This window comes from Neomesorhizobium albiziae, assembly GCF_900114255.1.
Classification (GTDB): domain Bacteria; phylum Pseudomonadota; class Alphaproteobacteria; order Rhizobiales; family Rhizobiaceae; genus Neomesorhizobium; species Neomesorhizobium albiziae.
Window position 1 is genome coordinate 285,672 of sequence record NZ_FOSL01000003.1, and the last position, 56,236, is coordinate 341,907.

The 56,236-nt window shown below is 61.3% G+C and carries 55 protein-coding genes, 1 tRNA gene and 1 pseudogene (2 of these 57 only partly in view); 36 read left to right on the forward strand and 21 right to left on the reverse strand.

Features of this window, described 5'->3' with window-relative positions; genetic code table 11:
- The 3 genes in view from wecC to F3H98_RS07915 are tightly spaced (at most 37 nt apart) and all read right to left on the reverse strand, a layout consistent with a single transcriptional unit that may run on beyond the window.
- Positions 1-1,221, reverse strand: partial view of a UDP-N-acetyl-D-mannosamine dehydrogenase gene (gene wecC, locus F3H98_RS07905; RefSeq protein ID WP_149759581.1) — the 5' portion only. The gene continues 36 nt to the left of window position 1, outside the view; 1,221 of the gene's 1,257 nt are visible here — the first part of the coding sequence; it begins with the start codon at positions 1,219-1,221; its stop codon lies off the left edge, out of view.
- 22 nt (positions 1,222-1,243) lie between these two features.
- Entirely contained in the window at positions 1,244-2,038 is a 795-nt protein-coding gene (locus F3H98_RS07910) for a WecB/TagA/CpsF family glycosyltransferase (protein WP_149759582.1), read from the reverse strand.
- 37 nt (positions 2,039-2,075) lie between these two features.
- Entirely contained in the window at positions 2,076-3,122 is a 1,047-nt protein-coding gene (locus tag F3H98_RS07915; RefSeq protein WP_244621634.1) for a hypothetical protein, read from the reverse strand.
- On the opposite strand from F3H98_RS07915, the gene F3H98_RS31020 reads away from it, so the two are divergent.
- Together F3H98_RS31020 and F3H98_RS07920 are read left to right on the forward strand one after the other, a co-directional pair.
- Complete coding sequence (locus F3H98_RS31020; RefSeq protein WP_188130368.1) at positions 3,117-3,347, forward strand: hypothetical protein; 231 nt, start codon at positions 3,117-3,119, stop codon at positions 3,345-3,347. The two genes, F3H98_RS07915 and F3H98_RS31020, sit on opposite strands and share 6 nt — an antisense overlap.
- A gap of 242 nt (positions 3,348-3,589) precedes the next feature.
- Positions 3,590-4,552, forward strand: a complete 963-nt coding sequence (locus tag F3H98_RS07920) for a glycosyltransferase (protein ID WP_149759583.1) — start codon at positions 3,590-3,592, stop codon at positions 4,550-4,552.
- Positions 4,553-4,761: 209 nt separating this feature from the next.
- Here the strand turns inward: F3H98_RS07920 and F3H98_RS07925 are convergent, their stop codons facing one another.
- The 4 genes from F3H98_RS07925 to F3H98_RS07940 all read right to left on the reverse strand — a co-directional run bounded on the left by F3H98_RS07925 (position 4,762) and on the right by F3H98_RS07940 (position 10,706).
- On the reverse strand, positions 4,762-5,925 hold the full coding sequence (locus F3H98_RS07925; protein ID WP_149759584.1) for a glycosyltransferase: 1,164 nt from the start codon (positions 5,923-5,925) through the stop codon (positions 4,762-4,764).
- Between the two features lie 64 nt (positions 5,926-5,989).
- Complete coding sequence (locus tag F3H98_RS07930) at positions 5,990-7,237, reverse strand: O-antigen ligase family protein (RefSeq protein ID WP_149759585.1); 1,248 nt, start codon at positions 7,235-7,237, stop codon at positions 5,990-5,992.
- A 434-nt stretch (positions 7,238-7,671) separates the two neighbouring features.
- Positions 7,672-9,177: a hypothetical protein gene (locus F3H98_RS07935; protein ID WP_244621635.1), complete on the reverse strand. Its 1,506-nt coding sequence runs from the start codon at positions 9,175-9,177 to the stop codon at positions 7,672-7,674.
- A gap of 266 nt (positions 9,178-9,443) precedes the next feature.
- On the reverse strand, positions 9,444-10,706 hold the full coding sequence (locus F3H98_RS07940; protein ID WP_188130364.1) for a GNAT family N-acetyltransferase: 1,263 nt from the start codon (positions 10,704-10,706) through the stop codon (positions 9,444-9,446).
- Positions 10,707-11,174: 468 nt separating this feature from the next.
- On the opposite strand from F3H98_RS07940, the gene F3H98_RS07945 reads away from it, so the two are divergent.
- The 9 genes from F3H98_RS07945 (at position 11,175) to F3H98_RS07985 (ending at position 20,440) form a co-directional block, all read left to right on the forward strand.
- Positions 11,175-12,254 (forward strand): glycosyltransferase, encoded by a 1,080-nt coding sequence (locus F3H98_RS07945; RefSeq protein WP_244621636.1) that lies wholly within the window; start codon positions 11,175-11,177, stop codon positions 12,252-12,254.
- Positions 12,251-13,438, forward strand: a complete 1,188-nt coding sequence (locus tag F3H98_RS07950; protein ID WP_149759587.1) for a glycosyltransferase family 4 protein — start codon at positions 12,251-12,253, stop codon at positions 13,436-13,438. Before F3H98_RS07945 ends, F3H98_RS07950 begins: the two co-directional genes overlap by 4 nt.
- Positions 13,435-14,598 (forward strand): glycosyltransferase family 2 protein, encoded by a 1,164-nt coding sequence (locus F3H98_RS07955; RefSeq protein WP_244621637.1) that lies wholly within the window; start codon positions 13,435-13,437, stop codon positions 14,596-14,598. The genes F3H98_RS07950 and F3H98_RS07955 overlap by 4 nt, the downstream gene beginning before the upstream one ends.
- Positions 14,599-14,906: 308 nt before the next feature.
- A complete protein-coding gene (locus F3H98_RS07960) occupies positions 14,907-15,413 on the forward strand; it encodes an acyltransferase (protein WP_149759588.1) in 507 nt (168 codons plus the stop codon).
- Positions 15,410-16,447 (forward strand): Gfo/Idh/MocA family protein, encoded by a 1,038-nt coding sequence (locus F3H98_RS07965; RefSeq protein WP_149759589.1) that lies wholly within the window; start codon positions 15,410-15,412, stop codon positions 16,445-16,447. The genes F3H98_RS07960 and F3H98_RS07965 overlap by 4 nt, the downstream gene beginning before the upstream one ends.
- Entirely contained in the window at positions 16,444-17,550 is a 1,107-nt protein-coding gene (locus F3H98_RS07970) for a DegT/DnrJ/EryC1/StrS family aminotransferase (protein WP_149759590.1), read from the forward strand. The genes F3H98_RS07965 and F3H98_RS07970 overlap by 4 nt, the downstream gene beginning before the upstream one ends.
- Positions 17,540-18,271, forward strand: coding sequence for an acyltransferase (locus F3H98_RS07975; RefSeq protein WP_149759591.1), 732 nt, complete (start codon positions 17,540-17,542; stop codon positions 18,269-18,271). The genes F3H98_RS07970 and F3H98_RS07975 overlap by 11 nt, the downstream gene beginning before the upstream one ends.
- 1 nt (position 18,272) lies before the next feature.
- Positions 18,273-19,250, forward strand: a complete 978-nt coding sequence (locus F3H98_RS07980) for an NAD-dependent epimerase/dehydratase family protein (RefSeq protein ID WP_149759592.1) — start codon at positions 18,273-18,275, stop codon at positions 19,248-19,250.
- Entirely contained in the window at positions 19,247-20,440 is a 1,194-nt protein-coding gene (locus F3H98_RS07985; protein ID WP_149759593.1) for a DegT/DnrJ/EryC1/StrS family aminotransferase, read from the forward strand. Before F3H98_RS07980 ends, F3H98_RS07985 begins: the two co-directional genes overlap by 4 nt.
- 56 nt (positions 20,441-20,496) lie before the next feature.
- On the opposite strand, the gene F3H98_RS07990 is transcribed toward F3H98_RS07985, so the two are convergent.
- The 6 genes from F3H98_RS07990 to F3H98_RS08015 all read right to left on the reverse strand — a co-directional run bounded on the left by F3H98_RS07990 (position 20,497) and on the right by F3H98_RS08015 (position 26,806).
- Positions 20,497-22,017, reverse strand: coding sequence for an O-antigen translocase (locus F3H98_RS07990; RefSeq protein WP_244621638.1), 1,521 nt, complete (start codon positions 22,015-22,017; stop codon positions 20,497-20,499).
- Between the two features lie 7 nt (positions 22,018-22,024).
- Positions 22,025-22,915, reverse strand: coding sequence for a dTDP-4-dehydrorhamnose reductase (gene rfbD, locus F3H98_RS07995; RefSeq protein WP_149759594.1), 891 nt, complete (start codon positions 22,913-22,915; stop codon positions 22,025-22,027).
- On the reverse strand, positions 22,912-23,979 hold the full coding sequence (rfbB, locus tag F3H98_RS08000) for a dTDP-glucose 4,6-dehydratase (RefSeq protein WP_149759595.1): 1,068 nt from the start codon (positions 23,977-23,979) through the stop codon (positions 22,912-22,914). Before rfbB ends, rfbD begins: the two co-directional genes overlap by 4 nt.
- Before the next feature lie 13 nt (positions 23,980-23,992).
- Entirely contained in the window at positions 23,993-24,556 is a 564-nt protein-coding gene (rfbC, locus tag F3H98_RS08005; RefSeq protein ID WP_149759596.1) for a dTDP-4-dehydrorhamnose 3,5-epimerase, read from the reverse strand.
- A complete protein-coding gene (gene rfbA, locus F3H98_RS08010) occupies positions 24,556-25,431 on the reverse strand; it encodes a glucose-1-phosphate thymidylyltransferase RfbA (RefSeq protein ID WP_149759597.1) in 876 nt (291 codons plus the stop codon). The genes rfbC and rfbA overlap by 1 nt, the downstream gene beginning before the upstream one ends.
- 88 nt (positions 25,432-25,519) lie before the next feature.
- The gene (locus tag F3H98_RS08015; RefSeq protein ID WP_149759598.1) at positions 25,520-26,806 is read right to left on the reverse strand and encodes a polysaccharide biosynthesis/export family protein; all 1,287 of its coding nucleotides are present in this window, start codon (positions 26,804-26,806) and stop codon (positions 25,520-25,522) included.
- A gap of 446 nt (positions 26,807-27,252) precedes the next feature.
- On the opposite strand from F3H98_RS08015, the gene F3H98_RS08020 reads away from it, so the two are divergent.
- Positions 27,253-28,044 carry a response regulator transcription factor gene (locus F3H98_RS08020; protein ID WP_244621639.1) on the forward strand — a complete coding sequence of 264 codons (792 nt, stop codon included), beginning with the start codon at positions 27,253-27,255 and terminating at the stop codon, positions 28,042-28,044.
- 112 nt (positions 28,045-28,156) lie between these two features.
- Here F3H98_RS08020 and F3H98_RS08025 read toward each other — a convergent pair whose 3' ends face one another.
- Complete coding sequence (locus F3H98_RS08025) at positions 28,157-28,570, reverse strand: hypothetical protein (RefSeq protein ID WP_149759599.1); 414 nt, start codon at positions 28,568-28,570, stop codon at positions 28,157-28,159.
- 630 nt (positions 28,571-29,200) lie between these two features.
- On the opposite strand from F3H98_RS08025, the gene F3H98_RS08030 reads away from it, so the two are divergent.
- The 3 genes from F3H98_RS08030 to F3H98_RS08040 all read left to right on the forward strand — a co-directional run bounded on the left by F3H98_RS08030 (position 29,201) and on the right by F3H98_RS08040 (position 31,694).
- Positions 29,201-29,944 carry a Crp/Fnr family transcriptional regulator gene (locus tag F3H98_RS08030; protein ID WP_149759600.1) on the forward strand — a complete coding sequence of 248 codons (744 nt, stop codon included), beginning with the start codon at positions 29,201-29,203 and terminating at the stop codon, positions 29,942-29,944.
- Positions 29,945-30,280: 336 nt separating this feature from the next.
- On the forward strand, positions 30,281-31,075 hold the full coding sequence (locus F3H98_RS08035; protein WP_149759601.1) for a response regulator transcription factor: 795 nt from the start codon (positions 30,281-30,283) through the stop codon (positions 31,073-31,075).
- A gap of 316 nt (positions 31,076-31,391) precedes the next feature.
- On the forward strand, positions 31,392-31,694 hold the full coding sequence (locus tag F3H98_RS08040) for a hypothetical protein (protein ID WP_149759602.1): 303 nt from the start codon (positions 31,392-31,394) through the stop codon (positions 31,692-31,694).
- Positions 31,695-31,776: 82 nt separating this feature from the next.
- Here the strand turns inward: F3H98_RS08040 and F3H98_RS08045 are convergent, their stop codons facing one another.
- Complete coding sequence (locus tag F3H98_RS08045; protein ID WP_210249668.1) at positions 31,777-32,028, reverse strand: hypothetical protein; 252 nt, start codon at positions 32,026-32,028, stop codon at positions 31,777-31,779.
- Between F3H98_RS08045 and F3H98_RS08050 the strand changes: the two genes are divergently transcribed.
- The gene (locus F3H98_RS08050; protein ID WP_210249669.1) at positions 32,021-32,275 is read left to right on the forward strand and encodes a hypothetical protein; all 255 of its coding nucleotides are present in this window, start codon (positions 32,021-32,023) and stop codon (positions 32,273-32,275) included. The genes F3H98_RS08045 and F3H98_RS08050 overlap by 8 nt on opposite strands.
- 72 nt (positions 32,276-32,347) lie before the next feature.
- On the opposite strand, the gene F3H98_RS08055 is transcribed toward F3H98_RS08050, so the two are convergent.
- A tRNA-Ser gene (locus tag F3H98_RS08055) sits at positions 32,348-32,437 on the reverse strand.
- A gap of 248 nt (positions 32,438-32,685) precedes the next feature.
- Here F3H98_RS08055 and rplU point away from each other — a divergent pair.
- The 3 genes and pseudogenes from rplU to F3H98_RS08070 form a co-directional block, all read left to right on the forward strand.
- Positions 32,686-33,108, forward strand: a pseudogene (gene rplU / locus F3H98_RS08060) (50S ribosomal protein L21); the annotation flags it as partial.
- Positions 33,109-33,148: 40 nt separating this feature from the next.
- Positions 33,149-33,418: a 50S ribosomal protein L27 gene (rpmA, locus tag F3H98_RS08065; RefSeq protein ID WP_149759606.1), complete on the forward strand. Its 270-nt coding sequence runs from the start codon at positions 33,149-33,151 to the stop codon at positions 33,416-33,418.
- Between the two features lie 115 nt (positions 33,419-33,533).
- A complete protein-coding gene (locus tag F3H98_RS08070) occupies positions 33,534-34,124 on the forward strand; it encodes a GNAT family N-acetyltransferase (protein WP_149759607.1) in 591 nt (196 codons plus the stop codon).
- A 33-nt stretch (positions 34,125-34,157) separates the two neighbouring features.
- On the opposite strand, the gene F3H98_RS08075 is transcribed toward F3H98_RS08070, so the two are convergent.
- A complete protein-coding gene (locus tag F3H98_RS08075) occupies positions 34,158-35,018 on the reverse strand; it encodes an endonuclease/exonuclease/phosphatase family protein (protein WP_149759608.1) in 861 nt (286 codons plus the stop codon).
- A gap of 110 nt (positions 35,019-35,128) precedes the next feature.
- Here F3H98_RS08075 and obgE point away from each other — a divergent pair, with 110 nt between their 5' ends.
- From obgE to F3H98_RS08115, 8 genes are all read left to right on the forward strand, one after another.
- Entirely contained in the window at positions 35,129-36,166 is a 1,038-nt protein-coding gene (obgE, locus tag F3H98_RS08080; protein ID WP_149759609.1) for a GTPase ObgE, read from the forward strand.
- Positions 36,167-36,176: 10 nt separating this feature from the next.
- A complete protein-coding gene (gene proB / locus F3H98_RS08085; RefSeq protein WP_149759610.1) occupies positions 36,177-37,331 on the forward strand; it encodes a glutamate 5-kinase in 1,155 nt (384 codons plus the stop codon).
- Positions 37,332-37,334: 3 nt separating this feature from the next.
- On the forward strand, positions 37,335-38,621 hold the full coding sequence (locus F3H98_RS08090; RefSeq protein ID WP_149759611.1) for a glutamate-5-semialdehyde dehydrogenase: 1,287 nt from the start codon (positions 37,335-37,337) through the stop codon (positions 38,619-38,621).
- Between the two features lie 47 nt (positions 38,622-38,668).
- The gene (locus F3H98_RS08095) at positions 38,669-39,262 is read left to right on the forward strand and encodes a nicotinate-nucleotide adenylyltransferase (protein WP_149759695.1); all 594 of its coding nucleotides are present in this window, start codon (positions 38,669-38,671) and stop codon (positions 39,260-39,262) included.
- 70 nt (positions 39,263-39,332) lie between these two features.
- Positions 39,333-40,472: an alanine racemase gene (alr, locus tag F3H98_RS08100; RefSeq protein WP_149759696.1), complete on the forward strand. Its 1,140-nt coding sequence runs from the start codon at positions 39,333-39,335 to the stop codon at positions 40,470-40,472.
- A 318-nt stretch (positions 40,473-40,790) separates the two neighbouring features.
- Positions 40,791-41,207, forward strand: a complete 417-nt coding sequence (gene rnk / locus F3H98_RS08105) for a nucleoside diphosphate kinase regulator (protein WP_149759612.1) — start codon at positions 40,791-40,793, stop codon at positions 41,205-41,207.
- A gap of 207 nt (positions 41,208-41,414) precedes the next feature.
- On the forward strand, positions 41,415-41,957 hold the full coding sequence (locus tag F3H98_RS08110) for a GreA/GreB family elongation factor (RefSeq protein WP_149759613.1): 543 nt from the start codon (positions 41,415-41,417) through the stop codon (positions 41,955-41,957).
- A gap of 20 nt (positions 41,958-41,977) precedes the next feature.
- The gene (locus tag F3H98_RS08115) at positions 41,978-43,231 is read left to right on the forward strand and encodes a D-amino acid dehydrogenase (RefSeq protein WP_149759614.1); all 1,254 of its coding nucleotides are present in this window, start codon (positions 41,978-41,980) and stop codon (positions 43,229-43,231) included.
- Positions 43,232-43,237: 6 nt separating this feature from the next.
- Here the strand turns inward: F3H98_RS08115 and F3H98_RS08120 are convergent, their stop codons facing one another.
- The 3 genes from F3H98_RS08120 to F3H98_RS08130 all read right to left on the reverse strand — a co-directional run bounded on the left by F3H98_RS08120 (position 43,238) and on the right by F3H98_RS08130 (position 45,229).
- The gene (locus F3H98_RS08120; RefSeq protein WP_149759615.1) at positions 43,238-43,627 is read right to left on the reverse strand and encodes a VOC family protein; all 390 of its coding nucleotides are present in this window, start codon (positions 43,625-43,627) and stop codon (positions 43,238-43,240) included.
- 3 nt (positions 43,628-43,630) lie between these two features.
- Positions 43,631-44,263: an RNA polymerase sigma factor gene (locus F3H98_RS08125; RefSeq protein WP_149759616.1), complete on the reverse strand. Its 633-nt coding sequence runs from the start codon at positions 44,261-44,263 to the stop codon at positions 43,631-43,633.
- A gap of 84 nt (positions 44,264-44,347) precedes the next feature.
- On the reverse strand, positions 44,348-45,229 hold the full coding sequence (locus F3H98_RS08130) for a LysR family transcriptional regulator (RefSeq protein ID WP_149759617.1): 882 nt from the start codon (positions 45,227-45,229) through the stop codon (positions 44,348-44,350).
- A 173-nt stretch (positions 45,230-45,402) separates the two neighbouring features.
- On the opposite strand from F3H98_RS08130, the gene F3H98_RS08135 reads away from it, so the two are divergent.
- Both F3H98_RS08135 and F3H98_RS08140 read left to right on the forward strand, forming a co-directional pair.
- Entirely contained in the window at positions 45,403-46,899 is a 1,497-nt protein-coding gene (locus F3H98_RS08135; protein ID WP_149759618.1) for a CoA-acylating methylmalonate-semialdehyde dehydrogenase, read from the forward strand.
- 318 nt (positions 46,900-47,217) lie between these two features.
- On the forward strand, positions 47,218-47,529 hold the full coding sequence (locus F3H98_RS08140; protein ID WP_149759619.1) for a hypothetical protein: 312 nt from the start codon (positions 47,218-47,220) through the stop codon (positions 47,527-47,529).
- A 55-nt stretch (positions 47,530-47,584) separates the two neighbouring features.
- Here the strand turns inward: F3H98_RS08140 and F3H98_RS08145 are convergent, their stop codons facing one another.
- The gene (locus F3H98_RS08145) at positions 47,585-48,307 is read right to left on the reverse strand and encodes a GntR family transcriptional regulator (RefSeq protein WP_149759620.1); all 723 of its coding nucleotides are present in this window, start codon (positions 48,305-48,307) and stop codon (positions 47,585-47,587) included.
- 40 nt (positions 48,308-48,347) lie between these two features.
- On the opposite strand from F3H98_RS08145, the gene F3H98_RS08150 reads away from it, so the two are divergent.
- From F3H98_RS08150 to F3H98_RS08180, 7 genes are all read left to right on the forward strand, one after another.
- Positions 48,348-49,241, forward strand: coding sequence for a dihydrodipicolinate synthase family protein (locus tag F3H98_RS08150; RefSeq protein ID WP_149759621.1), 894 nt, complete (start codon positions 48,348-48,350; stop codon positions 49,239-49,241).
- Between the two features lie 35 nt (positions 49,242-49,276).
- On the forward strand, positions 49,277-50,533 hold the full coding sequence (locus F3H98_RS08155) for an NAD(P)/FAD-dependent oxidoreductase (RefSeq protein WP_149759622.1): 1,257 nt from the start codon (positions 49,277-49,279) through the stop codon (positions 50,531-50,533).
- 17 nt (positions 50,534-50,550) lie between these two features.
- Positions 50,551-51,552: a 4-hydroxyproline epimerase gene (locus F3H98_RS08160; RefSeq protein ID WP_149759623.1), complete on the forward strand. Its 1,002-nt coding sequence runs from the start codon at positions 50,551-50,553 to the stop codon at positions 51,550-51,552.
- A 333-nt stretch (positions 51,553-51,885) separates the two neighbouring features.
- On the forward strand, positions 51,886-52,788 hold the full coding sequence (locus F3H98_RS08165; protein WP_149759624.1) for a branched-chain amino acid ABC transporter permease: 903 nt from the start codon (positions 51,886-51,888) through the stop codon (positions 52,786-52,788).
- A gap of 4 nt (positions 52,789-52,792) precedes the next feature.
- Positions 52,793-54,190 carry a high-affinity branched-chain amino acid ABC transporter permease LivM gene (gene livM, locus F3H98_RS08170; protein ID WP_149759625.1) on the forward strand — a complete coding sequence of 466 codons (1,398 nt, stop codon included), beginning with the start codon at positions 52,793-52,795 and terminating at the stop codon, positions 54,188-54,190.
- Entirely contained in the window at positions 54,190-55,740 is a 1,551-nt protein-coding gene (locus F3H98_RS08175) for an ATP-binding cassette domain-containing protein (RefSeq protein WP_149759626.1), read from the forward strand. The genes livM and F3H98_RS08175 overlap by 1 nt, the downstream gene beginning before the upstream one ends.
- Positions 55,740-56,236, forward strand: partial view of an ABC transporter ATP-binding protein gene (locus tag F3H98_RS08180; protein ID WP_149759627.1) — the 5' portion only. The gene runs 232 nt beyond the window's last position; 497 of the gene's 729 nt are visible here — the first part of the coding sequence; its start codon is at positions 55,740-55,742; its stop codon lies beyond the right edge, outside the window. Before F3H98_RS08175 ends, F3H98_RS08180 begins: the two co-directional genes overlap by 1 nt.

The following is a 56,236-nucleotide window of genomic DNA, read 5'->3' on the forward strand; positions in this document are numbered from 1 at the left end:
TCCGCCCAGCCTGGTGTGCCGAAGCGACTTGAACGGCTCGTGCTCGACCAGAAGCACCACAATGTCCGCATTCTCGACCGCGTGGTGCGCGCTCTCCAGACGAAGATTGGAATAGCCGGAAAGAAGCGGGGGCAACGTACTGACAAACGGATCCGAGACGAGAATTTCGACCTCCGGAAGCGCCTTTGCAATCAGCCCGACCACCTCGATCGCAGGGCTCTCCCTGATGTCATCGACATTCGCCTTGAAGGTGAGGCCGAGGCACGCGACCGTTGGCGACCGAAACCGTGCGGCCTTGGCGACGACCTGCTCTGCGACATGATGGGGGCGGCGGTCGTTGACCTCGCGCGCCGTCCTCATCAGCGGCGACAGCGCCGGCGCGGCCGACACGATGAACCATGGATCCACGGGAATGCAGTGACCGCCGACGCCGGGCCCAGGATTGAGGATGTTCACCCTCGGATGCCGGTTTGCCAGCCTTATGACTTCCCACACGTCGATGTGAAGCGACTCGCTGACCAGCGACAGTTCATTGGCAAAGGCGATGTTGACGTCGCGGTACGCGTTCTCCACCAGCTTGGCCATTTCGGCGCTCGCAGCGTCCGTCAACAGGATCTCGCCTTGCGCGAAAACGCGGTAGATCGATGCCGCCCGCTCCGCACAGCGCGGCGTCAAGCCGCCCACCACGCGATCGTTGGTCAGCATCTCGATCATGATGCGACCGGGAAGAACCCGTTCGGGACAGTGCGCGATAAAGATGTCGGCGCCGGTCTCACCGTCATGCGGCATTTTCAGGTCCGGCCGCATCTCGCCGATCCAGCGCCCTATGCTCTCGGTGGTGCCGGGCGGCGATGTCGACTCCAGGACGACGATGTTTCCCGGCCTGAGCCGCGGAGCAATCTGCCGGGCCGCGGTCTTCACGTAGGAAAGATCGGCCGTGTGATCGCCGTTGAAGGGGGTTGGAACGGCAATGATATAGGCGTCAGCTTCAGGCGTCTCGCTGGTGGCAGTCAGCCTGCCCATGGCAACGGCGCCACTGACGGCGACCGCCAAGTCGGGCTCGACGAACGGCACCTCGCCGCGCGTGACGGCGGCAACCGTTTCCGGATTGACGTCGACGCCGACCACGTCCACGCCGCGCGTGGCCAGCACGACCGCGGTCGGCAGTCCGATGTAGCCCAGGCCGATTATGGCCAGCCGGCCCTTGAATTTGTCATCCATGTCGATGCCCCCGCATCTGGTTCTAGAGTTGTCGAATGGCCTGGCTAGGTCGAGCGGCGGTGGGCTTGAACGCATGCGCAGGCCGCAAGAGTTCGAGAGCCGTAAGCAGAACAAACTGGGTGTTGGTTCTCAAATAGCGCCACCACAGGCGCTGCGGCTCCTGCAGCACCCGGTAGGCCCATTCCATCCCCGATCTTTGCCACGATGCCGGCGCGCGTTTGGTGTAACCGGCGAGAACGTCGAAGGAACCGCCGACGCCGTGCAGGATGGATACGCCGAGAGACGGACCGAACGAGGCGAGGAAGATCTCCTTCTTGGGCGAGACCATGCCCAAGAAGAGCATGTCGGCGCCGGATTCCCGGATATCGGCAGCGACTTTGGCGCTGTCTCCGGCGTCGAAATAACCGTGATGGCTGCCGGCGATGCGCAGGCCCGGGAAACGTTCGAGCAACCGCGTTTCGAGCGCCGCCAGCACCTCCGGCTTGGCGCCGAGTAAATAGATCGAGCGGTTTTCGCTATGCGCGAGCGTCAGCAGCCGGTCGAACAGATCGATGCCGGCGACCCGCTCGGGCAAGGGGCGCCCGAGAAGCCGGCTCGCCCAGACGATGGATTGTCCGTCGGCGAGCAGGAGATCGCATTCGATGAGGGAGTTGCGAAGCAATTCGTCGCTGCGCAGGTTGACCACCTTGGCCGCGTTGAGAACGCCAAGCAGAACCCGGCTGCGCGTCAGCAGCGCCGTGCGGCAGCGCGCGACCACATCTTCCATTCGCAAAGCATCGAAATAGACACCGAACAAAAGTTGCTGCTTTTGATGCATCCGGGCTCTCCGTGGCGTGGCGGCTGCAAGCTTCGCTTCACGAATTCGCGACGACACCGCCCGAAAGCCATGCATAGAGAAGCCAGCCCAACTCATAGGGGCGGCATTCATGATCCACCTGGTTAGGGGGGAAGGCCCTGTCGAGACCCGGAAGATGCAGCCCTGGTTTCAGGGCGGTCGTTACGGCCGACAGCGCCCTGACTGCTTTCTTGGGCTCGCGCCTCGCGGCCTTGCGCCAGATGACCGCGTCCTGCTCACAGATCATCGGTTCCGAAACCTCCGGGTGCCGGACAAGCCACTGCAGCCCCTTTACAAGGGCGCCCATGTGGTCCACGCCGCCGGCTTCGCGCAGGTCGAGCAGCGCCATCGGTGCCATGGCATGCTGGTGAACACTGTAGACAGGGTACCCTTCGACGACGGTGCCGTTGCGGACGTCGTAGTGCCACCACCACTGCCCGTCCGGGCCCTGCAACTGGCAAATGCGCGCGCCGCACGCATCGGCGGCAACCAAGGCTGCCTGATCCTGGTAGGCGACCGCGAAACGCGCAAGACCCTGCGTCGAATACACCTGGTCGGCGAAGCAACCGATATGGGCACGAAGCTTTCCGTTGGACGAAGCAGGCAGCCTATGCGGAAAGAGGCCGTACGCACCTTGAGCCGCCATCAGGCGTTCCTTGGCCATCACGGCCAGGTCGTAGGTATCGCCGAGTTTTCTTGCCGCGACCGCCGCGATAAGCATCCACGAACAGTCGACGGTAGCAACCGGCTGTCTGGAGGCGAGCAGGTCGGTGAGGCGCTCGAACAACCGTGCCGTAAAGATGTTTTCCGCCTCGGCGGCAGTCCAGGCCGCGAGCGCGACGGCGCCGGGATCGTCGGAAGTCTCGGCCCGTTTCGCGGTCGCCAGGATCACGTCGCGCGCGCTGCTGCCACCCAAAATCTGCCGTTGTTCGGCCTCGCTGATGAAAGAGAGGCCGAGCCCGCAATTGATGGCGTAGCGAAGACTGTCGCCCTCCGGCCGGACCGTGCGCTCGTCACCTTTTGTGATTAGGCGCATCGTATGCGGAAAGAAGCCGTTCTGATGCATCGCCGGCAATCCGCGCTTGGCCAGAACGATCAGCTCGTCGGTAAGCGCGCGCGTTTGCGGGCTGGTTTCACGAAGGGCATCGAGCCGATCGACCGGAAAGATGCCTCTGTGCGGGTCGAGTGGTTTTCTCGCGAATGTGCTGACAGCCAAGTGATGTCCCGATCTTTGTTTGCAACGGTTGCGATGGCCGGGATCGTGTTCTGTCAGGATCCCAACAAAAACTGAGCTAATCTTCTGTGATGCTAGAAAATCCTCGCCGATAATCCATCGCCCTGAAAGGCTTATGGGCCAGCCAAGTCGAGTGTCCGGGGCTAAGCGCCGCCTACGCCGATCGGATAGCCAAGGTCGGCAACCGGATGAATTCGAGGAAGCTGGACCCGCCCAGGCTACACCACACTAACCCGTTGCCCTGAATATCCGGGCGAAGATAGGCTCGCTGGAAATCGACCAGTCCGGGGAGTGTTGGATTGAACCGCGCGCAATCAGAGGCAAAGCAACCGACCACCCCTCGCGAGGCAGATCAGGTTGGAATTGTAATCGTCACATACAACAGTGCCGATGTATTGCCCGGCTTGCTGGATTCGCTTGCCGCCGGCCTGCAAGGTATCGACAGTTACGAGATTGTCGTCGTCGACAACAATTCCCATGATGCGTCAGTCGAGATCGCACGGAACCATTCCATCGCGCCGAAGGTCGTCCAGACCGGCCGGAACGCTGGTTATGCGGCGGGCATCAACGCGGCGACTTCAGTGATAAGCAGACGCGCGCACTTGCTCGTCCTCAACCCGGACATCCGCCTTTTTCCCGGCGCGTGCCGCGTGCTTTGCGACCGGCTTCGCGATCCCTCGGTGGGAGTGGTTGCGCCGCAAATTCTCCACGAAGACGGCACGGTCGCCAAATCGATACGCCGCGAACCCTCGATCCTTACGGCCTGGTCGGACGCGCTTCTTGGCGGACGCCTAGCAGCGCGGGTGGGAGCAAGCGAAATTGTCAACGATGCGCGGCTTTACGAAATCGGTGGCAAGGTGCAGTGGGCTACAGGCGCCGCATTAATGATTTCGGCACGTGCGCGTCAGTGCGCCGGCGCTTGGGACGAGACGTTCTTCTTGTACAGCGAAGAAGTAGAGTATCTGCGACGGGTACGGCAACGCGGGCTATCCGTTGAGTATCTTTCCAGCGCGAAAGCCACCCATATTGGCGGCGACTATATCGACAATCCATTTCTTCATGGGCTTATGACCACAAATAGAATTCGTGACTACGGCCGGCGGCATGGACCACTGGCAACCAATGTATTTCGCTTTGGCATTGTCGTCGGCTCAGCGCTTCGAGCCATCTTGGGACCGGGGCACCGAGCATCGCTCCGCGCTGCATTGGCGGCCTCTCGATCATCGCTTGAGGACACGCCTGCGATGCCAGCTCAGCCATGAGACATCTCGAAGCGAGTTCAGCCGAGCGCCATCAGGCGATCAGGGTCAAAGATCCGCCATTGAACAGTTCATCACGAATTTGGTACTGAAGCTCCCGCAGCAGCCGTTCTTCCAGGGCTGTCGGGTGATGTTGTAGACAACGTTGCTGTAGGAATGTTTGTCGTTGCCGTTGTTATCGCCTGCTTGGCCGGCCTTGGCATAATAGTGATTCACTGCTCTCGACTGCGCAGCAGTCTCACCAGACTGGCACCGCGCGATGCACTGACGCGCTCATAAGTAAATTGTTGTGCATCCTGCGCAATCTGGCGGGCAAAGCTCGCGCGCAACCCAGGCTCATTGGCCATGCGCCTCAATGCCGTGACCAATCCGCTGACATCGCCAGCGCGGACAACAAGACCGTTCACCCCATCTTTGACCAGGCGTCCAGCTCCCATCGGGGTGACGATCGCGGGAAGCCCGCAGCCACCCGCTTCAAGCGTCACCTGCGGGCCGCCTTCTTCAAGCGTCGGGAAGACGAACACATCGGCATCACGGTAAGAGGAGCCGATATCGTCCGTGTAGGGAATATGACGCACTCTGCTCGTTTGCGTAGCACGAGCAAGGCGCGGCTGGAGGACAGGTTCGACATCGCCGACAAGGACAAGCTCGCCATCGATACAACTTTCCTCCCAAGCGTCCAGAAGTTCGGGGACGCCTTTTCGCACACAGATGAAGCCCGCGAAGATCGCTTTGAAGAACTGTCCGCCGCTGGAGAATGACGGGGCCAGGTTGCGAAAACGGTCCGGGACCCAACCGTAGCTGGTCGGGAGAATTCGCCGACGATCGATCCCCACTTCCAGAAGCGAGCGTTCCACTTCTGGATTGGGTGCAAAAACATGATCGTAGAGCTTCAGCTCTTGCCTTTCTCCTTCGATCCCTGCGTCCGTTATCGAATGCGTCCGGGGAAATTCCCAACGGTCATATGCATCATCGAGTATTCGTTTCGCCATACCCTGGAAGGTGTTGATCATTTCTCGAACACTGACAATGCCAGCGCTTCGCGCATACTCAACGAGTGCAGGAGGCGTCCCGGGCCAGAAATACGCTACGGTCCGTTTCGGATCAGACTTGTCGACAAGATTACGGAATCTGCGGTCCATAAAACCATTCGATATGCCTCGAATGTAACGCCATGGTATCCTTGAGATCGGAAACGGAATTGCTTCCACGACGTCGATCGAGGGTGGAGCTGACTTGCGCGCGCGCGGTGTCACGAGCACCGGCTGAAGATCAACGGTGTGGAAATTTGCGACCACATTGACGCAGGTCTCAGGCCAGCCGTGTCCGCTATATGGCATCGGACAATAGATGAGACACCGGGGAGCGTGAGCCATGACACTACGCCGCTCCTGTGCGCGAGTAGTTCGTTGCGGCAGTTCCCATGCTTCGGAACACTCCTCACCCGTTCTCGCGAGAATTTCGTTGGCGAAGATTTTTTGTCGCCGCGCCAGATCGTCTTATCTGGCTAATTGAGGAGGGCGCGGCGTCTGCCTCGATAAGCCAGAAGCCACTACCCAGCAGGAAGGTGAATAGTATGTATGACGACTCCCAGAAATAGACGGCCCAACCGGTCATGAAAAAACCTACCATCGTAATCATGTACGCGGTGCGATACGTGCTGAGCTTCTCGTCAGAGATAGGTGCTCGGCCGACAGCCAAAAGCGCCGAAAAGAATGCCAGGAATACGAGAAACCCCGCCGGAATGCCGTGCCGGACTGCGTCGATGATCCAATGCATGTCAATGCTCGACGTAAGCCATTCGGGCTTGTCCCACGGGCCGAAACCTACCCCCCAGAGCGGATGGTTCATTATCGACTGAGTGCCGTATTGCCAGGTCAACGTTCGAATGTACGCTGAATACTCGTCGAAAGCGAAGTAGCCGATAAGAATAACAGCTAGGGATCGGTTGGCGAACATTTCAATCATTATGAAAACGGCAAGTCCTCCGATTGCCAGCACGCTCCATTTCATCGGAAAGCCGCGCGACATCCTGTCCCAGGACAGCAGAGCGATTTGCCCGACCATTGACGTGAGCGGCCCGGAGGAAAGAGAGAGAAAAGATGTGAGAAATACGAGTGAGGATTTGAACATCCGGACGTAAGGCGATTTCCCATATCCCAGAACGAGAAATGTGAGCGTCAGGGTACTGCCGATGTTCACTCCAAAGTGAATGGGATGGATATAATTTCCCTGGGCCCGGTCGAGACCCCAGCGCTCCGGCATGCCGACGTCGATGTAGGTGGGCATTATCAGGCGGAAGGTGTTCAGTAGCACCTTCCCACCCGTGAGAGCTTCGTGCAAAGCGAAGGGTAGCAGGATCACGCTGATTAAAAAAAGTACCTTCGCCATCATGCGGAAGCTTGCTTCATCGCGAATATAACAGCGTGCAACCAGGAAGCCGCCCATCGTTTCTAGAAAGAGAATTCCCGCCGGTTCGATCGCATCAGACAGTCCGTGGATCGCGACCATGGCGACAGCGCACCACCCGCAGAAAAGGAAAAGCGCCACGTCAGTCAGGCGAACCTTGCCGACTTTGCCACTCATCCACCGAAGGAGGCAGGTCGGAAGCAGGATCAGAAGAACGAGGCGATAGGGGGTAAGGCGCAAGTCTCCAATCGAAAAGATCCAAGGAATCTGGAGTGCCACCAGAAGCGCCAGAGCTGGAAAAGGGAGCGACGTAGGTGATGCCTGAGCGGCCACGGGGCTTGCGCTGGGGCGCTGCAGCCGCCCGCTGCGCATTGACTGATGGCGCGCCGCCGCAGTTCTGCGCAGCGGTGAACCGGCCGGCGAGTACGCTGTCCTGGGTGCGTTTTGTGTCAGTGACTTCCGCATGGCGACCATACAAATGAGCTACTTACATTACGGAAATCACGGATGCGGCCGAACCTCTTCTTAAGAAGGTGCGGCAGACTCTTCTGGTGTAGGTGCTACTCCCTTTCACGCTAAGGCGCGCGATCCATCGAATCACCGCAGCTTGCCGGGCGTCGGCAGCCTTGGACCGCTGAGCATGCGACGGACGTTATGCGTCGTAGCTACGGATTTGTCCTTGACCTAGCAGAACCTTGCGCAGGTATGGCCGTCTAAATGCCCGGGCTTTTTTTTCGGTGACTGAAGACGTTTGTTGTCTTGGCCGATGCTAGCTGGCGCAACTTTCGTAGCGCTCGCCTTGGGTCAGCCGCCGCATCCCGCGCTTTTTGATAGGCATCCCGCCAATCACCGTACCGGTTGACAGGCAGTTCAAGCAGTTCAGGCCAGGCGGTCGTCACCGCCCTGACAACCATGCCGTTGTTTCGGCGCACTGACGGTTGCAGCGAAAGCATGGCCTTATACGTCTTGCGCGAGATGAGCGGATTGATCTCGATGTGGTGTGAGGGGGCGTACGCTTGAGCGAAAGCCCACGAACTCACTCGCAGTTCCATAAAAGCGAGATCGAGGATCAGCAGGCTGTCCAAATCCTTCAGGGGACGGAGCCATGCATCGACAGCCAGTCGCAGGCGCGGCTCCAGCGGCAATTTCAGCCTTTCGATAAGGCCATTGGCATCGAGTTTCGTCTGGTCATTAGAGTTCAACCAGAGAAACCCGCGGCCGACTTCTCCTCCTACACCTCCAACAAAGATGGTGTCCTTCAGCGGCGCCATGCTGGGATGCATTCTCAGGTTCGAGCCGGTGATACAGTGGCTCACCTTTCTCTGCCAGGTCTCCATTTGTTCCGGACTGGCTTCGACATATGGCAATAACTGATGCCTTAGACCAAAGCGTTCTGACAGTTCCCGCGCCCTCTTGATATCCAACTCGCCTCCGGGAACGTTCACCGTAATGAAGCCGAGTTGGTCAAGCAGATTTCTCGAGCACGCCAGGAGGAGCCTCGTGTCATATCCGGCAGTCAGGGCCAGATTGGTTGGGGCGACTTTGGACAGCGTCTCTATCACGCGGCTCGTCTGTTCCACGATTGTCTTGATCGACCCTGCCGGATCCGCTTCCCGCACGACGGGTTCAAGCGGCCAGTGCCTGACGCAGGTCCAGGTTTCGAGGTCTAGATAGTGGTTGGAAATCAGGCGCTTGACGCCTGCATGAGCTGTGAGACCCGCCGGAAACCAGCCATCCTTGTCCACGTTGAGAGCAGCGTAAAGTGAACGGTCCAGACCTTCATAGTATTCCTTCACCGTTGGGAGCACCAATAAGGTGGTCGAAGCGGCGACCTGATCAGCAACGTTGTAAACGACGGATTTGGTGCCATTGGCGTCAAGATAAAGACGCCGAGCGTGCGGCATATCCAAGAGAAACACAAAGCTGCCGGCGAAACGGTATATTTCCGTTTCTACAGCAATGTTGAGGGCGGATTCCTTACCGAACTCGATCTCGATCACGTGATGGTCGACGAGTATCTTTCCTTGCTCCACATCAATAGGCGTACCGAGAAGACATCCGATGAGTTCGCCACTTCGATCGAACACCTTGGTGACGGGTTGCCGAGCAAAAATGTCCACACACAACGAATTTAGTTTTATACGCCTAGAACCTGGGCGTTCCGGAGCGTGCCCGTTGGAAACAATGAACTGACCGTCGAATTCGGTTCCCGCAATCATCTTTGCTCCAATCTGTGAGCTGCTACAGCCCGGCTACCCGAATGCGATCTTTTCGATGGCTTGTGCAAGCCCAACTATTGTTGCTCGCAATATTCTTTAGATGAGATAGCTACGCCAGAAGTATTGATCACACATAGTAAAGCACGCCAGAAGCGCCGTAACTTTCATGTTCAGCGTCAAATCAAAGCGACGATACAGGGAAACTTCTATGCACTGAAGGAGGCGCAAATCCTCATCGGGCGCTGGCGACCGCACAGCTCACTCGGTTATATTCCGCCAGGCCTCTCCGCGTTTCCTCCGGCAGCAGCCCTGCCGCGCCACATTCTTTTCAGTCGTCGACCCCATTCGGTCTCTTTTATCAAGCGGCGTCCTTGGCTGTTCACAATCGAAAACAGGGAGGCAGCAAGATTGACCGCTATGGGAAACGGGCGACGAGAGGTGATTAGAACAGTGCTCTCATAACGCTGGCATTCGCCGAAGGCAGTCTTGTAGTCAGCCTCGCCATACCCGAAGTCGAGCATGGACACCGTAGGATCCGCGCATAGATCTTCGACCATGCGAAACATGGTGAACCGGCCGACCGAGTCCTTTGTGTAGTCCGGATCGAAGCCGGGTGTTCCGATAGCGAAGTTGGAAGCGTAGTTCGTGCCTGTCCAGAATGCCACGGGAACGTCATCCAGATAGAGCATCCAGGTTCGGTGCCAGCCCTGTCGCATAGTTTCTTCCAGGAGAGCGCGATCGAATGACGAATTCAGGAATCCTGCTCCAAGGCCGCGCTGGTAGGTGCGCGAGGCGACCCTCTCCATGTCCCGGCAAAGTTCGGCCATCTCTTCGATATTTTCAAAGCGGTGAAGTCTGAGCCGCCCAGCATAGTCCCGAAGCAGTTTTCTATCCTGCCCCTTGAGTCTCTGCCGGGTCTTGGAGGACCGGCCTTCGAGAAACCGGTCGAGTGTGTCGGGCAAGCGCGCCATCCACCGACCCGAAATCTCCCGACCATGCGAACGACGCAAACAACTCCCGCGGGCAGAAGCTGCTTTGTAGAGCGTTCCGTTCACATCGATGTTGCGCAGGAGCAGTAAATCGGCATCGCCGGTGTCGAGCGGGCCTTGCAGATAATCAAGCAGCAGTTCTTCGTCGGCCCTCTCGCGAGTGCCTACGATGCCCCCGAATGTGACAACGACGGCGCGGAACTCGGGCGAAACGAGTTTCCGGTAGCCAAATTTAAGCGGTAACGAAACCCGCTCGATGCGGGAGATGCCCAAAAGATCCCGGCCGCCTTCGCGACGGATATATACCACATATGGGCGCACAGTCGTGCCCCCGCACCGAACGATGGTGAGGAAGTAGTCGATATCGGAATCGATATCCTTGACGTCGATCGCGCGCCAGCGGTCGCGAAGCGCTTCCACCTCGTCCACTGTGGTTGCGATCGTAACCGCGCCGACGCTCACCGGGGTGGACCCGGATTGCGAACCGATCGACCCTGTCTCCCCTGACATATGGTCCTTAAAACAGTAGGTGTCTGCCACGAGCGTCCTCTGATCTGTGCGGGCTTGATCCCTGGCGATAGTTATCGCCAGGACCACAGGTGGGGCGATAGTGGCAAAAAATTGCGACCTCAACGACTGGGTCATTGGCGTTAAACCGCTTGACCCATTACGCCTTTCTGTGGACGATCTATTGTCCTTTGGCTTGTGTCCGCCGTCTGCGGCTGGTCCTTCACGTCCAGCACCCCGCGGCTCTGCTCTCAATGGCCGGGTCGCCACCCTGGGCATGATCCGGTCCTCTGTGCCGTGTTTCCCGGTTTGGAGAATTGCGGCTTCCCGTTTCCTCTTGAACCCCCACCTTGGTTCGTCCGCTTCGTCATTTTGGCGGATATCCGTACCACTTGCCGACTTTGCGCTCGCGTGGGACGACATTGAAACGGCCCGTCTCGGTCTCGCAAACCCTTTCGCGAGCTAAGACGAGGCCAGCTTGGGCGACTGAAGAGGTTGTCGGTGTCGGCAGCGAACCTGGCGCGATCACTGTACCGGAAGGTTGCGGATGCCGCTGAGCGGCATCACCGCCAGCAATTGACGTTTGCCGTCGATCCCCAGCGCGCGGCAAACCCCACCATATTTTTCCTGACGCCAGACCATCCTTCACCCTCCGGCGGCATCCGCGTCATCTACCGCCAGGTCGATATCCTGAACGCTGCCGGCTTCGATGCCTACGTGCTGCATCACCGGCCAGGATTCCGCTGCACCTGGTTCAAGAACGAAACGAGGGTGACCGATGTCGCGGCGATCGAGTTGAGGTCGGACGACATCGTGGTGGTGCCGGAAGTGGACGTCGATCTGATCCCGAACCTGCCGGAAGCGGTTCGCTATGTGATTTTCAATCAGAACAGCCATCTGACATGGAACCGTGCAAGCGACCTGGCCCGGTTCTATCTGGCCGATCCTCGGCTTGCCGCTGTGGTCACCGTCTCCATCCACAACACGGACATGCTGCAGCGAGCTTTTCCTGCATGTCCGGTTCGGCGCATCCATCTCGGCATCGACCCTTCTATGTTCCACGCCGGTCAGGCGCAGCGGCCGCGCCGCATCGCCTACATGCCGCGACGCGGCCGCACCGACGCCCGTCAGGTCATCGAGATCCTGCGCGGCAACGGCGTACTGGACGGTTGGGAGGTCGTCGCCCTCGACGGCATTTCCCACGACGAGGTTGCCGCGCAATTGCGAACCACGCGGATATTTCTCGCCTTCACTCACCAGGAAGGCTTTGGCCTTCCGGCGGCCGAGGCGATGGCATGCGGCTGCTATGTCATCGGCAATGACGGCTTTTCGGGGCGTGAGTTTTTCCACTCGAATTTCTGCGCGCGGGTAGAAGTCGGCGACGTGCTTGGCTTCGTCGATGCGGTTGAAGAGGCCATATCGAGCGAAAAGAACGATCCGGACTGGTGTCTCGATCGCGGCAGGCGTGCATCGGAATTCATACTGGACACCTACTCTCCCGCCCGGGAGCGCGCCGAGGTGGCCGCTCTCTACGACGATATCCTGCAGGCGCAGTGCTGCGAACCGGTGGCCGCAGGATGAACATTCTCGTTTATCCGCATCAACTGATTGTCGGCGGCAGCCAGATCAACGCCATCGAACTGGCCGCTGCTGTTCGCGACCGCGGCCATGGCGTCATCGTCACCGCACCCGAAGGCCCGCTCGTTTCGATGATCAAGGAATTCGATCTCGAATATATGCCCACTCCCGTTATTTCCACCTATCCGTCGCCACGCACCGCGCTTCGCATGATACAGCTAGTGCTCAAACGTCGGATCGACGTCGTGCATGCCTATGAATGGAGACCGAGCATCGAGGCAACTTTCGGGCCGCATCTCCTTTGCAACACCCCGGTCCTGATGACTGTGCTTTCCATGCGCGTTCCCGACTTCTTGCCGAGACATGTTCCGCTGCTGGTTGGCACGCGCGAGCTGGTAAGCGGTCTGGAGCGGGACGCCGCCTTGATGGAGCCGCCCATCGACACGGAAAAAAACCGCAGCGTGGACAGAGCCTCCGCACGGGCGCGCTGGTGCTTCAGCGAAGAGGAGATCGTGATTTCGGTGGTGTGCCGGATGACCTCCGAACTCCAGAAACTGGAAGGGGTGCTGGAGGCGATGGATGCCGTTCTGTCGCTTGCCGATCGATGGCCGGTCCGTTTTCTGGTCGTCGGCGGCGGCGAAGGATTGGCAGAGGTCAGGGAGAAAGCCTGCTGGATCAACGGCCGTGCCGGCCGAGAGCTTGTGCTGGTTACGGACACCATGCTCGATCCGCGCGACGCCTATGAAGCGGCGGACATCGTGCTTGGCATGGGCAGCTCCGCGCTCAAGGGGATGTCGTTTTCCCGGCCGTTGATCGTACAGGGAACCGATGGCTTCTGGCGCTTGCTCGACGAATCCTCGACGGATGTCTTCCTGCATCAGGGCTGGTTCGGCCACGGTGGCGGCGGGGCCGCCGACCTGCAGGAGATTCTGGAAGGTTTGGCCGGCAATCCCGGCCGCAGGACGGAACTCGGTAGACATGGGCGCGCGCTGGTGGAGAAGCATTTCAGCCTCGATAGCGCCGCCGAACGGCTGAGCGATATCTACCATGACCTTGTTGCCAGCCGCCGGTCGCTTACTGACCGGCTGCCGTCGTTGTCGCGCTCAGCTGTCGAAGTGGCAAAATTCCGGACCCTCATGGGCTTTCGTTCGTCGAAGCAGACGGTATCGGCCTGGATGGCGCGATGAACAGGATGAGCTTCACTTCAGTAATTTTCGGCAGGGTGGAAAGCCTCTCGACCCAGATCCCGTCGACAGATGAAACGTTGGCTGGCCTGAAAAAGACCGTTGTCGCGCCACGTCCGGCGCCCGGTACGACTGCCACGGTGTCGGTGGTCATTCCCTGCTACAACTATGCGCGCTATCTGCCGCAGGCCGTCGCAAGCACGCTCTCGCAAGAGGGGGTCGACGTCGAGATCGTCATCGTCGACGATTGCTCGACCGACGACAGCGTTGCGGTCGCTCGCGACCTGGCATCAAACCATCCGAACATCGTCGTCATCGCCCGGGCCAGAAACTCGGGGCCGGTCGACACGTTCAATGAAGGGCTCGCCAGGGCGAGCGGCGAGTTCCTCGTGCGTCTCGACGCAGACGACCTGCTGACGCCCGGCGCGCTCCAACGCGCCGTTGCGCTGATGCGTGCCTATCCGTCGGTCGGCCTCGTCTATGGCCATCCCCTTCATTTTGCCGGCAACCGATTGCCTGCTGCCCGCCGCACGGCAACGCGCTGGACGATATGGCCGGGCAAGCGATGGCTGGTCGACCGGTGTACCGCCGGGGTGAACGTGATCACCTCTCCCGAAGCGGTGATGCGAAAATCGATCGTCGATCGCGTCGGCGGGCAGAAGCCGTTGGCTCACACGCATGACATGGAGATGTGGCTGCGCTTGTCGGCGTTCTCGGATGTCGCCTACATCCACGGAGCGGACCAGGCGTGGCATCGCGACCATCAGCAGAGCCTGTCCGCGAGAAAGGTCGACAGCCTTCGCGACCTGCTTGAGCGCAGGGACGCGTTCGAAACGCTGTTCTCGGGAATTGCCGCCGCAATCCCCAACGCACGTGCTTTTCACGCCAGCGCGATGCAGGCAATCGCCATCGATGCGGTCGAGCTCGCGACCCGTCAATACGATCATCCGAAGCCTGACATCGCGCTGATCCAGCAGCTGCGGGAAATCGCGCGCGAGATCGAGCCCGAGGTTGCAAGGATCCCGGGCTGGGCAGGCCTGGAATGGCGCAGTGCGGTCGGTGCCCCGCACACCTGCCGCCATCCGGTTTTCTTCGCAGAGCGCGCGGTTCGCGGATTGCGCGGCATCTGGAGACGGCGGCTCTGGCACCGTAGCGGGATTTAGGGCTGTTTCCCGAGCCTGCGGGCGAGCATCCGCAAGAGGCAGGCGCTCGCCCAATTTCAAGCCTGAGCGTGTTCGGGCATTACTCCCTGACCAACACTTTGCATCCGGCAAGGTAGTATCTCACCCAGCAATAAATGCGTTTTTGCTTGCTCCGGCTTGCCCGCTTTTACGCCTTTCGGAGAGCGCACTACGGCGTTTTCGCTGGTTTACTCCGATACCAAAAAGAAATCTCGTGAGTGTCTGAAAATGACTTCGCGGCCATGGCGTCTCGCCGCTCGTTCAACACAAAAAATGGGAATCGTGCAGGAATGATAGCCTCGAGTGTGGTTCTGGACGAGGACGTGGTTATCCATCATCCAGACCTGGTGAACCTGTACGGCTGCCGCATCGGCGCCAGGTCCCGCATCGGCACGTTTGTCGAAATTCAGCGCAATGCCGTCGTCGGCGAAGACTGCAAGATTTCAAGCCACACCTTCATCTGCGAGGGGGTCATCCTCGAGGACGGCGTCTTCGTCGGCCACGGGGTCATGTTCACCAATGACCTTCACCCAAGGGCCGTAACGCCCACTGGCGAGTTGCAGACCGATGCCGATTGGACATTGGTCCCGACGACCGTCAGGCGGCACGCCTCGATCGGCAGCAATGCCACCATCATGGCGGGCATCACCATCGGTGTCGGCGCGATGGTCGGCGCCGGCGCGGTCGTCACCCGCGATGTCCCCGACTACGCCATCGTCGCCGGGGTACCCGCAAAGGTGATCGGCACCGCAAAAGACGCTCCCGCAGCCCTGCTCAAAACGAGGATTGCACGATGATTGGAGTAGCAGTTGTCGGCTACGGCTATTGGGGTCCCAACCTCGTCCGAAACCTTTCCGACCTGCAGGGCGCGCGCCTGGTGACGGTATGCGACCTCAAGGCCAGCCGGCTGGAGTCGGTGCGGAACCGCTATCCCAGCGTGACCCTTACGGAAAATTACGACGACGTGCTGAGCGACCCGCGCGTTCAGGCCGTTGCCATAGCCACCCCGGTTTCCACCCATTTCAGGCTCGCGATGAGTGCGCTGATGGCCGGGAAACATGTCTTCGTCGAAAAGCCGATCGCATCCTCCGCGGAGGAAGCGGAGCGCCTCGTCGACGAGGCCGCCCGCCGCGGCCTCGTACTGGCCGTGGACCACACTTTTGTCCACACCGGCGCCGTGCGAAAGATGCGCGAGCTGGTCGAAGCCGGGCTCGGTCAGATCTATTACTACGATTCGGTTCGGGTGAACCTCGGGCTGTTCCAGCACGATGTCAGCGTCCTGTGGGATCTCGCCGTCCACGACCTCTCGATCATGGACTACGTGCTGCCCTCCAAACCTGTCGCGGTGTCGGCGAGCGGCGTCAGTCACGTCGCCGGCGAACCGGAGAACATCGCCTACCTGAACCTCTTGTTCGAGAACAACCTGATCGCCCATATCCATGTGAACTGGCTGGCGCCGGTCAAGGTGCGACGAACGCTGGTCGGCGGAAGCCGTCGCATGATCGTCTATGACGACCTTGAACCGAGCGAAAAGATCAAGGTCTACGACAAGGGCATTACGCTCAACGGCAACCCTCACCTGAGCGGCGAGAACGCGTATCAGGCGATGGTGGGATACCGTACCGGCGATATGTGGGCTCCCCACCTGGAGGTCACCGAAGCGCTCGGCACCGAGCTTCGCGAATTCGTCGACTGCATCGAGAACAATAAAACGCCGATCGCCGACGGGCATGCGGGCCTCAGGGTCGTGCGCATCCTGGAAGCCGCGTCCCAGTCGCTCGCTCAGCGGGGACGCGTGATCGACCTTCAGCCTGTGAGGCGCGTCGCATGATCCCCTTCCTGGATCTTCAAGCCCAGTACGCATCGATCAAGGAGGAGGCAGACGCCGCGGTTTTGCGTGTCCTCGCCTCCGGCCAGTATGTGCTCGGCGACGAGGTCGCTATGTTCGAGCGTGAATTCGCCGCCTATTGCGGAACCAAACACGCCATTGCCCTCAACTCCGGCACCAGCGCCCTTCACCTGGCCTTGCTGGCGGCTGGCATCGGCCCTGGCGACGAAGTAATCACAGTGCCGTTCACATTCGTGGCGACGGTGTCGGCGATCTGCTACATCGGTGCCCGGCCCATCTTCGTGGATGTCGAGCCCGTTACGCTGACAATGGATCCCGGCAAGCTCGAAGCCGCCATCACCCCGAACACCAAGGCGATCGTCCCGGTCCATCTCTATGGCCAGATGGCGGACATGGATCCGATCATGGAGATCGCGGACCGGTACAGCATTCCCGTCATCGAGGACGCGTGCCAGGCGCACGGCGCCGAATATGACGGCATGAGAGCCGGCAGCATGGGCATCTCCGGATGCTTCAGCTTCTATCCCGGCAAGAATCTCGGCGCCTGTGGCGAAGGCGGCATCGTCGTCACCAATGACGATGCCCATATGCAGGCGATCAGGATGCTGCGGGACTGGGGCCAGGATCGCCGCTACCACCATGCCATCAAGGGCTTCAACTATCGCATGGACGGCATCCAGGGCGCCATCCTGCGGATCAAGCTACGGCATCTCGACGCCTGGACGACGGCACGGCGCAATCATGCGCAACACTATGGGCAGCTGCTGGCCAACTCTTCCGTCGTGCAAATACCCAAGCAAGTAGCCAACAGGCGGCATGTCTACCACATCTATGCGGTGCGCACGCCCGATCGCGACAGCCTGCAGCAGGTCCTGCAGCACGAAGGCATCCATACGGGCCTGCACTATCCAATCCCCGTGCATCTCCAGAAGGCGCATGCCGATCTCGGCCACAAGGTTGGCGGTTTTCCACGTTCCGAAGCGGCGGCCAAGACTGTTCTGTCGCTTCCCCTCTATCCCGAATTGAAACCGTGGCAGGTCGAACGGGTCGTCGAAGTCGTGGAGCAAATGGCCTATGTCGGATGATCGCAAACGTGCCGCCGCCAGGGTAGTCGAGGCGGTACACGGTCGCCTTCAAATGCCCGTCGACCCCGAATTCGAGCAGGGTCTCGCCGAGGCCCTGCTTGATGCATACGGAAAGGCAAACCTCGCCGATCTTTACGGACGCTTCGCAACGGGCCCCGGCTATCTCGATTCCCTGATGCGCAAGACGATCTGGCGGGCGCTTGCACGCAGTTGCCAGTCTGGCCTTCAGGTCGGCACCGGCGCGGGTTTCAAGCATCCGGAAACCTTCGAGATTGGCAGCAACGTCTTCATCGGCGCCCAGGCCTTCATCCAGGGCCGATATGACGGCAGCTGCGTCATAGGCGACAATGTCTGGATCGGTCCGCAAGCATATCTCGATGCGCGCGACCTGCTCATCGAGGAATGCGTCGGCTGGGGGCCTGGAGCCAAGATTCTCGGGTCGACCCACAGCGGCGAACCGGTGGGCGTGCCGATTATCCGGACAGCTCTCGAGATCAGGCCCGTACGGATCGAAGCGTGGGCCGATGTCGGCACCAATGCCACCGTTCTTCCGGGCGTCACCATAGGCAAAGGTGCGATCGTGGGCGCAGGCGCGGTCGTTGCCAGCGATGTACCGCCTTTCGCGGTGGTCGCGGGCGTCCCCGCAAAATTCCTTCGATGGCGGACGGACCCGGAACTGCAAGCCGCATCCGAAATCGAAACGCAGCGCGAGAGGGTATGACATGAAGGACAAACGCGTCCTGATAACAGGTGGTGCAGGACTGATCGGCTCCCACATTGCCGACCTCGTCGCGCAGGAAAATCCGGCCGAGATCATCATTCTCGACAACTTCGTGCGCGGCCGCCGCGAAAACCTTCGCCAGGCGAGCGCACTGTTTCCACTGACCATCGTGGAAGGCGACATCCGCGACCGCGTCACGCTCGGAAAACTCTTCGAAGGCGTCGACATCGTCTTTCATCAGGCCGCCATCCGCATCACGCAATGCGCCGAGGAACCCCGCCTTGCTTTTGATGTGCTGGCCGGCGGCACCTTCAACGTCATCGAAGCGGCGGTGCGGGCAGGCGTGAGTAAGGTCGTCGCTGCGTCCTCCGCTTCGGTTCTGGGCCTGGCCGAAAGCTTCCCCACGACAGAGGATCATCATCCCTACAACAACCGCACCATCTACGGCGCGGCAAAAACCTTCAACGAAGGATTGCTGCGCTCGTTCGCGGAAATGCAGGGCCTGCGCTATGTCGCGCTGCGCTATTTCAACGTCTACGGGCCGCGCATGGACGTCTACGGCGCGTATACGGAAGTGCTCATCCGCTGGATGGAACGCCTGGCCGCAGGTGAGGCTCCCATCATCCACGGCGACGGGTCGCAGACCATGGATTTCGTGCATGTGCACGACATCGCGCGCGCCAACGTGCTGGCTGCGAAAGCCGATGTCACCGACGAGGTGTTCAACGTCGCCAGCGGGACGGAGACAAGTCTTCTCCAGCTTGCGCAGATGCTAAGCAGCGTCATGGGCTCTTCAACGGCTCCACAGCACGTGCCGGCGCGCGCGGTCAACGGCGTAACGCGCCGGCTGGCGGATACGAGCAGAGCCACACAGCGCCTCGGTTTCACCGCGAAAATAAGCCTCGAAGACGGGCTTCGCGATCTTGTCGACTGGTGGCAGCAGGAGCGGGCCGCGACACGCCCGGTGGCGGCAGAATGAGTATCCCCTTGCGACAGGTGCCGGTCGCCAAGCCGGTTCTCGACGAACGCGAAGTCGAAGCGGTGCGCCGCGTCATTCTTTCCGGCTGGGTCACGCAAGGTCCGGAGGTCGCGGCGTTCGAAAAAGAGTTCGCAAGCATGGTCGGCGCTCCCCATGCCTGCGCTGTTTCCAACTGCACGACGGCGCTGCATCTCGCGCTGATGGCTGTCGGGGTCGGCCCCGGCGATGAAGTCATCACCGCCAGCCATTCCTTCATCGCGACCGCGAACGCAATCCGCTATTGCGGCGCCGTTCCGGTGTTCGTCGATGTTGAAGCCGGCGGCTTCAACATCGATCCCGCATTGATCGAGCCTGCGATTTCCCCACGCACCAAGGCGATCCTGTGCGTGCATCAACTAGGCATGCCGTGCGACCTGTCGAAGATCGTCGAAATCGGCAAGCGTCACGGCATCCCCGTCATCGAGGATGCGGCCTGTGCGATCGGCAGCGAAATCCTCTGGAACGGCACCTGGGAGAAGATCGGCAAGCCGCATGGCGACATCGCCTGCTTCTCATTCCATCCGCGCAAGGTCGTCACCACCGGTGACGGCGGCATGCTGACCACCCGCAATCCGGAATACGACGCCAAGTTCAGGCTTTGGCGCCAGCATTCGATGAGCGTCACCGATGCGGTGCGGCACGGTTCGCGCGACGTCATATTCGAGACATATCCCGAGGTCGGCTTCAATTACAGGATGACGGACCTCCAGGCCGCGGTCGGCCGCGAGCAACTGAAACGTCTCCCGGAAATCGTCGCGCGGCGCAGGCAACTCGCCGAGGCCTATAGCCGCCATCTCTCGGGGACAGCCGGCCTGATCGCCCCCCTTGAGCCGCATTGGGGACGCAGCAACTGGCAGAGCTATTGCGTCGGGCTGCCGCATTGGAGCGACCAGCGCGCGACCATGCAGGCGCTGCTCGATGCCGGCGTCTCGACCCGGCGCGGCGTCATGAACATTCATCTCGAAGGCGCCTATGCGCAAAGCGGCAGCTTCCGTGCGGGCTCCAGCCTCCAGCGTAGTATAGATGCGCAGTTCGGATCGCTGATCCTGCCGCTGTTCACACAAATGACGGATGATGACCTGTCGCGTGTAGCCGACAGCCTCATCGCCGTGGTCGTTGACGAACAACCCCGTCAGGCGCAGGTCGGCTGAAGAAACCTGCCCTGGAGGACAGCTAGAAATCACGTCGGCCATCCGGCGTGATTTTTTTATGCCGGTTTGGGCAGCCAGGACTTTATCGAAGACGGCACCCAGTCCATCGGCAGCAGTTGGGCGAGGGTCCGCAGCGAATAGAGGCCGCATACCAGTGTCACCGCCAATCCGATCGCGGTGGCCGGCCCGCCAGGCAGCATCATGAAGCCGCCGAACACCAGGCCAGTCGCCGGAAGGAAGAACAGTCCAAGCCGAATGTTGCTGGCCGACCAGCGGAATCCACTGACTTTCCGCACCAGCACGTAGATGAGCAGGCTGTGCCAGACGTAGAGGCCGAAAAACGCCATGCCCGAACCGACGGGGCCGACATAAGGCACCAACAGCCAGGCGAGGCCCACATGCACCAGTGTGGCCGCCACCTCGGTCCAGAAGAATATCTTCTGCGCGCCCTTGGCCAGCACGATGAAGCCCATTGGCCAGGCGACGATCCGCAGCATCATGCCAAGGCAGATCCAGCGCAGTAGGTCGGCGGCCGCATGGAATTCCGACGAATAGAACAACGTCATCAAAAAGGGAGCGATAGAGAGCGTAGCGATCAAGCCGGGCCCGGCCAGAAGGATGCTGATCTGGGCCTGCTCGTTAACCAGGCGGTTGCATTCTTCGTTGTTGGTGGCGACCGCCGTCAGGCGCGGATAGAAATCGGTTCCCATCGCCTGCAGGATGAAGCTGGCATACAGACCACCCAGCGCCCACGCCGCCTGGTATAGGCCGGCCGCCACAACGCCGCCTTCGCGCAGCACGATGATGCGGACTGCATAGGCAGCCCCGACGGTCAGAAATCCGCTCGCCATGAAGACAACGCCAAGACCGAGCAGCGCCCTGGCTTCCCCGGCGACTTCCCGCATCGACATGGAGGGTGGGGCGATGTGGATTTTGCGGCTGTACCACCACGAGGTGGCGATCGATGCCGCCGCCATCGCCACCAGCGCCGGAACGATCCCCTTTTCGCCGAAGAAATAGACCATCGGTACCGCGATCAGCGTGCTGAACATGGCCGAGAGCATGTTGATGCGGGCAAGGTCACCGATACGCCGCATGCCCTGGACAAGCGCGATCTGCCCGAAGGAGATGAGCCGGAAAAACACCACTGCCGAAAGCAGCGCCACGGCCGCCGCGTGCGTGTAGTTGCCGAACGTGAAATTCGATACGGGAAGGCACAATGCCAGCAAGAGCAGTGCGCCGCCCAGGCCAAGTATGAACGAGACGCGCCGCAGCACCGTTGTCGTGCGGGCGATCCGTTCCTGGTCTTCGGTGCCAACCGCCTCGGCAATCTGGCGCACGCCGCTTGCCTGGATGCCCAGCCCGGCGAGTGTCTGCGTAAGGTCGGATATCGACGTGTAGAGACCGACAAGACCGACGCCACCCGGCCCCAGCAGGATCGCCATCGCCTTGTTGCGGATGATGGAAAAGCCGATGTTCACGATCGAGGAACCGCCGATGACGGCCGTTGCCTTCAGAATCTGCGCATAGGTTCCGCTCGCCGCGCGCGTTTCGGTGGACATGGTTTTGGTGTCCATCCTGACCTCAACCGCCGTTGTGGAAATCCTGGGCAAGCAACCGGCGCACGACCGTTTCCGTACTGGTTTGCCAATGGCGGGGCTGCACGCCGAAAACCACCGATGCCTTTTCGCTGCAGAGCCGCGAGAATGCCGGGCGCCGAGCCTTGGCCGGATATTCCGACGTGGCGACATCGGTGACATCGGCAAACGGTCCACCATGCGTGCGGCTAACCGCAAAGACATGGCGCGCGAAATCGGCCCAGTTGGTGTCGCCGGCACCAGCCAGGTGGTAGATGCCGAATTGTCCTGCACCCAGGTTGCTTGCAATCTGAAGAATGCCGTCAGCGAGATCGAGAGCCGACGTCGGGTTGCCCCACTGGTCGGACACGACGGGAATCGCATTGCGATCCCTGGCGAGGGTGAGCATCGTGCGTACGAAATTCTTTCCGAACGGGCTGTATACCCAACTGGTGCGCAGGATCACATGCCGGGGATTGGACTGGGCAACGGCCCGTTCGCCCTCACACTTCGTCATCCCGTAGACCGTCTTCGGACCCGTTTCAGCCTGCTCCCGATAGGGTTTGGGATCGTCGCCGGCGAACACATAGTCGGTCGACAGGTGGATGACGGGCGCACCGATGAGCTCGGCCGCTTCGGCGACTGCGGACGCGCCTGCCACATTGACCGCAAAGGCCCGTTCGGGTTCATCTTCCGCCCGGTCGACGGCGGTGTAGGCAGCGGCTGAAACAACCACGTCGGGTTTTGCCGAGACAATGGATGCGATGACGGATTTCCGGTCGGACAGATCAAGCTGCGGCCGCCCGATCGCGCTCAGTTGCACGCCGGGCAGGTCGACTGCCCTCTCTGCGAGACTTCGCACGACCTGACCGGCCGTGCCGGTGACCAGGATTTTCATTGCGCCGCCACGAGCCTGCCAAGGCGTTCCCCGGCATAGTGCCCCTCGCGAATGGGCCCCCACCACCATTCATTGTCGAGATACCAGTCAACGGTGCGGGCAAGTCCTGTTTCGAAGCTTTCCCTGGCTTTCCAGCCGAGCTCGCGCTCCAGCTTCGAGCCGTCGATCGCATAGCGCCGGTCATGGCCCGGCCGGTCCGCCACAAACGTGATCAGGCTGCGGTAGGAGCCGCCGTTGCGTCGCGGTTTCCTGGCATCGAGGATATCGCAGATCGTTTCGACAACGCGGATGTTGCTGCGTTCGGCGTTGCCCCCGACATTATAGCTTTCGCCGACTACGCCGTTGCGCGCGATGAGCGCCAGCGCCCGCACATGATCCTCGACATGAAGCCAGTCGCGAATGTTCTTTCCGGCGCCATAGACCCGCAAAGGTTGCTCGTCGAGCGCGTTGAGGATGGTCAGCGGGATAAGCTTTTCGGGGAAGTGGAACGGGCCGTAGTTGTTGGAGCAGTTGGAAAGAACGACCGGCAGACCGAAGGTGCGGTGCCATGCCCGCACCAGATGATCGGAGGCCGCCTTGGAGGCGGAATAGGGTGACGAAGGCACGTACGGCGTATCTTCCGTAAATCGCGCTTCCTCCTCATCGAGATCGCCGAAAACCTCATCCGTGGAGACATGGTGAAAGCGAAACCGCTCCGCCATCTCTGGCGGGAGATCGCGCCAGTATGCAAGGGACGCGCACAGCAGCCGGAACGTTCCCACGATGTTGGTTTCGATGAAATCGGCGGGGCCGTCGATGGAACGGTCGACATGCGTTTCGGCGGCAAGATGCATGACGGTGTCAATTTTCTCGGCACGCAGGATTTCGCTCACCCGCCGATCGTCGCGAATATCGGCGCGAACGAATGTATAGTTAGGAAGGTTTTCGATCTGCCGCAGCGACGCGAGATTGCCGGCATAAGTCAGCTTGTCGATGTTGACGACGCGGTCGGCCGGATTGCCTGTCAGGTATCGGCACAGCGCCGATCCGATGAACCCTGCACCGCCTGTGACAAGTATGTTCATGGACGGCCCCCTCTCATTGGAAATCGAAGACCCCGGCCTGTTTCAGCAGCGGCGCCTGGCGGTCTTTCTCAGAAAGCACAAGGTCTTCTGAAGGGATCGGCCAGGCGATGCCGATATCGGGATCGTCGAAGCGGATCGACCGGTCATGGGCAGGGGAGTAATAATCCGTCACCTTGTAGACGACTTCGGTATTCGGCTCGAGCGTCGCAAAGCCGTGCGCGAACCCTTTGGGGACGAAAAGCTGGTTCCATGCCTCGGCGGACAGAACGACCCCGACCCATTTGGCGAATGTTGGCGATCCCCTTCGAATATCGACGGCAACATCGAAGATTGAACCGCGCACCACCCTGACGAGTTTGTCCTGCGCGTGGGGCGGTAGCTGGTAGTGCAGGCCGCGCAACACGCCACGGTCGACCGAGAGCGAATGATTGTCCTGGACGAAAGCGTCCGTTACGCCACCTTCGGAAAAACGCTGTGCGTTCCACGTTTCCGAAAAGAATCCGCGATCATCGATGAAACGGTTCGGCTGGATCTCGAGGACCCCGCCGAGGCCAAGCTCTGTCACCTTGAGGCCCATCAATTGGCCTCCTGGACCAGCCGGCGCAGATATTCGCCGTAGGTGGTCTTTTCCATCAGGGAAGCGCGTTGCAGAACCTGGCCACAGGTGAGCCAGCCAAGCCCGAGCGCAATTTCTTCGGGACAGGCGATCTGCGCGCCCTGACGCCGCTCGACAGTCTGCACGAAGGCGGAAGCGTCCTGCAGGCTGTCATAGGTGCCGGTGTCCAGCCAGGCATAACCGCGGCCGAGGCGGCTGACATGCAGATCGCCGCGATCGAGATAGGCATTGTTGACCGCTGTGATCTCAAGTTCGCCGCGAGCCGACGGCCGGATCGAGGAAGCGATGTCGACCACGTCATTGTCGTAGAAATAGAGGCCGGTGACCGCCCAGTTCGATTGCGGCCGGGAAGGCTTTTCCTCGATGCACGTCGCCTTGCCACTGCCATTGTCGAAGCTGACGACGCCATACCGCTCCGGGTCGTTGACGTGATAGGCAAAGACGGTCGCCCCCGTTTTCCTTGCCGCCGCTTCGCGGCAGACATCGGGAAGCCCGTGTCCGAAGAAGATGTTGTCGCCGAGAATCATGGCGACCGGGCCATCGCCGATGAAGTCGCGGCCGATCAGGAACGCTTCTGCAAGACCGTTGGGCTGGGCCTGTTCGGCGTAGGAAAGGCTGATGCCGAAATCGGACCCGTCACCCAGCAATTCCTTGAACAGGGGAAGGTCGCGCGGCGTCGAAATCACCAGGATTTCGCGGATGCCCGATAGCATGAGGACGCTCAGAGGGTAAAAGATCATCGGCTTGTCGTAGACAGGCAGAAGCTGCTTCGACACGGCGATGGTGATCGGATAGAGGCGCGTGCCACTGCCACCGGCGAGGATGATGCCCTTCATGCCAGCCCCATCCGGTATCCGTCCGCGCAGGGAACATGAACGCACGCGACTGCCTGCCGGCATTGCCGGCTTCGAACGTTATTGCCACTCACTGACTGACCTCGCTGGCTGCCGCAACCGGTCGTCGCGTCCCCGCAGGTTCGACGTCTGGACGATTTGCGAGGGTTATCTTGACCACATCGCCCGGTATCAGCGATGTCAGTTCCGTTGCCGGTACTTCGATAGCGCGACCGCTCTCCCGTCTTGTTATCGAAAAAGCGATCGCATCCTTGTCCTGACCGCTCTTGCTCGAGGCAAGAAGCTCAAGCAGAAGCCTCTGCGACGTATCGCGCTTCAGCCTGCTCTCATCGAGGCTGGCCTGCTCGGTCTGTAGCTCGGACGCCACATCGGTCTTCATCTTGTCGCGCAGGCCGTCGAGGTTGCGCGTTGCCTCGGTGATGCCCTGGCGCGCTCTCATGACGGCGGTGACCTGGTCGAGGCGCTCAGCCCGGTAGTTCGAAAGAACACGCTCCAGATCGGACTTGCGCGAAGCGACCGCGATTCCCTTCTCCACGAGCACGGATACACCCGAGAGTTCCTTCTCGGCGGATGCAATGCCGTCGTCGGCAGCCTTGATCTTTTCCTCGAGAACCTTGATTTCGGCGCTGAACAGATCGCGCAAATCGGAAAGCGACTTGGTTTGTCGCTCGAGTTCGTTGGCGCGCGCCTGGAAGATGATCTTCTCCTGAGCGAATACCTCGTCGGCGAGCGTTCGGTTCGAACCCGCAAGCGCCGGGGGGAAGCTGATTTCCTTCGCATCCGACATTTCGGCGCCGAGACGTGCAACGCGGGCGCTGCTGCGCAGGATGTCGTTGTCGAAGCCTTGCAATTCGCCGACCAGCCTGATCTCGGTTTCGGAATGCGCGCCGGATCTCAGCTCGCCGCCACTCAGCGCCAACGCCTGCAGGACAGTCAATCCGTCGCGGAATTTGTACTGGCCCGGCGTGTTGACATCGCCGACGACATAAATGGGTGGGTATTCCACGACCTCGACAGTGGTATCGGGTGCTGCGACCATTCCCGTCTTCGCCTGCAGCCGCTTCGAGATTTCGGCGGCAAGGCCGGCATTGTCGAGGGTGCCAACAGGAACCGATCCGATAACCGGCAGGGAAAGCGTACCCGCGTCGGACACTATGAATTCGCCGCCCAGGGCCTCCCAGCGTTCGTACTGGCCTTTCATGGGCATCCACTGCACGACGGTGAGGCGAACTTTGGTTTGCGGCGAGAGCCTCACATCTGCGGCCGCAGCGCTACCGGGCAGACAGAAGCTGGCAACGGCGACGCAACCTGCCATCAGCAGCGCGCACAGGGCCGAGGTTCCACGAGAGGCTTTCATATGCCGTCCTGTCCTTTCCGTTCTGGCCGGGATCGATTTCGACCCAGGTGGCCAGACGCAACGTATCGAGGCGCCGAAAGGGAACCCGCCCCCGGCAATCCGACTCTGCGGAATTATCGAAATCCTGAAAGGTGAAAGGGGGTGGTTTGGCCTTCATCCATATTGATGGGGTGGGGTGGCGCGGCTTTCGTCAAAAGGTAACCCGGGAGAGGTGAGAGCAAACCGGGTTACCGATCGTCGGGGTGTCCCCTGCCTGGCATGATCCCTTTGGTGGACAAGACGAATGGCCAGCCAATGTGCAAGATTCGCCGATCGGAGACCCGGCTCTGCGGCCTATTGTTCGCGCGCAAGTAGACGCTGAAGGGAAATGCCCTTCGACTACCGGGAGGAGACGGACCAGCGATGAGTTGTCCATTTCAGGATTTCGGCAGCATGGAGACCACCACGTGACAGAAGCCACGCCGAATTCCGGTCTCGGCCAGGATAGTGGCGGCACGGCGGCGGCAGCCGTCGAGCCGAAACGGGTAATCATCTTCGTCGCGGCAGCCGGGACAATTCCCATTAGCCTGATTTACGCCCTGGAAAGGGAATTTCCGTGGGTGGTTGTCGAGCAGGTGGAAAACGTCAAGGCGGCGTGTGCGGACTTTGCACATCCGGTTTCCCTGGTTCTGGTCGACACCATGCACCTCAGGGAGGCCGAGAACACGGCGGAGGAAATATTCCGCCAGCATCCGTTGGCTTTCGGTGCGCTGATCCAGCACGACACCAAAACTCCGCCTTACACCTATTCGGAGGTTCTGAGCTCTCAATTCGTTCGCAGCGTGCTCCCGATGAACCTCAGGCTCGACATCTGGCTTTCCGTCGTTCGGCTGATGCTGCGGGGAGGCGAATACATACCCCCTGACACGATGCATGCTCATTCACAGAGGACGAGCGGCCAGCATCCCCCGGCGCCGAACCACAGCGCTCCGGCCAATGGGCGTTCGGCGGTCAACGGCAATGTCAGTGATCTGACCAGCCGCGAAATCCAGATCCTCGAAATGGTCTCTCAGGGTCTTCAGAATAAGTCCATCGCAGTAAAATTCGGCCTGTCCGAGCACACCGTAAAGATCCACCTTCACAACATCATCAGCAAGCTAGGCGCCCATAATCGAACGGAAGCGGCGGCGCGTTTTCGCGATCACCTGGCTGAAAACCAGCCAGGTTTGATCGCGAACAGGCAGCTTCAACGCGGCTGACACCCGCGCGCGGCCCTTGGTCACCGCCCTTGTGTAAATTATCTCACAGATATCGTTGATTTTTTGGCTTAGTTGAGCTCAACGGCTTGCGCACGCCCCGAGTCATTCAAACCTAAATCAGCCCCGCTGCACCGTTTATTCCGAGGAGCAGCGGCAGGGCCAAAACAGTGCCCTTTGTCAAAAAGCGGGCGGCGATCCAGTCCCTGGCTTCGTCGAGAGATTGGAACATCTTGTTGTAGCCGTTCAGGCGGCCAAAGCCGGATTCGAGGAACCATTTGCCTGAGGCGCAATAAAGCTCCTCGTCGACTTGGGTGAGAACCGCCACCAACTGATCGGATTTGAGAACCAGAACGCCGGCCTCTCCAACATCCGTGGTCGCTAGACGGACATGGTGAAAGGCGAGGTCCGTATCGGCGCCTGCATATCGCGATGGCTGGTCCCCTGCAGAGGGCATCCCGCCCCCAGACAAACCCGCATAATCCATGGCGATGAAGACCCCCGATCCGACTATCAGTTCAGCAGACAACCGCCCCGACTGCAACGAGCAAGTTTCTCAACCCCTGCGAGAAACTATTCGCAACCGCAACGCGCAATTTTAGTAGCCGAATACTTTGAAAAACACAATAAGCTTGCGAGCCTCAACGCGACTTTTACCGAGGAAAATTATTGTCGAGGAGCGGCTTGCCATACCCATCGCGGGCCGACTGGCATTCTGTAGGCCGTTGCTTACCTAAGACCATCGAAAACAGTCAGCGAAGAGCCGGCGGGCGCTTTATCAACCTTGAGGCTTATCCAGATCCAGCTCAAAAAAAAGTCGTCCTAAAGCAACCTCGAGAAAATGACCGATCGATTGTCAAGCAGCAGACTTTCGTCGCATCCAATCGCCAGATTTGGCTTCCATCAAATCCTCGATTCCGAGGCTGCAACTGTCGCCTCGAACTTTGCGTACCTTGATGGCACAGCAATCAACGCGTCCCGCGTTGCTGATTTGCGCCAAACCAAGGGGATAAGCGGCCAGTTGGTGGTTGAATAAAAGCCGGACGCAGTCACTCGCTGCGAATTCGTGCCCCATAGATATACCGAAAGTAGTAATGGCGAACCGCAGACACTTATTCAATTATAGTTTATGATTCTGCGAATCTTACAGAAATGGATCATGACTTCTACCCAGAATCAGACCCTCCTTCAGTTCTTTCAGTCTCCGCCGATCGGAGCGATCTTCACAAGCGAGGAAATGGAAGCGCTGCGACCTCTGAACGTAGCGGCGAAACACTATCCTCCTCACACCGTCATCAGCCACCAGGGCGATGTTGAACAACGCTTGTTCATCATCAATTCGGGATGGGCCTGTAGTTATCGCGACCTCAATAACGGGGACCGGCAGATCATCGACTTTCCGCTGAAGGGAGACGTGGTGGGCGTTGTTGCATCGCCCGGACCGAGCACCGATTCATTGGCGTCAACAACCGAGATTTCCATTTTCGAAATGTCGCGAACCGCGGTGGGAAAGGCCTTCGGCCGCTCGCCATGGCTAGCGCAGTTCATTTTGAGCGCGGTAGCCCGCCAGTCCTCCATCGTTATCGAGCATTTGACGAACGCCGGCAGGCGCAACGCGCTGGTGCGCACTGCCCATCTTTTGCTCGAGATGGATGCGCGACTGTCAACGTTCGGTGAGAGCACGCAACAAGGCTTCGACTGCCCGCTGACGCAACAGGAACTGGCCGATGCACTTGGGTTGACCGCCATTCACGTCAACCGGACGCTGCGCGATCTGAGGGAGCACAATCTCGTCTCATTCCGATCCGGCTTCGTGGAATTCCTCGACAAGCCCCGGCTGATCAACATGATCGGCTTCGATAAGGAGTTCCTCGGTTTCAGGGTTTTTTCTTCGTCCCCCTAGCTTGCAGCGAACACTTTTCGCCAAGCGGTGTTGTGCAACCATCGCCATTTTCGAGCTACGCGAAACCTTTGGAAGCGTGGCAAGAATATTTTTCAAAGCTGACGATTTCTTCACATATCGTTTTTTTTGACAACGTTAACTTAGGTTAGGAAAAGCTCTCCAATTTTACTTATTGTTGGTCATACGGCTTTCCCAAGAGTCGTATGCGGGGAAACAAAAACGGGCGAGAATACACCAAACAGCGGCTTGGGGAGCAGCTACCAACTCAGTCTGAAATGCAAGGGGCGCAAGAACCGCTCATGAGAGCGGTCGGTGTAAGAAGGCGGGTATAAGAGTATGGATACCACAGCGGAAGTACATCACAGCAACTCTGTGCCAATTTCGTATGCAAGAGATGATATTGCAGCGGAGAGAGCTTTATCCGGCAGTACACGGCAAAGCCGAGAGAACCGCCTGCTGATTATCGACGGAAGGGCACTTGATCGGGAATGCCTCGCGCAAAGCCTGATCTTCCACAACCTCGGCATGGAGGTTTCGGCAGTCGGATCGATCGAAGAATGGCGTCAGCAAGAGGGCGTCTACGGCAGTCCGAAGGCTATTCTGTTCAACCTCGGCGCACGGAAAGTAACGGACTCCAATGTGGCCAGCGATCTCGCGCGGCTGACGTCGGAATTCCCCTCGATCCCGGTGGTGATCCTGGCCGACACGGACGATCTTGCGCAGATACTCAAGGCGCTGGAGTGCGGCGTCCGCGGGTTCATCCCCACATCGATCGGCATCGACGTGTGCGTCGAAGCCCTTGGCCTTGCCATTGCTGGCGGCATTTTCGTGCCGGCAAGCAGCGTTCTGGCCATGCGGCATCTGGTCGAGAGCGAGGTTCCCGAGGCGCGGCCGCTCACGGGGATGTTCACGTCGCGCCAGGCCGAGGTCGTACAGGCGTTACGGCGCGGCAAGGCAAACAAGATCATCGCTTACGAATTGAACCTGCGCGAGAGTACCGTAAAGGTCCACATCCGCAACATCATGAAAAAACTGAAGGCCACCAACCGCACTGAAGTGGCCTACAAGATAAACGACCTGTTTCCAGGGGAAGCCAGTTTCCCTGCACCAGGCATGACGGCCCGCTCGTGAGCGGTTGAAATCTGCTGCCGCGAGCCACGCATCAAGCGGTCGCCGCAAATAGGCGATCGACGCCATAGTGTGCTGCGTTTGTGCGCCGCGCGTTACCTGGCCCTTCCGCCCTGCCTTCCCCCAGGCAGACGCTGGAGGGCCGGTTTGCGGCATTTACAAACATTGTGGCATCACCATCATACCCAGCCAGTGCAATACGGCCGATGGCGGTTCACGGCAGGACAGCCGCGAAAGTCCACACCATCCGATACCGGAAGCCCGACGACCGGGTGCTGCGCGGCGATTATCAATCAACATGTTTACGCCGAAATGCGGGGTGGCGGTTTGGCGCGGCAGCGGTACTGTCGGCTATTCCGAGGGCACCGTCTTGAAGCCATTTCCAGATATCCCGGTTCCGGGTTCGCACTACAGCAGCAGCAACGCTGATTGTCAGCTCGCACTCGCGTCGGCCTTCGACGCACTTGCCAGGCAGGCCGAGCGTGCCGGGTGGCCGATCGGAGATGTTTCAGTTTCGCTGCTGATGCTCGCCTACCGCCATCTGAACAAGAATTCGGCCGGCGTGGACACCGTCAAGATAGCGATGGAACGGGCAATGAAACGGCGCCTTACTCATCACTGAGGTTCGGATCGTATCCTTGGGTAGAGGGATCTGTCTCGGACACACCCATCTCCCTATCGGCAGCATGGCTATAGTCCGCCGATCAGCAGCCTCCCTCTCTACCTCCTTTGTGCCGCCCATGCATCCGAATTGCCGGATAACCAGCATCGCGCCCCGATGATTTAATTTTCTTGCGGTTCATCGACGCGCGGGCGATCCGCGTCGTGACGAGTGCCTTGATACGCTTTGTGGCGGTTCCACCCATGGCCAGCAAACTTTCAACACGCATGCACGCCGCCGAATCGAGGCTCGCGAAACGTTGCCATCGCTGTGACGGCGACGGATTCTTGCTCATCGAACCCTCGGACATGCGATCCGACATGAACATCGCCAACGCGAAAGTGAGGCTCAGCGACGGGCGTTCGTCGCCCGCACTTGGATGGATGAACCCGTATCTCTACCCCCACGTCGTCGCGGCGGGGGTCGAGCTCCCCCAGATCGAAGCCTACGAATACGAATGCCAGCGTTGCCTCGGGTCAGGCGAAATCCGGTGGGGCCGCGGCAAGAGCCTGCCTCCGGTCGGTTTGATGCGCGCCTGGTAGGGGGCCTGAATGTCGGGCAAGAAGCGGACAGCAGCGAAGAGCGGCGATAACTAAGTGCTTATCCAAGCCGCATGGCGGAGAGGGAGGGATTCGAACCCCCGATGGGCTTGCACCCATGCCGCATTTCGAGTGCGGTGCATTCGACCACTCTGCCACCTCTCCGGATGCATGGTCGGCCGTTGCCGGCGCGGCGCACTCAATAACGGCTGTGGTGCCCGCCCGCAAGGGCCAATATCGATCAAATCGCCGCATCGCGTTGACTCCTCGACGCCCTTGGGATAAGCACGGCACGCTTCCGGCGCGGACTCTCTCTGCGCCGGTCGTGTTTTAAACCCATCCGACTGACAAAAAGACGGCCGGACTGCTCCTGGAGCAGCCAAAAGGCCGGACCGAACAGCGAAAGGCAAAAAATGTTCGCAGTCATCAAAACCGGCGGCAAGCAGTACCGCGTTGCAGCCGAAGATGTATTGAAAATCGAAAAAGTCACCGGCAACGTCGGCGATATCGTTGAAATCGGCCACGTGCTCGCCTTCGGCGAGGGCGAGAATGTGACGATCGGCGCTCCCTTCGTGGAAGGCGCTGTCGTGACGGCCGAGGTGGTCGAGCAGGGCAAGGCGCGCACCGTCATCGCCTTCAAGAAGCGCCGCCGTCAGAATTCGCGCCGCACCCGCGGCCATCGCCAGCTTTTGACCACGGTCCGGATTGCTGAAATCCTGACCGGTGGCGCAAAGCCAGCGAAAAAGGCTGCGGCCAAGAAGGAAGCGGCGGCTGCCGCTCCGGAAGCCGCAGAGAAGCCCGCCAAGAAGGCTGCGCCGAAAAAGGCTGCAGCCCCGGCGGAATCAGAGTAAGAACAAGGCCTGAAGGAGAACACCGATGGCACATAAGAAAGCTGGCGGTTCGTCGCGCAACGGTCGCGATTCGGAGTCCAAGCGCCTTGGCGTGAAGAAGTTCGGCGGCGAGAAGGTCCTCGCCGGCAACATCCTCGTGCGTCAACGCGGCACCAAGTGGCATCCCGGTACCAATGTGGGCATCGGCAAGGACCACACGCTTTTCGCGCTCGATCAAGGCGCAGTCGCGTTCCGCAAAAAAGCCAATGGCCGCACCTACGTATCGGTGAACCCGATTACGGAAGCAGCGGAGTAGCCGGTATCCGCGAGATAACACCGGCGCCCATCTCGGGAACCGGTGTCTGGACAGTCCAGAAAAGGATCAGGGGAGATGGGCCGCCATCTCCCCTTTTTCATGCCTGGAGGAAGTCATGGTTGCCGAGAAGGAAATTCTGGAAGACGAGAGTCCGGTCATCGATTGCCCGGTTCTGGTCACCGAGCGGCTGGTGATGAGACCGCCGCATAACGACGACATTCCCGAACTGGCCCAACTCGCCAACAACCGGCGCGTCGCCGAAATGCTGGCCCGCATGCCGTTTCCTTACGGCGAGACAGAGGCCCGCGCGTTCCTCTCAATGACCAAGGAGAGGCGGACCGCAGGCTGTTCCTATGCCCTCACGCTGGCGGAGAGCGGCGCTTTCATAGGATGCGCCGGCTTGAACGGCACCGATCGCGGCCTGGAACTCGGCTACTGGATTGGCGAGCCCTACTGGAAGCGCGGCTACGCCACCGAGGCGGCACATGCGCTGGTCGACCTCGCCTTCCGGGCGACCGCCATCGACCTACTGCATGTCTCCTGCCGGGTGATCAACCCGGCATCGCGCCGTGTCATCCACAAGTGCGGCTTCCAGTATGCCGGACAGGGCATGCTGAATTCGATCGTTGCCGGACAGGTTCCGGTCGAGCGTTATCATCTCGACCGCAAGACCTGGGTCAGCTTGAGGACATGGGCACGAGCATGATCCTGATCCGGCGGGATGATTGTCCCTGCCGGATCAATTCATTTCAAGCCAGACGGGAAGATGGTCGGAACCATGCGCGTCGCTGTCGATCCAAGTCTTGCCCACACGCCCCGCCAGGCTGGCGTGCAGGAAGGCGTAGTCGATCAGGCGATTGCGTTCCGGCCTCCCGTCGTCGACCCAGGAGACCGAGCCGGCGGGCAGTGGCTCGCCAAGGGTGAAGGCGTCGACCGGATGATGCGCGACGATCTGGCGGCCTTCCACATCGTCGACGCTGCCGGTCATCGCGACATATTCGGGCGAGCCCTGAACCATGTTGAAGTCGCCCATCAGCACGAAGCCTTCCGGGCACGGCGGCTCGGGGAAACCGAATTCCACGCCGCCGGAAAAAGCGCCACCCTCGAGGGGATAGCCGAATGCCCGCTGCTTCAGATAGCCGATCTGCTGCAGGCGCTCCTCGACATTCACATGGTCGAGATGGACCGAATAGACACGCAGCGCCTCGTCCGGCGTGACGATCAGCGCTTCAAGGGCCGAACGTTGCAGGTTGCCCCGGTTGAAGCGGCGGCTGCGCGGCAAAAGAAGATTGCGCGATCCGACGATCGGCCAGCGCGACAGCACCATGTTGCCGAAGTTCAGCCGCTTATTGGCGGGCCTGCCGTCGCCGTCGCGCCCACCGAAGTCGACATCCATCGCCGGCCCGAAAACATGGAAGTAATCTGGCAACAAAGCGGTGATGCCGGCAACCACGTCGGCGCCCTCGTTGCGGCTGAAATTCCGGGTGACTTCCTGCAGGGCGATGATGTCGGCGCCGGCGAGGCTGGCTGCGATGCGCTCAAGGTCAAACCTGCCGTCGCGGCCGATGCCGTATTGTATGTTGTAAGAGACAAGTTTCATGGCAATTTGCGGCTCCCGGCGTTTCCAGCAAACCCGCACTCGCACTCTCAGCCTGTTTGCGCTAGAGCAGGTCGCCGTTTCCATTAGCAGTGTAAAGCGTTGTCCGCCCGATGAAATTTCTCGACCAAGCCAAAGTCTTCATTCGCTCCGGTGACGGGGGCGCCGGCAGCGTGTCGTTCCGGCGCGAGAAGTTCATCGAGTTCGGCGGACCGGACGGTGGCGACGGCGGTCGCGGCGGCGATGTCTGGGTGGAGGCCGTCGACGGGCTGAACACGCTGATCGATTACCGATACCAGCAGCATTTCCGCGCCAAGACCGGCGTGCACGGCATGGGCCGCAATCGCACCGGCGCCAAAGGCGCCGACGTGATCATGAAAGTGCCGGCCGGCACCCAGATTTTCGAAGAAGACAATGAAACGCTGATCCATGACCTGACCGAGGTGGGCCAGCGCTATCGGCTGGCCGCCGGCGGCAATGGCGGCTTCGGCAACCAGCATTTCAAGACCTCCACCAATCAGGCGCCGCGCCGCGCCAACCCTGGCCTGCCGGGCATGGAAATGACCATATGGCTGCGGCTGAAGCTGATCGCCGATGCCGGGCTCGTCGGCTTGCCCAATGCCGGCAAGTCGACCTTCCTCGCGGCCGTGACCGCGGCGAAGCCGAAGATCGCCGACTATCCCTTCACCACCTTGCATCCCAATCTGGGCGTCGCCCGCGTCGATGCGCGCGAATTCGTCATCGCCGACATTCCGGGCCTCATCGAAGGCGCCCATGAAGGCGTCGGCATCGGCGACCGCTTCCTCGGCCATGTCGAGCGTACGCGTGTGCTTCTGCATCTCGTTTCCGCGCTGGAAGAAAATCCGGGGAAAGCCTACAAGACGGTGCGCGGTGAACTCGAAGCCTATGGCCAGGGCCTGTCGGACAAGCCGGAGATCGTGGCGCTCAGCCAGGCCGACACACTCGACCCCGACGCCCGCAAGAAAAAGCTCGCTTCGCTGAAGCGCGCCGCCGGGCAGCAGCCCATGGTGCTTTCAGCGGTTTCAGGCGAAGGCGTCGAAGCGGTGCTGCGTTCCCTTATTGCCATCGTCGAACAATCGCGCGCCGAACGCCCGGTCTCGGTCAAGTCCGAGTCGCGCTGGCAGAAGTGAGCGGATCGCGATGGCCCTAAAGTCGCTGAAGAATTACCGCCGCATCACGGTCAAGATCGGCTCCGCATTGCTCGTCGATCGCTCGACGGGACTGAAGCGCGAATGGCTGGCGTCGCTTGCAGACGATATTGTCGGCCTCGCCGCGAACGGCGCCGACGTACTGGTGGTCTCATCGGGCGCGATCGCGCTCGGCCGCACCATCCTTGGCCTCGGCAAGCGCGTGCTCAAGCTGGAAGAAAGCCAGGCAGCCGCCGCTGTCGGCCAGATCGCGCTCGCCGGCGCATGGTCGGAAGAGCTGGCCCGCCGCGGCCTGAAATCCGGGCAGATCCTGGTAACGCTCGGCGACACTGAGGAGCGTCGCCGCTACCTCAACGCCCGCGCTACCATCTCGACGCTCATCAAGATGAAGGCGATACCGGTCATCAATGAGAACGATACGGTCGCCACGTCGGAGATCCGCTACGGCGACAACGACCGGCTGGCCGCGCGCGTCGCGACCATGATGGGCGCCGACCTGCTTGTGCTGCTCTCCGACATCGATGGTCTCTATACCGCGCCGCCGGCACTTGACCCCACAGCGAAATTCATCCCGGTGGTCGAGCGTATCACCCCGGAAATCGAAGCCATGGCCGGAGCCGCGGCTTCCGAACTCTCGCGTGGCGGAATGCGCACCAAGCTCGACGCCGGCAAGATCGCCACCGCTGCCGGTGCCGCGATGATCATCACCGCCGGCAGGAGGTTGAACCCGCTCTCGGCCATCGAGCGTGGTGAGCGAGCGACGTTTTTCAAGCCAAGCGCCCAGCCCGTGAAGGGCTACAAGACCTGGATCGCGGGACAGTTGGAACCCGCTGGCCGGCTGACCGTCGACGCGGGCGCGGTCGGCGCCCTGCTGTCGGGCAAGTCCTTGCTGCCGGCCGGCGTCAAACTGGTCAGCGGCAATTTTTCGCGTGGCGATACGGTGGCTATCCTCGCGCCGGACGGCCGCGAGATCGCGCGCGGCCTTGTTGCCTACGATGCCGCCGATGCCGTAAGGATCGCTGGACTGAAAAGCACCGAGATCGCCACGGTTCTTGGCTATGAAGCGCGGTCGGCCATGGTGCATCGGGACGATATGGTCATGAGCCATGCCGCGGAGGCCGTGGCGCTTGTCCGCGCGGAAGGTTAGGCGATGCTGAAGCTGAAAGAAAACTCCCGCGACGATACCGCCTCGCTGATGGCCGATCTCGGCCGCAAGGCGCGCGCGGCCGCAAGGCCGTTGGCCATCGCCAATGCCGAGCGCAAGCATGCCGCGCTGATCGGCATGGCCGAAGCGTTGATCCGCCGGCAGGACGAGATTCTCGATGCCAATGCGGTCGACATGAAGAACGGCCAGGACGCCAAGCTGTCCCCGGCCCTCATGGATCGCTTGAAGCTGACGCCCGGCCGTATCCGCGACATGGCCGACGGCATCCGCGCCATCGCTGAGCTGCGCGACCCTGTCGGCGAAGTCATCGCCGAATGGGACCGTCCGAACGGCCTGCACATCGAACGTGTCCGCACGCCGCTCGGCGTCGTCGGTGTGATCTACGAAAGCCGGCCGAACGTGACCGCCGATGCCGGGGCACTCTGCCTGAAGGCCGGCAATGCCGTCATCCTGCGTGGCGGCTCGGACTCGCTCAATTCGTCCGCAGCCATCCATGCCTGCCTTGTCGAAGGATTGAAGGCGGCAAAACTGCCTAAAGATGCGATCCAGCTTGTGCCGACGAGCGACCGCGCAGCGGTCGGCGAAATGCTGAAAGGTCTTGACGGCAATCTCGACGTCATCATTCCACGCGGCGGCCGCAGCCTTGTCGAGCGCGTGCAGACGGAAGCCCGCGTTCCGGTGTTCGCGCATCTCGAAGGCATCTGTCACCTCTACATCGACCGCTCGGCAAGCCTCGACATGGCGATCGGGATCGCGGTCAATGCCAAGATGCGCCGCACCGGTATCTGCGGCGCCGCCGAGACGCTGCTTGTCGACCGTGTGGTGGCAGGCACCCACCTGACGCCGATTCTCGAGGCGCTTGCGAAGGCCGGCTGCGAAATCCGCGGCGATGCGGACGTCGTCAAGGCGTTTCCTTTCGCCAAGCGTGCGACCGAGACCGACTGGACCACCGAATATCTCGACGCGATCATTTCGGTGAAGCTGGTCGACGGGATCGCCGACGCCATCGAGCATGTCGAAACCCACTCCTCGCATCACACCGAAGCGATCGTCGCGGAGGATGCGAAAACGGTCGAGAAATTCTTCAACGAGATCGATTCTGCGATCCTTCTCCACAATGCCTCGACCCAATTCGCCGATGGCGGCGAATTCGGCATGGGGGCGGAGATCGGCATCGCCACGGGCAAGATGCATGCGCGCGGCCCGGTCGGGGTCGAGCAGCTTACATCGTTCAAGTACCGCGTGCGCGGTTCCGGCCAGATCCGGCCTTGAGCGATATCTCGACGCTCTATCCGGAGGTCGGGCATCGCTATTTGCGCATGCCGCATGTCGAAAAGGGCATGCAGGTGGGCCTCTTCGGTGGCTCGTTCAATCCGCCTCATGCCGGCCATGCGCTGGTGGCCGAAATCGCCCTGCGGCGGCTCGCCCTGGACCAGCTCTGGTGGATGGTCACCCCAGGCAACCCCCTGAAGAGCACCAGGGAACTTGCGCCGCTTGCCGAGCGTATCCAGCTCTCCGAAAAGGTCATGCACGACCCGCGCGTCAAGGTGACCGCCTTCGAACTGCGCCACCACATCCGTTACACCGCCGACACGCTGGCGCTGGTGAAGGCGCGCAATCCCGGCGTCGACTTCGTCTGGATCATGGGCGCCGATAATCTCAGGGATTTTCACCGCTGGCAGCGCTGGCGCCAGATCGCCATGACCTTTCCGATCGCTGTCATCGACCGGCCCGGCTCGACGCTTTCGTTCCTGTCGTCGGTGGTGGCCAAGACCTTCGATTATGCGCGCGTCGACGAAGGTGACGCGCCTCGTCTGGCGCGCATGAAGGCGCCGGCCTGGACCTTCATACATGGACCTCGCTCGTCGCTCTCGTCCACCGCGCTCCGCAAGACGATGAACCCTGCCGGGTAGCGCCTGCCTTGCCGCCGACAGGTTGAGGGATTACTGATTGGACGACCGGAACACAACTGACCGAACCGACGTGAACGTTTCCCTCGACACCCGCAAAAACATCGACGCTCGCAACGTTTCCGAAGCGTCGGCCGGTGCGATCCTGACGATCGACCTGAACGCAATCCGCGAAAACTATCGCCGCCTCAAGACGAAACTCGGCAAAGCAAGATGCGCCGGCGTGGTGAAGGCCGATGCTTATGGACTGGATGCCGCCCAGGTTGCGCCTGCCCTCGCCAAGGAGGGCTGCGACGCGTTTTTCGTGGCGCATGTCGACGAGGGGATGGCACTGCGCGGTGCACTGGGTCCGGTCCCGAAAATCTACGTGCTCAACGGTTCTCCGCCCGGCGCCGAAGCCGAATGCACCGCACATCGCCTGGTCCCTGTCATCAACAGCCTGGAGCAGCTCGAGGCGTGGCGGCAGACAGCCAAAACCCGCGACAAGAAATTGCCCGCCGTGATCCAGGTCGACAGCGGCATGTCGCGGCTCGGCATGGCGCCCGTCGAAGTCGAGCGCCTCGCCGCCGATCTCGATGCACTGGAAGGTATCTCCATCGATCTCGTGATGAGCCATCTGGCTTGCGCCGACGAGCCTGACAACCCGGCCAACCCCTTGCAGCGCCGAAATTTTGAAACCTTGCGGGCGAAACTCCCATCAGCTCCCGCGTCCTTTGCCAACTCGTCGGGGATATTCCTGGGATCGGACTATCACTACGATCTCGCCCGTCCAGGTGTCGCGCTCTACGGCGTCAACCCCACCCCCGGACACCCGAACCCGATGCTTCCCGTGGTTAGCTTGTCGGCAAAAGTTATCCAGACGCGTGAACTTACGGGCGACACCGGCGTGGGATATGGCCACAGCTTCCGGACCAGGGAGCCGTTGGTGGCGGCGACCATTTCCCTTGGTTACGCGGATGGCTGGCAACGCCGGACTGCCGGAGCGGCCTTCTTCAAGGGTATTCGCCTGCCTTTCGCCGGCCGGGTGTCGATGGACAGCATCATCCTCGATGTTTCCGCCCTGCCGCCGGGCACGCTGAAAGCCGGTGACCTTGTTGACCTGATCGGCAAGGAGCAGACCGTGGACGAAGTGGCCGCGATCGCCGGCACCATCGGCTACGAGGTGCTTACCGGGTTCGGAAAGCGTTTTCACCGACGATATATAGGTGCCTGACCGACACCTGCTGCGCCGACGCTTCGCAGCTTCGAGCTTGACAAGCGCAGCCCGGTCGGAAAGGTTCAGGCCATGCGCAACGCGGCCAAACTTCCCAGCCGATTTTTCTTCCGGGTCTGCCCGATCGCGGGATCGTAGCCCCGGCTCGGTCGCCATGCGCCGTCCGAGCCTCGGGGCACCTGTTCACAACGCATAATCCAGAACGTCTGCGAGACCGGTAACGGTCCGCGTGGCGTTTCGCGACAATTGCATACGCCGAAAGGCGTCCGGCAGAACCGCCAGTACGAGGCAGGTCGCCGCAGGATCACGGAAGATTTCATGCGCCAGGACACCAAAAACCGCCAGCCACCCAATATCATCGTCAGCGAGACCGACCACCAGCGCTTGACCACCCTCGCCACCGCCGCACTCAGCCGTATTCCTGACGTCGCCGGAGATCTGCTGTCCGAGATGGACCGCGCCAGGATTGTGCGCCCCGGCAAGATTTCACCGACGGTTATCCAGATGGGTTCCGTCATCGAGTTTCAGTCGGAAATCGATGACCAGAAGCGCATCACCCTGGTGTATCCGGGCGAGGCGGACATCGCCGAGGGCAAGATCTCGATCCTGACGCCTCTGGGTACCGCCCTGATCGGTCTGTCGCAGGGCCAGTCGGTGATGTGGACGGCCCGGAACGGACGCCAGCTGACCCTGAACATTCTGGCGGTCGAACAGCCAACGGTGCCGGCAATCTGACGGTGGGTGAAAAAATGACCCGCTTCGAACGCTGGCGGCGTTCGGCCCGCCGCCGCCTCCAGAACCGCGCGGGATGTCTCGTCGCAGGATCGTAGCCCCTGCGCCCGGCGCATGGCGTCGCCATGCCGGGCCAGGGGATCAACCTTCCACAGTCATCCCGAGTTCATAATCCAGGCGGAGCCGTGCGCCCGCCGATGGAGGTTCAGAATGTTGGCCAGTGCGGCATGTCAATTGACGACCAAGGACTATACGATTCTCGAAGCGATTCTTACGCGGCAGGACAGCCGGGACGATCCGGTCCTGCCGATCCTCAAGCGCAAACTGTCTTCCGCAAGGGTGGTTTTTCGCGAAACCGTCCACCCCGACGTGGTGACCCTCAACAGCCGCGTCGCATTCCGCGTTGACGATAGTCCATCGATCACGCGTATTGTCGTGCAGGGCGAGCCTCGCGGAATGGTCGGCATGACGCTGCCGATCACGGTGCCGCGAGGGCTGACCTTGCTCGGCATGGCGAAGGGCGATACTGCGTTGGTGATGCGACCAGACGGTTCCCACGAAACGATCCTAGTGGAAGACGTGCTCTTCCAGCCGGAGGCTGCGAAATGGCCCCACGCGCGAAGCGCGCGGGCCGCCCACACTGGCGCGCCATTTCTCAGGCTGGTCCATTCGACGGATACGCCTGTGCCATCCGCAACCATTGCCACCGGCATTCCGGCGGGCGATGACGACCCCGGCCCGACCGCGGCCTGAACGACCGGAGAATTGGCTCTATGAAGATACTTATCCTCGGCGGTGGCGTGATCGGCACCACGACGGCGCATTATCTCGCCGAGGCGGGTCATGAGGTGGAGGTGGTCGACCGGCAACCGGGCGTCGCGCTGGAGACGAGCTTCGCCAACGCCGGAGAAGTATCGCCCGGCTATTCGTCGCCGTGGGCCGGGCCCGGCGTTCCGATCAAGGCGGTCAAATGGTTGCTGATGAAGCATGGTCCTCTGGTCATCAGGCCGCTCCTCGACCCCGCGATGTGGTCCTGGGTGTCGAGGATGCTCGTCAACTGCACCTCGGCCCGCTACGCCGTGAACAAGGCGCGCATGGTGCCGATCGCGGAATACAGCCGCGATATGCTGAAGGCGCTGCGCGCCTCCACCGGCATCGCCTACGACGAACGCAGCCAGGGCACGCTGCAGCTTTTTCGTACCCAGAAGCAGGTGGACGGCACCGCCGGCGACATCGAGGTGCTGAAACAGTTCAACGTGCCTTATGAGGTGCTCGACCCTGCTGGCTGCATCGCGGCGGAACCGGCGCTGGCCGCGGTGCGCGAAAAGTTCAAGGGTGGCCTGCGGCTGCCCGGCGACGAAACCGGCGACTGCCAGATGTTCACTACCAAGCTGGCCGAGCATTGCACGGCGCGCGGCGTAAAATTCCGCTTCGGCACATCGATCGAAAAGATCGTCGCCAGCGGCGGCGCCGTCACCGGCGTCGTCACTAGCGCGGGCCTGTTGACGGCGGACGCCTACGTCGTCGCGCTCGGTTCCTATTCGCCGGTGCTGCTGAAGCCGCTCGGCCTTGGCGTTCCGGTCTATCCGATCAAGGGTTACTCGATCACCGTGCCCATCACCGACGCGGGCGGAGCACCGGAATCGACGGTCATGGACGAGACCTACAAAGTGGCGATCACCCGGCTCGGCAACCGCATCCGCGTCGGCGGCACCGCTGAAATCTCTGGCTATGATATGAAGCTGCGCGAGGCGCGTCGCGACACGCTGATGCATTCGGTAGGCGATCTTTTCCCCGGCGGCGGCGACCTCTCGAAGGCGAGCTTCTGGTGCGGACTCAGGCCGATGACGCCGGACGGCCCGCCCATCGTCGGACAGGCGGGGCCGAAAAACCTCTACCTGAACACCGGCCATGGCACACTGGGCTGGACCATGGCCTGCGGTTCGGGCCGTGTGCTGGCCGACGTCATCTCCGCCAGAAAACCCGAGATCGATGTCAGCCAGCTAGGCCTGCAACGCTACGCGTGAGGACGGTTATTTCAACGAACGGGGATGGTCCTCCGATTGGTACATCGAGATCGTATGGCCGTCCGGATCGGCAATATCGGCCGACCATCCCCCGGGGGCATGGCTGACCGGGGTGACGATCGTTGTGCCTTTGCTCGCCAGCGCCGTCACCACATTGTCGATGCCTCCGTCCGGGAGATCGAAGACGATGACCGGCGAATTGCCGGGCCGCGAATCCTGCTGGAAGAAGATCAGTTCAACGCCGTTGGCCGTGCGGGCCATCAGCCAGGTATGGCCGTCGCCGTCATCCTCCATGCGCTCGACATCGAGGCCAAGGACGTCGCGATAGAACATCTCGGTCCTTGCTATGTCAGAGACGTAGTAGCAGACGGTGCCGAGCTTTGATTTGCCGAACATTTTTCACTCCTGATGGTTGGACATACGCTTCCCTGTTGCCGGCGTGACGCATTTTGTGAGGCTGCCGATCACAAAAAGATGTCCGTCAGGATCGTGACTGGCCAGCAGGATCCCTTCACTGCGCGCCAAGCCGAGCAATGACCGCCGGATGCAGCCGAAATTCAGTTTGCCCGAGAGGCCGGTCATGTCCTCGATGCGGCCATTGCCTGCGTCGCGCCAGCGCCTTCTGATCTCGGCAAAGCGTTGCCGCAACGCCGGATCCGACAGGCGCTGCAGCCAGGCGATTTCCTGCCGCGTATGGCCGGTCAGCACCAGCAGCGCCGTGGTACGCAGCGCCGGCGGCAATGCGGCCAAAAAGCTCCTGGGAAGTTCGTCGCGGTCGCCCGGCACCGGCTGGATCACCCCGGCCCAACGGTCGTCCCGTTTCTTGCGCCGGATCGCCGTCCGGGCATCGAAGGCGGCGCGCCGCCTCAGCGCACCGCGCAGCCAACGGCGGTTTTCGGGAGAGGAAAGATCGCTTCGCCCCGCTTCCACCGCTGACAGGAGAATGGTCTGCAGGAGATCTTCAGCCTCGTCCGCGCGACGCGTGACGCGCCGGGCCTGACGCAGCAATTCGACATAGGGACGCGAGAGCAAGCGAGATCCTCGGCTGGGCGATTGACGGACGATAAACGAGGCACACCGGTTGCAAAAGCGCGGCACAACCGTCTGGTGCATGCTTCAGGCAAACAGCGCACGCTCCTTTTCCACGGCCTTGGCGATGAAGCCGGCCACCGTCTGGATGCGGCGAAGCGGACGGACGGATTCGTGATAGACGAGCCAGTAGGCGCGGCGGATCGGGCGCGCCGCCGGCACGGCCACAAGTTCGGGGATGGCGCGCGCGATGAAAGCGTGAAGGATGCCGATGCCGGCGCCCGAACGCACCGCCTCGACCTGTCCCAACGCCGACGAAATGGAAAACCCGGCATGCCAGTCCGGGCTGAAATCGGCGGCATAGTCGAGGGACGGGCTGATCACCAGATCGGGCACATAACCGACAAGCCGATGGCTTGAGAGTTCTTCCGGCGTTTGCGGCATTCCGTTCGCCTCGGCATAGCCGCGCGAGGCGTAGAGACCAAGCGCATAGTCGACCAGTTTCTGGGCGACCAGCCTCCCTTCCGAGGGGCGCTCGGTGGTGATCGCAATATCCGCCTCGCGCCGTGACAGCGAAAACGAACGCGGCACCGGCACGAGCTGGATCGACAGATCGGAATAGAGTGCGGTAAGCGCGCCGAGCCGCGGCGCCAGGTAGGCAACGCCGAACCCGTCGGGCGCGCCAATACGGACCGTTCCGGAAACGTCGTCGCCATCGCCCGACACTTCGGCGCGCGCCGCGATCATGTCGGATTCCATGCGCTCCGCGATGCCAAGGAAACGCTCTCCCGCCGGCGTCAGTTCGCTGCCCGTGGTAAGCCGGCGAAACAGCTTTGTGTTAAGCGCCCCCTCCAGCGTCGCGACGCGGCGCGAGACGGTGGCATGGTTGAGATCGAGCCGTTTGGCCGCGCCGAGTATCTGCCCGGCTCGCGCCACCGCCAGAAAAATACGGACATCGTCCCAGTTCATCGGCGAAACCCGTCGATATAGCAGAAAACGCCATTGTTCCCCACTATGCATAAAATGAAACTCGCTGATAGCCCGCACATTAATTTCCGCACAACGGATGCTGTTCCCCTCGCGTTGCCATTTCCCTGCGGAAGCAGGACAATGCAGCATCAAACAAATTCAGGGAGAGAACGATGGTCGAGTACGGTCATTTCATCGGCGGCAAAAGGGTCGCCGGCACCAGCGGGCGCAAGCAGGACGTGATGCAGCCAATGGACGGCTCGGTGCGCGGCACCGTCGCCCTGGCCTCCGCGAACGAACTCGCCGCCGCGGTGGAGAATGCAAAGGCTGCGCAGGTGGCCTGGGCGGCGACCAATCCGCAGCGCCGCGTTCGCGTGCTGATGAAGTTCCTCGAACTGGCCAACCGCGAATACGATTCGCTCGCCGATATCCTGGCCCGTGAGCATGGCAAGACCATTGCCGACGCCAAGGGCGACATCCAGCGCGGCCTTGAAGTGGTGGAAGTCTGCATCGGTGCTCCGCACATGATGAAGGGCGAATTCACCGACGGCGCCGGCCCGGGCATCGACGTCTACTCCATGCGCCAGCCGCTTGGCGTCGTCGCCGGCATCACCCCGTTCAATTTCCCGGCCATGATTCCGCTGTGGAAGATCGCCCCCGCCATCGCCTGCGGCAACGCCTTCATCCTGAAGCCCTCCGAGCGTGATCCGGGCGTGCCGTTGCGTATTGCCGAACTGTTCCTCGAGGCAGGCCTGCCCGCTGGAGTGCTCAACGTCGTCAACGGCGACAAGGAAGTGGTCGACGCGATCCTCGATCATCCCGATATCAAGGCCGTCGGCTTCGTTGGATCGACGCCGATCGCGCACTACATCTATTCGCGCGGCTGCGCGGCGGGCAAGCGCGTGCAGTGCTTCGGCGGCGCTAAGAACCATATGATCATCATGCCTGACGCGGATATGGACCAGACCGTCGACGCGCTTATCGGCGCCGGTTACGGCTCGGCCGGCGAGCGCTGCATGGCGATCTCGGTGGCCGTTCCGGTTGGCAACGACACCGCCAATCGCCTGATGGAAAAGCTGATCCCGCGCGTAGAAAGCCTGAAGGTCGGCCCCTCCACCGATTCCTCGGCCGACTTCGGCCCCGTGGTGACCGCCCAGGCGCTGGAGCGCATCAAGGGTTATGTCGATATCGGCGTCAAGGAAGGCGCCAAGCTCGTCGTCGACGGCCGCGGCTTCACGATGCAGGGCTATGAAAACGGCTACTACATGGGGGGCTGCCTGTTCGACGAGGTGACGCCAGACATGCGCATCTACAAGGAAGAGATTTTCGGACCCGTGCTCTCTGTCGTGCGGGCGCCGAACTATGAAAACGCCATCAAGCTCGCCAACGACCACGAAATGGGCAACGGCGTCGCCATCTTCACCCGCGACGGCGATGCTGCGCGCGATTTCGCCAGCCGCGTACAGGTCGGCATGGTCGGCGTCAACGTGCCGATCCCGGTGCCGATCGCCTACTACACCTTCGGCGGCTGGAAAGCGTCGGGCTTCGGCGACCTCAACCAGCACGGCGCGGATGCCTTCCGCTTCTATACCAAGACGAAGACGGTCACCTCCCGTTGGCCGAGCGGCGTAAAGGACGGCGCGGAATTCGTCATCCCGACGATGAACTGACCTCGAAAGAGCTTCTGAACAATCGAAAACCCGGGCAATGCCCGGGTTTTGTTTTGTGAACCGGACAACGATCGGTTTTCCGCCGGTGCCCATGCTGCCGACAAGTTCAGAGTCACAGCCATCTTCCCGGCTTGTTTTTTTGCCGGGCAGCACCACATCAAACTATAGCGGGAGCGTCATGAATTGCTCCCGAAGACAGACCGGAACAGGGAAGGAGCGACGCGATGAAGACGTCGAAACCGGGCTGGATCGTTTCGGCGGATTGAGGTCCCCGTATACGCCTCTTTTGCCGGGACGCGATGGCAAAGGAGGTGCCCTATGGCACGCAGGTTCTTATCCCACTGGATAAAATACGCGCTTGCGGCGGTACTGATGGCGACAAGCACTGCTGTCGCACAGGCCCAGCAAAATTGCGGCCCGCATGCCGATCTGATCGCTCATCTCCACGAGAAATATCAGGAGCTGCAGGTGGGTTATGGCACGGTCGGCACTATAGCGATGATGGAAGTCTATGCCTCCGCCGCGGGAACGTGGACGATCATCGTCACTGACGTCGCCGGCAAGAGCTGCATCGTAGCAGCCGGCGAGGGATGGGAGACCACGACCGCTGCGACCTGGCCGGACGCGTAACCTTCCTTGCTTCGGCGCGGAACCGCCGTCCAATTCCACGGCCTGTAATTTCACGCTACCGCCGAACCGCGGCTTCGGCGTTGGCGCGCAACATGCCGATCAGGCGACCGGCCGCCTCCCCCGCACCGTCTTCGTCGCCGTCTACGATGGCTTTGACCAGCGTGACATGATGCTCCGTCGACGCCGCCAGGCCGGAGTCGGCCTGGTAACGGAACCAGAACCGGCGGCTGTGCGTCTGCAAGGGGGCCGCCAGTCTAGCTGCGAACGGATTGTCCGAAGCAAATGCCAGCGCCTCATCGAGCGCCTTGTCGGCCTCGAGGAAGGCCACCACGTTGCCGGTGATGGCTGCCTTCTGCATCGCCATGCCGGCGTCATGGAACTGCTCGGCAGCGCCGCGCGTGACGAAGCGGGCGGCGGATCGGGCAAGGATGACCTCGACCCCCAGTCGCGCATCGAGCACGCGCAGCCAGTCGCCGGCATGCAGTGGCGCTACCGCGACGCCGGCGCGCGGACGCACCTCGAGCAGCCCCTCCCACGCCAGCCTCTGGATCGCCTCGCGCACCGGCGTTCGGCCGAGTTCCAGCCGGTCGATCAGCGCACCCTCGGTGGTCACGCTTCCCGGCGCCAGCTCCAGTGTCACGATCAGGCGCTCCAGTGCCCTGTATGCCTTCACCGCCACCGGCTCGAAGGTTGCTGTCGCGATCTCTTCAGGCAAGTTCGCCTCCTGGTTGATATATTTTTGATATATCACAACGCCATTTCGGTTGACAGCCAGCATTGCCCGTAATATATCATTGATATATCAGATGGAGAGAGCCATGTGGAGCGGAGTTTTTCCGGCCGTCACGACAAAATTCACCGAGGATGACCGCCTCGACCACGCCGAAATGGAGCGCTGCTTCGGCTTGCAGATAGATGCCGGCTGCGATGGCATCATCGTTGCCGGTTCGCTCGGTGAAGGGCCGATGCTGTCGCATGACGAGAAGATCGATGTGCTGAAGACGGCGCAGAAAGTAGCCGGCAAGAAGCCCGTGCTTCTGACCGTCAACGAACCCGGCACCCGCGAAGCCGCAGCGATCGCCAAACGCGCTGCAAAGGAAGGCGCCAGCGGCCTGATGGTGGTGCCAAGCCCGATCTACCACACCAATCCGCAGGAGACCGTGGCTGCCCTTACCGCCGTTGCGCAAGCAGGCGACCTGCCGGTGATGATCTACTCCAATCGCCTCGCTTATCGCGTCGACGTTACCTGCGACGACATGGAAAAGCTCGCCGCCGACACGCGCTTCGTCGCCATCAAGGAATCCTCGGACGACATCCGCCGCTCGACCGAGATCATCAATCGGTTCGGCGACCGCTTCGACCTGTTCACTGGCGTCGACAACCTCGCCTTCGAGGCGCTGTCGGTTGGCGCCATCGGTTGGGTCGCGGGCCTCGTCGTCGCCTTCCCGCGCGAGACGGTGGCGATCTACCAGCTGATGAAGCAGGGCCGCCGCGAGGAGGCGCTGGCGATCTATCGCTGGTTCCGGCCGCTTCTCGACCTCGATGTATCGACCTACCTGGTTCAGAACATCAAGCTGGCGGAAGTGCACGCCATCGGCACCAACGATCGGGTGCGCATGCCGCGCCAGCCACTGTCGGGCGAGCGCCGGGCGACGGTGGAAAAAATCGTCAAGGACGCGCTTGCGGTGCGCCCGACCCTGCCGTCATTCTGACCCGCAAGATAAACATCAGCGAAAAGCCAGCGCCCATGGCCGAGGCCGCCCCGTCAGAGATCGATATTGCCGTCATCGGTGGCGGCATCGTCGGCATCTGTGTTGCGGCTCATCTGGCCGAGGCCGCGCGCAGCGTCACGATGATCGACCGCACCGGCATCTGCGAGGAGACCAGTTCCGGCAACGCGGCAGCACTCGCCTTTTCCGACATCCTGCCCCTCGCTCATAAGGGCATGCTAGCGAGTGTGCCGAAATGGCTGGCCGACCCGCTCGGCCCGCTGTCGATTCCGCCCGGCTATCTGCCGAAGCTCGCGCCCTGGCTCTACCGCTTCTGGCGCGCAGGCAGCCCAAAGAAGTTCGAAGCGAGCCTAGCCGCGCAGGCTTCGCTCATGAAGCTTGCCGAGAGCGCCTGGATGGGACTGATGGAGCGCTCCGGTACCAGGCCGATGCTGCATGAGGACGGCTCGCTGGAGCTTTACCAAGGCGAGGCCGAATTCAGGGCTTCGCTGGCCGGCTGGGCGGCTCGGGACCGCTTCGGCATCGACTACCGGCATCTGGCATGGGACGAAATCGCCGCCTATCAGCCCGGCCTGTCCGACAGCTTCAGCGCTGCAACGTTTGTGCCGGGCTGGAAGACCGTCAGTGATCCGAAGGAGTTCGGGAAGGCTATCTGGAGTTATGCCGAGAGCAAGGGCGCGACCTTCGTCCGGGGCGACGTTGGGCTGGTTCTCCCGCGCGGCGAAAACACCACCGTCCAGCTTCGCCAGGGCCGCACTCTGATGGCTCGACATGTCGTGATCGCCGCTGGCGCCTGGTCGCATCTTTTGGCGCGGCAACTCGGCGAGAAAATCCCGCTGGAGACCGAGCGTGGCTATAACACCACGCTGCCGTCGGGCGCTTTCGACATTAAGCGACAACTGATCTTTTCCGGGCACGGCTTTGTCATCACGCCGCTTGCCACCGGCATCCGGGTCGGCGGCGCTGTCGAACTCGGCGGTATCACCCGGCCACCAAACTTCCAGCGCTCGAAGGCGATGCTCGCGAAGGCCAAGCGCTTTCTGCCGGGCCTCAAAACCGAAGGCGGCCGCGAGTGGATGGGATTTCGCCCGTCCCTGCCGGATTCGCTTCCGGTGATCGGCCGGTCCCGCGGCCATGCGAACATCTTTTATGCTTTCGGTCACGGCCACCTTGGATTGACCCAGTCGGCGGCGACCGGAAGCATGATCCGCGATCTCGTGCTCGCGCGTGACCCATCGATCGACCTTTCACCCTTTTCCGCACAGCGGTTCTAATTCGGAGCACCGGCGCCATGGCGCGGCATTCTTTCCACTGTATCGACGGACATACCTGCGGCAACCCGGTCCGGCTGCTCGCCGGCGGCGGGCCGCTGCTCGACGGCGCCACCATGATGGAAAAGCGCGCGCATTTCCTCGCCGAATACGACTGGATCCGCACCGGACTGATGTTCGAGCCGCGCGGCCACGACATGATGTCGGGATCGATCCTTTATCCTCCGACGCGCGAAGACTGCGACATTGGCATCCTGTTCATCGAGACGTCGGGCTGCCTGCCGATGTGCGGCCACGGCACCATCGGCACCGTGACCATGGCCATCGAGCATGGGCTGGTGAAGCCGAAGACCCCCGGCATACTGCGCCTCGACACCCCGGCCGGGCTGGTCATCGCCGAATACCGGCAAATCGGCGAATATGTCGAGGAGGTGCGCATCACCAACGTGCCTTCCTTCCTCTACGCTGAAGAACTGGCGGTCGAATGCCCGGTGCTCGGGCCGCTGAAGGTGGATGTCGCCTACGGCGGCAATTTCTACGCCATCATCGACCGCCAGGAAAACTTCCGCGACATGCAAGACCATTCAGCCGGTGACCTGATCGCCTGGAGCCCGGTGATTCGGCAAAGGCTGAACGAGGCCTACTCGTTCGTGCATCCGGAAAATCCGGGCATCGACCGGCTGTCGCACATACTGTGGACCGGCGCGCCTAAACATGAGGAAGCGACGGCCCGCAATGCGGTCTTCTATGGCGACAAGGCGATCGACCGGTCCCCTTGCGGCACCGGCACGTCGGCCCGCATGGCGCAGCTTCACGCAAAGGGCAGGCTGAAGACCGGCGAACCCTTCGTGCACGAATCGATCATCGGTTCGCTCTTCACAGGGCGCGCCGAAAGGGAAACGACGGTAGGCAACCGGCCGGCCATCATCCCTTCGGTTGGGGGTTGGGCGCGGACGACAGGTTATAACACCATCTTCATCGACGACCGCGATCCTTTTGCTCATGGTTTCGTCGTCGTCTGACACTTTTGGAGGCGGAAGGAAGACGGACAGGCAGGGTTTCAAAGGGCTCTGCAAAATGCAAGAAATCGCCGTAACATGACCGGATAACGCGAATTTGTTCGATAGAAGCGTAAGAAAATCCCGGATTAGTCAAAGACATTGCGTTGTGCCAGTGCTAGCTTCCGCGTGGTCCAGGGAGGGATCCGGGAAGAAGCAACACTCTCGCGCCGCGCGGGCCGGGAGACGCCGCACCGCAAATTTCACGTTGCAATCCGGGCTCGAAACTTTAGGACTAGGGGAAATGAAAAGGAATGCGACCCGCCAAGGGCGACATTCCCGGGGAGCGGCGTTTACATGGAATATTTTGTCCAGCAGCTTATCAACGGGCTGACGCTGGGATCGATCTATGGGCTGATCGCGATCGGCTATACGATGGTCTACGGCATCATCGGCATGATCAACTTCGCCCACGGCGACATCTTCATGGTTGGCGCTTTCGGCGCGTTGATCACCTTCCTGGTACTTGTCGGCCTCTTCTATTCGGTGCCGGTGGTCGTCGCGCTTCTGGTCATGATGATCGTCGCGATGCTCTTGACCAGCCTCTACAACTGGACGATCGAAAAAGTGGCCTACCGGCCGCTGCGCGGCTCGTTCCGACTGGCGCCGCTGATCACCGCCATCGGCATGTCGATCGCGTTGTCCAACTTCGTGCAGGTCACGCAGGGCCCGCGCAACAAGCCGATCCCGCCGATGATCTCGAAGGTCTACGAGGTATTCGGCATCTCGATCTCTCTGAAGCAGATCGTCATCGTCATCGTCACCACCGTGCTGCTGGTGATCTTCTGGTATCTCGTCAACAAGACCTCGCTCGGTCGCGCGCAGAGGGCCTGCGAGCAGGATCGCAAGATGGCAGCGCTGCTCGGCATCGACGTCGACAAGACGATCTCCATCACCTTCATCATGGGCGCTTCGCTCGCCGCGGTCGCCGGTACGCTCTACCTCATGTACTACGGCGTCGTGACCTTCTCCGACGGCTTCGTGCCGGGCGTCAAAGCCTTCACCGCGGCGGTGCTCGGCGGCATCGGGTCGATCCCCGGCGCCGTGCTCGGCGGCCTCTTGATCGGCTTCATCGAGAGCATGTGGTCGGCTTATTTCTCCATCGACTACAAGGACGTCGCCGCCTTCTCGATCCTGGCGATCGTCCTGATCTTCCTGCCCTCCGGCCTTATGGGCCGCCCGGAAGTAGAAAAGGTTTAAGCCGATGGCAATTTCGACCGCCGCCTCGGACAAGGCCGCAGGCAACAACGTATTCGCCACTGCCATCCGCGAGGGCCTTTATGCAGGACTGATCGCGTTCGGCCTGTTCGTGCTGCTGATCGGCCTGAAGACCGATCAGAACATCCGCAACGAACTCGTCATCGTGCAGCGCTGGGGCCTGCTGGCGATCATGGTCGTCATCGCCGCGGTGGGGCGTTTCGCCTACATCGCCTATGCGGTTCCAGCAATCGAGAGGCGGCGCGCTGCCAAAGCGGCGGCGCCGGCTGCCACGTCGGTGGAAGAATCTTTTCTGAAGCGCAACCTGAACACGATCGGGCTCGCTTTCCTCTTCCTGTTTCCGGCGATCGTGGTGACGTTCAGTGGCCTTCAGGGCTCGCTGAAGTGGATCGACAATTTCGGCATTCAGATCCTGATCTATGTGATGCTGGCATGGGGCCTGAACATCGTGGTCGGTCTGGCCGGCCTGCTCGACCTTGGCTACGTCGCCTTCTATGCCGTCGGCGCCTATTGCTACGCGCTGCTTGGCACCGAGTTCGGCTGGTCGTTCTGGATCCTGCTTCCCGCCGCCGGCGCGATGGCTGCCATGTGGGGCATCATCCTCGGCTTCCCGGTGCTACGGCTCAGGGGCGACTACCTGGCGATCGTGACGCTTGCATTCGGCGAAATCATCCGCCTCGTGCTCATCAACTGGCGTGAAGTGACCAACGGTGTCGCCGGCATCTCGGGCATTCCGAAGGTGACCTTCTTCGGCCTGATGAGCTTCAACATCTCGGACGAGAATTACTTCGGCAAGGTGCTCGGGCTGGCGCCGTCCGGCGTCTACTACAAGATCTTCCTCTACTACCTGATCCTGCTGCTTTGCCTGCTCACCGCCTTCGTGACGATTCGGCTGCGCCGCATGCCGGTCGGACGCGCCTGGGAAGCCCTGCGCGAGGACGAGATCGCCTGCCGCTCGCTTGGCATCAACACCACCAACACCAAGCTGACCGCCTTCGCCATCGGCGCGATGTTCGGCGGCTTCGCCGGCTCCTTCTTTGCGGCGCGGCAAGGCTTCGTCAGCCCCGAATCCTTCATCTTCCTGGAATCGGCTGTCATCCTCGCTATCGTCGTCTTGGGCGGCATGGGTTCGCTGACCGGCATCGCCATCGCCGCGGTCGTGATGATCGGCGGCACCGAGATCCTGCGCGAGATGCAGTTCCTCAAGATGGTGTTCGGACCGAGCTTCACGCCGGAACTGTACCGCATGCTGCTGTTCGGCCTCGCCATGGTGGTGGTCATGGTCTGGAAGCCGCGCGGCTTTGTCGGCAGCCGGGAACCCACGGCATTCCTCTACAAGCGAAAGGCCGTATCCAGTGCCTTCACCAAGGAAGGGCACGGCTGATGGTTGAGGCTCAGCAATCCATGAAGGACCCGATCCTCAAGGTCGAACATCTGTCGATGAAGTTCGGCGGCCTGATCGCCATCGGCGACCTCTCCTTCGAGGCGAAGCGCGGTGATATTACAGCGCTTATCGGCCCCAACGGCGCAGGCAAGACCACCGTGTTCAACTGCATCACCGGCTTCTACAAACCGTCCGAGGGCATGATCACCCTGACCCGCCAGAACGGCGAACAGCTGCTGCTCGAACGGATGCCGGATTTCCGTATCACCGCAAAGGCTAAGGTCGCGCGTACCTTCCAGAACATCCGCCTGTTCTCCGGCATGACCCTGCTGGAGAACCTGCTGGTCGCCCAGCACAACAAGCTGATGCTGGCCTCGGGCTTCACCGTGCTTGGCCTGCTCGGCCTCGGCACCTATCGGCAGGCATCCGACGAATCCGTCGAACTGGCGAAGTTCTGGCTTGAGAAGGCCAACCTCATCGACCGCGCCGACGATCCGGCCGGCGATCTCCCCTATGGCGCTCAGCGGCGCCTCGAGATCGCGCGCGCCATGTGCACCGGTCCGGAGCTGCTCTGTCTCGACGAGCCCGCCGCCGGCCTCAATCCGCGCGAATCGGCAGCCCTCAACGAACTGCTGATCGACATCAAGGAGCACAGCGGCACCTCGATTCTGCTCATTGAGCACGACATGTCGGTGGTCATGCAGATTTCCGACCACGTCGTGGTGCTGGAATACGGCCGCAAGATTTCGGACGGCGATCCGACTTCGGTCAAGAACGATCCGCGCGTCATCGCCGCTTATCTCGGCGTCGACGACGAAGAGGTCGAGGAAGTGCTTGTCGAGGTTGGCGACGAACAAGTGATCGAGCAGCTCGACGCCGAGCCGGACCGGGCGCACGGTCCGGGAGATTCGTCCTCGATGATGGCCGGTTCGGTCTCCGACACCATCGCGCACAGCGACGATTATGGCGAGCGCGTCACCGTCTCGCGCAGCGCCTCGAAGGCCGATCAAGTTGATCGGCGTGCCGCCAGGGCAAGCGAGGCTGCGTCGCAGGCTGCTGCCAAGACGGCCCCGACCGCAAAGAAGGCTTCAGCGAAAGCATCGCCGGCCTATGGTCTCACCGGGACGGCAAAATCGGACAGGCCTGCAGGGATGGCGAAACCGGCAGCAAGACCCGTTGCAAAATCTGCTCCGGCAAAGAGCGCAGTCGCGAAGCCAGCGGCTCCGGCCAAGTCGAAAGCTGAGGCAAAGCCTGTCGCCGCCAAAAAGGCGCCGGCGCTGTCCAACACGCTTGCTGCGCCGCGCGGCGGCAAGGCCGATAGGTTGATCCTGATCAAGGGCATCGGGCCGGTGAACGAGAAGAAACTCAACGAGCACGGCATCTTCCATTTCGACCAGATCGCGGCATGGAAGAAGGCCGACATAGCGGCGGCCGAGGCCTATCTGGCTTTCGACGGCCGCATCGAGCGGGAAGACTGGATGGGGCAGGCGAAGGTTTTGGCCAAGCAGGGCGCAACGAAGCCTGCTGCCAAGCGCGGGGGTAGCAAGTGATGGCTGCGAAAGCGCTGCTTCAGGTCGAGGGCGTCGAGACCTACTACGGCAACATCCGCGCGCTGAGCGGCGTCACTGTCGCGGTCAACGAAGGCGAGATCGTCGCCCTCATCGGAGCCAACGGCGCCGGCAAGTCGACGTTGATGATGACGATCTTCGGCAGCCCGCGGGCGCGCACCGGCAAGATCACCTTCGCCGGCACCGACATCACGGAAATGCCGACCCACGAGATCGCGCGCATGCGCATCGCGCAGTCGCCGGAAGGCCGCCGCATCTTTCCGCGCATGACGGTCAAGGAAAACCTGCAGATGGGCGCCAGCCTCGACAATCTGCAGCATTTCGACGAGGACGTCGAAAAGATGTTCACGCTGTTTCCGCGCCTCAAGGAGCGCATCGCGCAGCGTGGCGGCACGCTGTCGGGCGGCGAGCAGCAAATGCTGTCGATCGCCCGCGCGCTCATGGCGCGGCCGAAACTGTTGCTGCTGGACGAGCCGTC

Coding starts and splice junctions, on each gene's coding strand:
- livM (WP_149759625.1), top strand. CDS start 52,793: ATGGCAATTTCGACCGCCGCCTCGGACAAGGCCGCAGGCAACAACGTA.
- rnk (WP_149759612.1), top strand. CDS start 40,791: ATGCGCCAGGACACCAAAAACCGCCAGCCACCCAATATCATCGTCAGC.
- rfbB (WP_149759595.1), bottom strand. CDS start 23,979: ATGAACATACTTGTCACAGGCGGTGCAGGGTTCATCGGATCGGCGCTG.
- F3H98_RS07960 (WP_149759588.1), top strand. CDS start 14,907: ATGATAGCCTCGAGTGTGGTTCTGGACGAGGACGTGGTTATCCATCAT.
- F3H98_RS08045 (WP_210249668.1), bottom strand. CDS start 32,028: ATGAGCAAGAATCCGTCGCCGTCACAGCGATGGCAACGTTTCGCGAGC.
- F3H98_RS07990 (WP_244621638.1), bottom strand. CDS start 22,017: ATGGACACCAAAACCATGTCCACCGAAACGCGCGCGGCGAGCGGAACC.
- F3H98_RS08120 (WP_149759615.1), bottom strand. CDS start 43,627: ATGTTCGGCAAATCAAAGCTCGGCACCGTCTGCTACTACGTCTCTGAC.
- F3H98_RS08110 (WP_149759613.1), top strand. CDS start 41,415: ATGTTGGCCAGTGCGGCATGTCAATTGACGACCAAGGACTATACGATT.
- F3H98_RS31020 (WP_188130368.1), top strand. CDS start 3,117: ATGCATCGCCGGCAATCCGCGCTTGGCCAGAACGATCAGCTCGTCGGT.
- F3H98_RS07970 (WP_149759590.1), top strand. CDS start 16,444: ATGATCCCCTTCCTGGATCTTCAAGCCCAGTACGCATCGATCAAGGAG.
- F3H98_RS08155 (WP_149759622.1), top strand. CDS start 49,277: ATGGCCGAGGCCGCCCCGTCAGAGATCGATATTGCCGTCATCGGTGGC.
- obgE (WP_149759609.1), top strand. CDS start 35,129: ATGAAATTTCTCGACCAAGCCAAAGTCTTCATTCGCTCCGGTGACGGG.
- F3H98_RS08160 (WP_149759623.1), top strand. CDS start 50,551: ATGGCGCGGCATTCTTTCCACTGTATCGACGGACATACCTGCGGCAAC.
- F3H98_RS07975 (WP_149759591.1), top strand. CDS start 17,540: ATGTCGGATGATCGCAAACGTGCCGCCGCCAGGGTAGTCGAGGCGGTA.
- F3H98_RS08130 (WP_149759617.1), bottom strand. CDS start 45,229: ATGAACTGGGACGATGTCCGTATTTTTCTGGCGGTGGCGCGAGCCGGG.
- F3H98_RS08030 (WP_149759600.1), top strand. CDS start 29,201: ATGACTTCTACCCAGAATCAGACCCTCCTTCAGTTCTTTCAGTCTCCG.
- F3H98_RS08090 (WP_149759611.1), top strand. CDS start 37,335: ATGCTGAAGCTGAAAGAAAACTCCCGCGACGATACCGCCTCGCTGATG.
- F3H98_RS07915 (WP_244621634.1), bottom strand. CDS start 3,122: ATGCATCAGAACGGCTTCTTTCCGCATACGATGCGCCTAATCACAAAA.
- F3H98_RS07980 (WP_149759592.1), top strand. CDS start 18,273: ATGAAGGACAAACGCGTCCTGATAACAGGTGGTGCAGGACTGATCGGC.
- F3H98_RS08095 (WP_149759695.1), top strand. CDS start 38,669: ATGCCGCATGTCGAAAAGGGCATGCAGGTGGGCCTCTTCGGTGGCTCG.
- F3H98_RS07950 (WP_149759587.1), top strand. CDS start 12,251: ATGAACATTCTCGTTTATCCGCATCAACTGATTGTCGGCGGCAGCCAG.
- F3H98_RS08145 (WP_149759620.1), bottom strand. CDS start 48,307: ATGCTGGCTGTCAACCGAAATGGCGTTGTGATATATCAAAAATATATC.
- F3H98_RS07985 (WP_149759593.1), top strand. CDS start 19,247: ATGAGTATCCCCTTGCGACAGGTGCCGGTCGCCAAGCCGGTTCTCGAC.
- F3H98_RS08175 (WP_149759626.1), top strand. CDS start 54,190: ATGGTTGAGGCTCAGCAATCCATGAAGGACCCGATCCTCAAGGTCGAA.
- proB (WP_149759610.1), top strand. CDS start 36,177: ATGGCCCTAAAGTCGCTGAAGAATTACCGCCGCATCACGGTCAAGATC.
- F3H98_RS07935 (WP_244621635.1), bottom strand. CDS start 9,177: ATGATTGCGGGAACCGAATTCGACGGTCAGTTCATTGTTTCCAACGGG.
- F3H98_RS08115 (WP_149759614.1), top strand. CDS start 41,978: ATGAAGATACTTATCCTCGGCGGTGGCGTGATCGGCACCACGACGGCG.
- F3H98_RS08140 (WP_149759619.1), top strand. CDS start 47,218: ATGGCACGCAGGTTCTTATCCCACTGGATAAAATACGCGCTTGCGGCG.
- rfbA (WP_149759597.1), bottom strand. CDS start 25,431: ATGAAGGGCATCATCCTCGCCGGTGGCAGTGGCACGCGCCTCTATCCG.
- rpmA (WP_149759606.1), top strand. CDS start 33,149: ATGGCACATAAGAAAGCTGGCGGTTCGTCGCGCAACGGTCGCGATTCG.
- F3H98_RS08015 (WP_149759598.1), bottom strand. CDS start 26,806: ATGAAAGCCTCTCGTGGAACCTCGGCCCTGTGCGCGCTGCTGATGGCA.
- rfbC (WP_149759596.1), bottom strand. CDS start 24,556: ATGGGCCTCAAGGTGACAGAGCTTGGCCTCGGCGGGGTCCTCGAGATC.
- F3H98_RS07965 (WP_149759589.1), top strand. CDS start 15,410: ATGATTGGAGTAGCAGTTGTCGGCTACGGCTATTGGGGTCCCAACCTC.
- rfbD (WP_149759594.1), bottom strand. CDS start 22,915: ATGAAAATCCTGGTCACCGGCACGGCCGGTCAGGTCGTGCGAAGTCTC.
- F3H98_RS07925 (WP_149759584.1), bottom strand. CDS start 5,925: ATGGCTCACGCTCCCCGGTGTCTCATCTATTGTCCGATGCCATATAGC.
- F3H98_RS07955 (WP_244621637.1), top strand. CDS start 13,435: ATGAACAGGATGAGCTTCACTTCAGTAATTTTCGGCAGGGTGGAAAGC.
- F3H98_RS08035 (WP_149759601.1), top strand. CDS start 30,281: ATGGATACCACAGCGGAAGTACATCACAGCAACTCTGTGCCAATTTCG.
- F3H98_RS07910 (WP_149759582.1), bottom strand. CDS start 2,038: ATGCATCAAAAGCAGCAACTTTTGTTCGGTGTCTATTTCGATGCTTTG.
- F3H98_RS08165 (WP_149759624.1), top strand. CDS start 51,886: ATGGAATATTTTGTCCAGCAGCTTATCAACGGGCTGACGCTGGGATCG.
- F3H98_RS08150 (WP_149759621.1), top strand. CDS start 48,348: ATGTGGAGCGGAGTTTTTCCGGCCGTCACGACAAAATTCACCGAGGAT.
- F3H98_RS08075 (WP_149759608.1), bottom strand. CDS start 35,018: ATGAAACTTGTCTCTTACAACATACAATACGGCATCGGCCGCGACGGC.
- F3H98_RS08135 (WP_149759618.1), top strand. CDS start 45,403: ATGGTCGAGTACGGTCATTTCATCGGCGGCAAAAGGGTCGCCGGCACC.
- F3H98_RS08070 (WP_149759607.1), top strand. CDS start 33,534: ATGGTTGCCGAGAAGGAAATTCTGGAAGACGAGAGTCCGGTCATCGAT.